Below are 54,324 nucleotides of genomic sequence, written 5' to 3'. Positions count from 1 at the left end.
GAACTAGCTTTTGGTGGAGAAACGATACCCGGTGCCGCGCACGGTTTGTACCAGGTTCTCGTACACCTCGCCCAAGGCCTTGCGCAGGCGGCGGATATGCACGTCGACGGTACGTTCTTCTACGTACACGTTGCCGCCCCAGACCTGGTCCAGCAACTGGCCGCGGGTGTAGGCGCGTTCCTGGTGGGTCATGAAGAATTGCAGCAGGCGGTATTCGGTCGGGCCCATGTCGGCAGGCTTGCCGTCGATGGTGACGCGGTGGCTGATGGGGTCGAGCAGCAGGCCGCCGACTTCGATCGGGGTGTCGCTGTCGCCGGTGCCGGCGCGGCGCAGTACGGCTTTGAGGCGCGCTACCAGCTCGCGTGGCGAGAAGGGCTTGGTGATGTAGTCATCTGCGCCTACTTCCAGACCCTGGATCTTGTTGTCCTCTTCACCTTTGGCGGTGAGCATGATGATCGGGATATTCCCGGTCAGCTCGTCGCGCTTGAGGCGTCGGGCCAGTTCGATGCCGGAGGTGCCGGGCAGCATCCAGTCGAGCAGGATGAGGTCGGGCTTGCGATCGACAATGATGGCGTGGGCTTGCTGGGTATTTTCGGCTTCCAGGCACTCGTACCCAGCCATTTCCAGCGCAACAGCGATCATTTCGCGAATCGGCGCTTCGTCATCAACGATCAGGATGTTCTTGCCAACCATGGAGCCAACCTCGGGTCGTTTAATCTGTCTTGCGCCGCATTAGATAACGGAATTATTGCAGCTGTGTGACAGAACATTGCGCTACTTCCCGCGTTGCCACCCTGGTTCGCGACCGAAGGCCAATATCGCCATTGGCGATATCCGCCGCTACACCGACGCAATGCCTCAGCGAACCGCGAAGTCCAGCGCAATACCCAGCAGAATCGCCAACCCCGCCCAATGGTTGTGAAGGAACGCGGCCAGGCACACCTGCGGCTCGCGATGGCGGGTGCTCCAGAACTCCCAGGCAAAGCAGCCCGCGGCCACCAACAGGCCGAGCAGGAACCAGATGCCCATCGCAAAACGCGCACCGGCCAGGGCCAGGCAGAGCAGGGCGATGCCTTGCAGGGTAAGGATGATCACCCGGTCGGCGTCGCCAAAGAGGATGGCGGTGGATTTTACCCCGATCTTCAGATCGTCTTCGCGGTCGGCCATGGCGTAATACGTGTCGTAGCCGACGGTCCACACGATGTTGGCGAGAAACAGCAGCCAGGCGGCGGGCGGTACTTCACCGGTTTGCGCGGTAAAGGCCATCGGCATGCCCCAAGAAAAGGCCGCGCCCAGTACCACCTGCGGGTAGAAGGTAAAGCGCTTCATAAAGGGGTAGGTGGCGGCAATCGCCAGGGCGCCGAATGACATCAGGATGGTGGTGAGGTTGGTGAACAGCACCAGAATAAAACTCAGCGCCACCAGTACGGCGAACAGAATCAACGCCTCTTTCGGGCTGACCTTGCCGGTGGCCAGCGGCCGGCCCTTGGTGCGGGCCACGTGGCCGTCGAAGTTGCGGTCGGCGTAGTCGTTGATCACGCAGCCGGCCGAGCGCATCAGAATCACGCCGAGCACGAAGATCAGCAGATTGCCCAGTGACGGCACGCCCTTGGCGGCAATCCACAGTGCCCACAGCGTCGGCCACAACAGCAGGTAAATACCGATGGGGCGCTCCAGGCGCATCAACTGGATAAAGTCGAAGGCGCGCGGGTGAATGCGGTTGAGCGATTGCAGCAGGCGGATGTACATCGAGCGCGGTTCCTTCTGGCAGGAGGCGGGCTAGGCGAATGGGGCGATTATAGGGCGCCGGCGGCGGTCCACAGAGGCGGCAAAAATACTTCAGCCACCAGCACGCTCAAGCCATCGCGGCTAAAGCAGGAACGACGCGCCCACAGCTCGGCGGCGCTGACCTCGGTCGGCAGCCAGTGCTGTGGATAACGGCACACCTGCATCGAGCCACGGCTAAAGGCCTGGTCGCTGAACAGCAGTTCGCCCAGCGAGCGGCTGCCCAGTTCGTCCATATGCAGGTCGGAGTCGATCAACTGGCTGCGCGTTGCCACGCTGCGGGCAAATACCCAAGGCTGGCCATGGCCACGCAAAAACACTTCGCGCACCCAGCCGACGCTGCCTTCACGCACGTTCAGCGCCTGGCATTCGTCGCTGCGCAAGGTCTGCCAGCTTTCGTTAAGGGGCGTGACGCTGAAGGCGTCGTTGGACAGGGCGATGAGGCGGCGAGTCAGCGAGCCGTCATCGAACAACCAGTCGAGCAGCGTTTCAGACGGCGCGGGTTGCAGCTCGGCGGCGGTGAGCCAGGTAGCGGTATCGGCGAAAGAGGCGTGCGGCACGGCAAAGACATCGGCGGCGAACGGGGCGGCGAGCTTAGCATGTTTGGCCTTTTTGCCCGTGGCGCGCTAACGTCCGGACAGTTGATAACAACCTCCACGGAGCGCCCCATGATCACCGTTCACCACCTGAACAACTCGCGCTCGCAGCGCATTCTCTGGTTGCTGGAAGAAGTCGGCGCCGAGTACGAGATCAAGCGCTACCAGCGCGACCCCAAGACCATGCTGGCGCCGCCCGAGCTGCGCGCCGTGCACCCCTTGGGCAAATCGCCGGTGATCACCGATGGCGACCTGACCCTGGCTGAATCCGGCGCCATCATCGAATACCTCGCCGGCCGCTACGGCCCGCACCTGCTGCCCGCCGAGGGTTCGCCCGAACGCTTGCGCTGCACCTATTGGCTGCATTTTGCCGAAGGCTCGGCCATGCCGCCGCTGTTGCTCAAGCTGGTGTTCGATACGCTTGAGCGGGCGCCGATGCCGTTCTTTATCAAACCCATCGCCCGTGGCATCTCCAGCAAGATGAAGGGCACCTATATCAACCCGCAGCTGCGCCAGACCCTCGACTACCTTGAAGCTGAGCTGAACAAAAGCGAGTGGTTTGCCGGCGATACCTTCAGTGCTGCCGATATTCAGATGAGTTTTCCGTTGGAGGCCGCCGCCTCGCGCGCCGGCCTGGATGCCAGCCGGCCGAAGCTAAAGGCCTTTCTCGACCGTATCCATGCTCGTCCCGCTTATCAGCGGGCTTTGGAGCGCGGAGGTGAGTACGCTTACGCGTAAAGCACCCAGCTAAAGCACGGAAGTGCCGGAAGGTGCTTGATTACCAACGCTTCGATCAGTACAAAGCCGGGGGAGCCTGGCGGCATTTTCAATCATCGACCGCTGTGCCCAGTAGCCTGATGAGCAGCCTGAAGAATTGAGGTAGTAGCAAAATGAAAAAGTGGCAATGTGTGGTCTGTGGCCTGATTTACGACGAAAGCCTGGGTTGGCCGGATGAAGGCATCGCCGCCGGCACCCTCTGGCAAGACGTGCCGGAAGACTGGCTGTGCCCGGACTGCGGCGTTGGCAAGCTGGATTTCGAGATGATCGAAATCGCTTGATTCACGCGTAGGTATTTACCAACGGCGACCCTCGGGTCGCCGTTGTCGTTTCTGCATCCGGCCATACACGCCAAACCATGGGCTGGCTGACGCCTTGGGTTATTGGCCTTGCCAGGCAATTGCGGTAGGGTCGCTGGCACATTTGGCCCCCAGGGGTGAACCGTGATGCGCAAATGGCAATGTGTGGTGTGTGGCTTTATCTATGACGAAGCGCTGGGCTGGCCGGACGACGGCATCGCTCCCGGAACGCGCTGGGAAGATGTGCCGGAAGACTGGCTGTGCCCGGACTGCGGCGTCGGCAAACTGGATTTCGAGATGATCGAAATCGGCTGATTCAGCCATAAGTAATTCGCTAATTCCAATTCTTCGGCAGCGCTCTCTGGCGCCGGCCTCTGTACGTTTTCAGGAGTGAGTCATGTCTGCACCCGTGGTGATCATCGGCACCGGCCTGGCCGGTTACAACGTGGCCAAGGAGTTTCGCAAACTCGATGCCCAGACCCCGCTGCTGCTGATAACCGCCGACGACGGCCGCTCCTATTCCAAGCCGATGCTGTCCACCGGCTTTGGCAAGAACAAGGACGCCGATGGCCTGAGCATGGCCGAACCCGGCGCCATGGCCGACCAGCTCAAGGCCGAGATCCGCACCCATACCCGCATCACCGGCATCGATCCTGGCCACAAGCGTTTGTGGATCGGTGAAGAGGCGGTTGAGTACCGCGATCTGGTGCTGGCCTGGGGCGCTGAAACCATTCGGGTGCCGGTCGAAGGCGACGGCGCTGATGCGGTATTCCCGATCAATGATCTGGAGGATTACGCGCGTTTTCGTGCCGCCGCCAACGGCAAAAAGCGCGTGCTGGTGCTGGGTGCCGGCCTTATTGGCTGTGAATTTGCCAATGACCTCTCGGCCGGCGGCTACAGCGTCGAGTTGGTGGCGCCGTGCGAGCAGGTGATGCCGGGCTTGCTGCACCCGGCTGCTGCCGCTGCGGTACAGGCCGGTCTGGAGGGCTTGGGTGCGCGTTTCCACTTGGGGCCGGTATTGGCCAGCCTGCAACGCAGCGCTGATGGGTTGCAAGCGCACCTGTCCGACGGCGATGTGGTGAAGTGCGATGTGGTGGTGTCGGCGGTCGGCTTGCGCCCGCGCACCGATCTGGCCTCCGCCGCCGGCCTGACCATCAACCGCGGCGTGGTGGTGGACCGCCAGCTGCGTACCTCCCACGCCAATATCTTTGCCTTGGGCGACTGTGCTGAAGTCGATGGCCTCAACCTGCTCTACGTAATGCCGCTGATGACCTGCGCCCGCGCCCTGGCGCAAACCCTGGCCGGCAACCCGACCGCTGTCACCTATGGCGCCATGCCGGTGCAGGTTAAAACCCCGGCGTGCCCTGTGGTGGTCTCGCCGCCGCCGCGTGGCACCAATGGTGAATGGCAGGTAGAAGGCAGCGGCGCCGATATCAAGGCGCTGTGCCGCGATGCAGATGGCCGGCTGCTGGGCTACGCCCTCACCGGAACGGCCGTGCAGGATAAATTAGCGCTCAATAAGGAGCTTCCTGCGCTTTTGGCGTGAATGGCATCCGTTCTGTCGGATAAATCACGAAGTTGCCCGGTAAAACTGCTGCGCACGACTGGCGCGCCTCTCTGGAGCGTGCCATTCTCCCCCGGGTCTGCCGCAGCGCAGAGCTGTTGCGGCGCCTTATAGCGCTGCTGGTTGGCAGCACGGACACAAAAACAAAAAACCGTCTAAGGGGCTTTTTTATGCGTAAACCGGAACTAGCCGCGGCCATCGCGGAGCATGCTGATCTGACTAAAGATCAAGCCAATCGTGTACTCAACGCTGTGCTGGAAGAAATCACTTCCGCCCTGAACCGCAAGGACAGCGTAACGCTGGTGGGCTTCGGCACGTTCGTACAGCGTCACCGTGGTGCCCGTACCGGCAAAAACCCACAAACCGGCGAGCCGGTAAAAATCAAAGCCAGCAACACGGTTGCGTTCAAACCAGGTAAATCCCTGAAAGACGCCGTGAACTGAGCCGCGTACGCCCGGGGCTGAAATGGCTCCGGGCGCACAACTGCGCAACGTGTCGGACAATCCCGCCGTTCGCTGCACAATCGCTACAAATCCCCGCAAAAACCTAGCTAAAGACTGGCTGTAGTCCTCTCCATATCCCGCTACAATGCGCCGCTATCCAATCAGCCGTTCCCATTGTTAGGTGAGGCCAGCGCGCATGAAATTTCGTTTTCTCCTCTGGATGCTGGGCCGCATGATGGCCAAGGCCAGTCAGACCAATCCCCAGTTTCAGCAGCAACTCGAAGGCCGTGATCTGGTGTTCCAACTGCACACCCTCGACGGCAAGGTTGCTCGTCACTTCATCGTCAAAAACCAGCGCCTGACCAGCAAGCGTGGCACCGCCACCCAGCCGGACTTTGCCCTGGGCTTCAAAGATGCCGATTACGGGTTTGCCACCATGAACGCCAAGAACAAGCAGCTGGCGTTTATGCAGGGCATTCAGAACAAGGACATCCAGATTCAGGGCAACCCGGCACTGGTGATCTGGTTCCAGGGCCTGACCAAATACATCATGCCCAAGAAGAAAAAAGCCGCTGACAAGAAAGCTGCCTAGTTCGCGCTGCGTGGTGTGGCCGCTGGTGGCTGCACCGCGCTTCCGCTAGGCTGGGATGAGTCTTTTTGGAATCCCAGCCATGCGTCTTCCTCTCGTTGTTTCCCTGGTTTTTCTGACCTCGCAAGCGTTGGCCGAACCAAGCAAACCCGCCGCGTTTGAGCACGTCTTTGAACTCGCCGGCATTCGCCTGTTATGTGAGCAGAGCGGCCCGCTGATTCAGCAGGGCCTGGCCGAGGCTCAACAGAAGAAAGTGGCGAAGGCATTCAGCGCCGACGCCCTGTGCGCCGACCTGGGCAAACGGCTGGCGCCGAAGCTGACGGCCGAGCAGGTCGAGCAGGCCACCAAGGTGCTGGAAAGCCCCTTGGCCGAGCGCTTTACCGTGGCCGAGCGTGGCGTGGGTGAAGGCGACGGCGGCACGGGTTTGGCCACCTACCGTGAGCAACTGAGCAGTAAACCGCCGCGCGCCGACCGGATAGCGCTGGTGCGCCGTCTGGACAAGGCCGCGCACACCACCGAATTGGCTACATTGCTGCGTTACGAAGTGGGCAAGACCCAGGCCCTGCTGGCGCTGCGGGCCAAAGGGCAGGACCTCAGTGAAGAGAAACTGGCGAGCGCCACGGCCAAACAAGTGGAGCCGCTGCGCGACTCCAGCGCGAAGGCGGTGGAGTCTTTTATGCTCTACGCCTACCGGCAGATGCCCAGTGGCGAGTTGACCGACTATGCCGCGCTGTATGAACAGGCCCCGGTGAATCAGTTGCTGACGGCGGCGGTGAAGGAGTTGCCCGCCGTATTTGCCGATCGCCGCGCTGCTCTTAAATAGGTTTTGTAGGGTGTGCCGGTCCGCGTTCGGTCCGCGCACCACGCGCTTAGGGCTGATCGCAACGTTGCACACAGCACACCCTGCACCAGCAAAAGAAAAGGCGCCGTGAGGCGCCTTTTTAGTGCAACCAGCAATCAGGCGTGGAACTGCGACGCCAGTTCGCGCAGGGCCGTTTCTGCTTCCAGCACCTTGTTGATCGCGTCGTTGGCTTTCTCGCGGGAGATGCCGAGACGGTCGAACAGCGCTTGCGGAATCTCGGTCTGCGGGCCGGAGCCGATGCCACGGTTGCGCAGCAAGCGCACCGCCAGGCACACCAGATTTGGGTAGGCCGAATGGGCGCCTTCGTAGTCCGGGTCGTGCTGGAAACGCAGCGCGGTGGCCAGCTCGTCGGGCATGTCCCAGAAGCGCATCAGCCACGAACCGATTTGCTCGCGGGTGATACCCAGCAGGTGCTGCTCGATATAGCTGTGGTCCAGGTGCGGATTCACTTCCAGGTGGCGGCAGATCAGGGAGAAGTGCGGTGGGAACACATGAGCCAGCACCAGATAACCGAAGTTGTGCAGCAGCCCGGCGAGGTACGTCAGGCCGGCTTCCGGACGCTGCGCGCGCGGCATGGCGCGGGTCAGGCCTTCGATCACGGCGGCGGTGTAGATCGCCTGGTGCCAGTACGGAGTGGCCTGTTGCGGTTGGTCTTTGGGCAGGGCCAGGGTTTTACCCAGCGCCAGGCCCAGGGCCAGGTTGATCACCAAGTCGAAGCCCAGTACCCGCACGATGGCGTCTTCTACCGAGCGGATCTTGCCGGGCGCGGCGTAGTACGGCGATGCCGCCCAGCTCACCACTTGTGCGGCCAGGGCCGGGTCGGTTTCCACCACGCCGGTGATGTCATCGACGGTGGCATCGGGGTCGACGCGCAGTTTGATGATCTTCTGCGCAGTTTCCGGCAGCGGCGGGATTTCGATGGTTTCTTCCAGGCGCTGCTGAATGCGGCGCGCGGTGAACGCTTGCACGGCCTGGGTGATTTCCGCGCGGTCGTCATCCGGGCGATCGAGGTTCGGGCGAATGCCGCTCAGCGGCTCGCCAAAGCGTGCAGCGCTGGCTTTGCCGAGCAGGGTTTTGTACGCATCACGGGGGATTTCCAACAACACGCCGGCCTGGCCGGATTCGATCACCAGGGTCGGCGCCAACAGCAGTTGTTCGTCATACAGGCACGGCGAGCTGGTCAACGGTGGCAAAGCCGGCAGCAGGGTGAGGCTGTGCTTGGCGAGCATGCGTTCCTGGCGTTCGGGTTTTACCGCAGCGAGTTTGCGGCCGGTCAGTTCGGCGAGGCGGTTGAGGTCCAGCAGTTGGCTGTGGGGGTAGAGCACCAGCAGGGCGCCGATGGCGTCATCCAGCAGTACGGCCTGTACGCGCTGGGCCAGGGCCAACTTGGGTTGTTCGTAGCAAACCTGGTAGGGAACGCTGAGCTTGTCGAGTAACTGCAGAATCACCGTCGGCGGTTGTGGCGAGGTATCGGTGGCGAGGGCTACTTCCGTCATGAGCGTGCGTCCGGTGCGAAGGTTTGGCCCGAGTATAACCAGCCGGCATTATGACTGACCGGTCACCCGACGGGCGTTTGTGAGGCGCGTCACACTTGTCCGTATTGCTGGCCGTGGCGCAGCCAGCGCTCGAGCAACGGGCTTACATGCTGAGGCCAGCGCGCCAGCAGCGCCTGCGCCGCATCACGCACAGCGGGCAACAGGTCGGCGTCGCGCATGAGGTCTGCCACCTTGAATTGCAGCAAGCCGGTTTGCCGGGTGCCGAGCATCTCACCTGGGCCGCGTAGCTCCAGATCTTTTTCGGCAATTACAAAGCCATCGCTGGTCTCGCGCATGATGCCCAGGCGTTCACGGCCTAGCTGCGACAGCGGCGGGTGATAGAGCAGCACGCAATGGCTGGCGGCGCTGCCTCGGCCCACGCGGCCGCGCAGTTGGTGCAATTGCGCCAGGCCCAGGCGCTCGGGGTTTTCGATAATCATCAGGCTGGAGTTGGGCACGTCGACGCCTACTTCGATCACCGTGGTCGCCACCAGCAACTGCAGCGCGCCTTCCTTGAATTGCTGCATCACCGCGGCTTTTTCCGCTGGCTTCATACGGCCATGAATCAAGCCAACGTTAAGCCCGCCCAGCGCCGCCGACAGGTCTTCGTAAGTGGTTTCGGCGGCCTGGCAGGTGAGTTCTTCAGACTCTTCAATCAGCGTGCACACCCAGTACGCCTGCCGACCTTCATGGCAGGCCGAGCGTACGCGCTCGATTACTTCGAAGCGGCGGCTGTCGGCCACCAGCACGGTGTTCACCGGCGTCCGGCCGGGCGGCAGTTCGTCGAGGATCGAGGTGTCCAGGTCGGCGTAGGCGCTCATGGCCAGGGTGCGTGGAATCGGCGTAGCGGTCATGATCAACTGGTGCGGGCACATGCGGCCTTCCACGCCTTTCTTGCGCAGCGCCAGGCGCTGTTGCACGCCGAAGCGGTGCTGTTCGTCGATCACCACCAAGGCCAGGCGTTTGAACTGCACTTCATCCTGAAACAACGCATGGGTGCCCACCACCATCGGCGCGCCGCCGGCGATCTGCTCCAGCGCGGCGGTGCGCGCCTTGCCTTTGAGTTTGCCGGCCAGCCAGGCGACATCGAACCCCAGCGGCTCAAGCCAGCGCTTGAAGTTGATGAAGTGCTGCTCGGCGAGAATCTCGGTGGGCGCCATCAGTGCCACCTGATAACCCGCTTCCAACGCCTGTAACGCAGCCAGCGCGGCAACCACGGTTTTGCCCGCCCCCACATCGCCCTGTACCAGGCGCAGCATCGGCTCGGGCTGGCTGAGGTCATAGGCGATTTCAGCACCCACGCGTTGCTGCGCGCCAGTGGGGGCGAAGCCTAAGTTCTTCAGAAATTTGGCCGGCAGCTTTTTAGCCTTCGGCAGTTGTGGCGCTTCTTGCGCGCGCAGGCTTTCGCGCAGGCGTTGCAACGAGAGCTGGTGGGTGAGCAGCTCTTCAAAGGCCAGACGGTGCTGAGCCCAGTGACGGCCTTCGGCGAGTTCTTCCAGGTCGGCATCGGGCGGCGGCCGGTGCAGGTAGCGGATGGCTTCGTCCAGCGGGCTCAAGTGGTAGTCGCGGGCCAATTCTTCCGGCAGCCAGTCGGGCAGGCTGTGGGGGCCGAGGCGGGCCAGGGCCTGTTCGCTGAGTTGGCGCAGGCGCTGCTGGGTGAGGCCTTCGGTGGTCGGGTAGATCGGCGTCAGGGTTTGTTCGATGCCGCCCTCGCTATCGGCCGTCAGCGCGCGGTATTCAGGATGATAGATTTCCAGGCCCGAAGCGCCGGGGCGCGCTTCGCCGTAGCAGCGCAATTGCGTGCCGCGTTTAAGGCCGTCTTTCTGCGCCTGGCTGAAGTGGTAAAAGCGCAGGCTCAGCGTGCCGCTGCCGTCCTGCAGGCGCACTAGCAGGCTGCGGCGCTTGCCCATCAGCACGTCGGCGCCGGCCACCACGCCTTCAACCACGGCATCCTGGCCTGGGCGCAAGGCGCCGATGGGCACCACGCGGGTACGGTCCTGGTAGCGCAGCGGAAGGTGGAACAGCACATCCTGGAGGTTTTCCAGGCCCACGCGCGCGAGCTTTTCTTCCAGCGCCGCGCCCACGCCTTTGAGCGCGGTCACCGGCACCGCCGCCAATTCAGTCATGCGCTACGCCTTAAGCGATTTGGGGCAGCGGATTGGCCACCGAGCAAAGGCGGATGGAGTCGGCCAACACATCGATGGCTTTGGGGCGTGGAAAGCTGGCGCGCCAGGCGATGGCCACGGTACGGAACGGCACTGGCGGGGTGAGCGGGCGCACTTCAAAGACGCCGGGGGCGTAGTGATGGCTGTCCACGGCCGAGAACGGCAGGATGGAAATGCCCATGCCGGAGGCGACCATATGGCGGATGGTTTCCAGCGAGCTGGATTCCACCGTGGTGTGCTTGGCGTGATCGTCGCCGCCCTTGCGCAGGGTGGGGCAGGCTTCCAGCACCTGGTCGCGGAAGCAGTGGCCTTCACCGAGCAGCAGCAGGCTCTTGTCGTTGAGCAGTTCGGCGTCGATGGTTTTCTTGGCCGTCCAGGCATGGCCAGATGGCAGCAACACGTAGAACGGCTCGTCGTACAGGACCTTGGTGAGCACGTCGGCTTCCTGGAACGGCAGGGCGATGATGATCGCGTCGAGCTCGCCGTTACGCAGTTTGTCGCGCAGCACGTGGGTGAAGTTCTCTTCGATATATAGCGGCATCTGCGGCGCCACGCGGTGCAGCTGCGGAATCAGATGGGGGAACAGGTACGGGCCGACGGTATAGATGGCGCCGACCTTGAGCGGGGCGGCCAGCTGGTTTTTGCCAGCCTGGGCCAGTTCGCGAATGCCCTGGGCCTGCTCCAGCACCTTTTGCGCCTGGGTGACGATGCCTTCGCCCACCGGCGTAAGACGTACCGCGCTTTTGCTGCGCTCGAAAATCAGTATGCCCAGCTCGTCTTCAAGCTTTTTCACGCCGACCGACAGGGTGGGCTGGCTGACATGGCAACGCTCGGCCGCCCGCCCGAAATGCTGCTCTTGTGCCAGGGTGACGATGTAGCGCAGTTCGGTGAGGGTCATAGTGTTATTCCATTGATTTGCGCCAAAGCATAGCGGTTGTATTCAATGGAACCAACCCGCAGTGCATGACTGCGGGCTTGGTTACAGACCGACAGGGCTCGGCTGTCGGTACGACGTTACTGTTTGAGCGTGAAGTTGAGCGGGTAGGTGATCGAAATCTGCCCACCTACCAGCAACGTTTCAGGCGGTGCCGGCACTGGGCTGGTACGGCGGATCTGGCGCAACACATCACTGTTGAAGGCCGCGCGGGCGGTGGATTCGGTGATAGTGGCGTCCAGAATCTTGCCTTTGCCATCCACCACAAACGTCGCGACCACTTGAACGACGCCCGTGCGGCTGCGGCGCTCGTTTTGCGGGTAGTGCAGTTTGGGGTCCATGTGCGCCTTGACCTTGCCCAGCCAGTTGGCTTTTTCGTCGGCCTGCGCGCCCGGGTTGCCTGGCGGCAGCGGGGCTGCTTTGGCCTCTGGTGGTGCAGGGCTCGGCGGAGCCGGTGGCGCGGGCTGAGTGGCTTGTTCAACCGGTTTTTCAAGCGGTTTGGGCGGCTCGACCGGCTTGGGTTTCGGCTTGGGCTTGGGCTTGGGTTTGGGTTTTTCCAGTACCAGCTCAGGCTTGGGCGCAATCACCACTTCCGGTTCCGGCTCGGGCTGAGGCTCGACGATTTGTGCGGGCGCAGGCGGCGGCTGCACCACCTCCGGCATCGGCGGCAATTCGATCATCATCGCCGGCGGCGGCATTTCTACCGGGATCGCCTCGGCATGCCAGTACAGGGCCCACAGGCCGATACCGATATGCAGGGCGAGCACCAGCAGCCAACTTACCGTCCACCGCGACGCTTTACGCAGCGTTAGGGTCATTTCTGCCCGACCGCCTCAAGGCCCACGAGGCCCACTTTGAGGTAACCGGCTGAACGCAGGCTGTTCATGGCCTCCATCAGATCGGCGTAGTCCACACCTTTGTCGGCGCGGAAGAAGATCGTGGTGTCCTTCTTGCCTTTGGTCTGTTGGTCCAGGGCCTGGCCCAGCTGCTCTTTGGTGACCTGCTGGTCGCCCAGGTAGAGGCTCTTGTCCTCTTTGACGGTCAGGTACACCGGCTTGTCGGGGCGGCGCTGGGGCTCGGCGCTGGAGGCCGGCAGGTCGACTTTGATGTCTACCGTGGCGAGCGGTGCGGCCACCATAAAGATGATCAGCAGCACGAGCATCACGTCGATAAAGGGCGTTACGTTGATCTCGTGGGATTCGACCAGATCATCGCCGCCGTCGTTGAGGTGCAGGCCCATGTCAGCTCACTTTAACGGCGTGTGGCTGGCTGCGTTCAGCCGGCAGGTGGTCCAGATCGCGGCTGACCAGCAGCAGCACCTGAGCCGAGGCGTCCGCCACCTGGGCTTTGTAGCCGGTGATGGAACGGGCGAAGACGTTGTAGATAACCACCGCAGGAATGGCTGCAACCAGGCCCATGGCCGTGGCCAGCAGGGCTTCGGCGATACCGGGGGCGACCACGGCCAGGTTGGTGGTCTGCGATTTGGCGATGCCGATAAAGCTGTTCATGATGCCCCACACGGTACCGAACAGGCCGAAGAAGGGCGCAGTGGAACCGATGGTGGCGAGTACGCCGGTGCCCTGGCTCATTTCACGACCACAAGCGGCGACCAGGCGCTCCAGGCGGAAGCTGACGCGCTCCTTGATGCCTTCTTTCTCGCGGGTGTTGGCCGACAGGCGCATTTCTTCGAGCGCGTCGTGTACCAACACATGGGACAGACTGCCTTCTTTGGTGGCTTTGTCCGAGGCTTCCTTCAGCGAGCGGCTCTGTTTCAGCAGGGCCAGTTCAGCGCGCAGGCGGCGTTTGGCACCGAGCAGCTCCAGGCCTTTGGCGATCCAGATGGTCCAGGTAATGACCGAGGCCAGCGCCAGACCGATCATCACTGCTTTTACGATATGGTCGGCGTTCTGGTACATGCCCCAGGGCGACAGGTCGCTGGCAAAGTTTTCCTGGTCTTCGGCGATCAGGTCATTGGCTTTTTGCAAGGTGTCCAGGGCCTGTGCCACTTCTTCGGGCGAGGCGCCATTGGCTTCGAGGGTTTCTTTGGTCGCCGTGCTGATCTGCTCAGGGGTGGCGTCCGGGCCCAGGGCGGCGATTTTTTCGCGCAGGGCGGCAGCGGCCGGGGTTTCGCCTTGCGGGGCTGGCACGGCGCCGGTGGCATCTGCCGGTGCAGGCGCGGTGGCGGCCGGCGCGGCGGCTGGAGCGGTGGTTTCTTCAGCGAAGCTGCTGGCGGGCAACATCAAGCTGAGCAGCAGTGCGCCGCAAGCGAGCAGAGCGCGAGGCTGCAGAAGGGAGGGCTGAGCGCGGTAGGCGTTGAAATTCATGCTGGCCGGACCTGAGATGGGAAGAGCGGTGACCGGGGCCAAACGAGCCCTGGCGCAAAAGGGCAACAAGTATTGCAAACTATTCTTGTTTGTGAAAGTGATACTGTAACGTTATCCGGCTGTACCGGCCTTTCCCTTATTCCCTGCGGCCTGCCTAGAATGCCGCTTTTGCCCGAGGTGACCCCATGTCCATTGCCCCCACCCTGATGATTGCCGGATGCGGCGATGTCGGTAGCCGTCTCGGCCAGCAGCTGCATGCAGCGGGGTGGCAGGTGTATGGCTTGCGGCGTTCAGTCGCAGCGCTGCCGCAGGGCATTGTGCCGGTGGCGGGCGACCTGACTGCCGCGGACTGCCCGGCACAGTGGCCCGAGGGGCCGCTGGATTACCTGGTCTACGCCGCTGCCGCCACCGAGCATGACGAAGCGGGTTATCGCCGCGCTTATTACGACGGCCTGGCGAATACCCTGAACTGGCTCAAGCAGCGTGGCCAGGCGCCCAAGCGCGTGATATTCGTCTCCAGCAGCGGTGTGTACGCCCAGGATGGTGGCGTGTGGGTGGATGAGCAATCGCCCGCCGAGGCCACCAGCTACTCCGGGCGCATCATGCTCGAGGCGGAGCGTTTGGCTCTGGGTAGCGGGTTTCCCGCCACTATCGTGCGCCTCACCGGCATTTATGGGCCGGGCCGCGAGTGGCTGCTCAAGCAAGTGCGCATGGGTTATCGGGTAGTCAGCGAGCCACCGCTGTACGCCAACCGTCTGCACGCCGATGACTGCGCCGGGTTGCTGGCCTTTCTGCTGCAGGCCGATGCCGCCGGCACAGCGCTGGATGATCTTTATATCGGCGTGGACGATGCGCCGGCGCCGCTGGATGAGGTGGTGGGCTGGCTGCGCAACTATATGGGCGTGACGGAGTGGGCTGAGGAGTCGACGGTGCGTCGCTCCGGTAGCAAGCGCTGCAGCAATGCCCGCGCCCGCGCCCTGGGCTGGGCGCCGCGTTACCCGACCTATCGCGAAGGCTACGCCGCGGTACTGGCGGGCGACTGAATATGGACGCCAACCGGCTATTGGTGCAGCCGTGGCTCTCGGGGGTCGAGCTATTTCAGGCCGACTTCTCCGGGCAGCCGTTTGGCCGCCATAGCCACGATGCCTTTGCCATCGGCGCCATTGTGCACGGCGTGGGGGGCTACCAATGCCGCGGCGAGCGCCATGCGTTGGCGGCCGGCACCCTGTCGCTGATGAACCCGGAAGAACCCCATACCGGCCACGCCATATCGTCGCGGCTGGTCTATCACATGCTCTACGTGGAAGAGGCGCGCTTGCCGGCGCTGCTGGGGCGCAAGCAGTTGCCGCGCGGCTTCAATCAGCTCAACCCGGCCGATGACGGTGCGGTGGCACAGTTGATGGCTGGCTTGGCGCTGGAGTTCGAGCGGCACGATGCGCTGGCATTGGAAAGCCAACTGCTAGCCGTGCTGGAGGTGGTGTTTATCCGCCATGGCGGTATGCGAGCGCTACCGACGGCGGCTCGCGATGGCGGCAGCACGGCGCGGCTGCGTGAATACCTGGAGGCGCATTACCAGGAAGCAGTCAGCCTCGACCAGTTGGCGAGCGTGGGCGAGCGCCATCCGCGTCACCTGATTGAAGCCTTTCGCCGCGCCTATGGCGTGCCGCCACACACGTACTTGCTGCAACGGCGAGTGCGCGAAGCCAAACGCCTGCTGCTGGGCGAGGCGCCCTTGAGCGACGTTGCCTTGCGGCTGGGGTTTTACGACCAGGCCCACTTCAACGGCACCTTCAAACGCTTCACCGGCGTAACGCCCGGGCGCTTTCGCAATGCCGCGCGCACCTGAGTTTTTTCCAATACCTGCCGCCTGATCGCCCCACAGACTGGCCGCCGAATTCATTCGGAGGTTGTTATGGTTGCGCTGTTTTTGCTGGTGGCCAGTACCCACTTTGCGGCGTTGTTATCGCCGGGGCCGGATTTCTTTCTGCTGTTGCGCACCGCGTTGCTGCAAGGGCGCAAGCAGGCCGACGGCTGCGCTTGCGGTATCGCAGTGGCCAATGTGCTGGTGATGCTGCTGGTGCTGTTGGCCCAAAGCCTGCTGCCGGCCGAAGGCGGCTGGGTGTGGCGGGCGTTGCAGGGTGTAGGTGGTGCGTATTTTGTGTGGCTGGGGCTGCAGGCCTTTAGCGGACGTCGGCAATTAACGCTGCCGGACGCAGGCGAGGCGATTGCCGGGCGTTGGTGGGTTGGGTTTGGCCAAGGCCTGGCGGCCAGCGTGATGAACCCTAAATGCCCGATTTTCTACGCTGGCCTGTTTGGCGTGCTGCGCAGTGCGGGGATGCCCGGCTGGGGCCTGGCGTTGTGCATGGTGTGGATGGGCGCGGTGGTGCTGGTGTGGGATCTGGCGCTGGTGCGGCTGCTGAGTGTGGAGCGCTGGCGCCGGTGGTTGCAGCGGCAGGTGGTGGTGTTGGATCGAGTGTGTGGTGGGTTGTTGCTGGCGCTTGGCGCCTATCTACTGATCGCCGCCGCGTTGCTCTTGTAGGGTGTGCTCCGCGCACCGTTGCGGTATCGGGGAGATCGCAGCGGTGCGCGGAGCACACCCTACGGTTAATTCTTTTCCAGTACCCATGTGGTTACGCCCGGCAGGTACTCGGGCATTTCATCCACCTGCGCCTGGTTCACGGCCTGGAAAATCTCCAGCCGCTCGCCTTCGCGCTTGAACAGCCAGACATTGCCTTTGTTGCCCAGTTGCAGCCACAGGCTGTCGTTCTCGCCGCTCATGGCGGCGCAGTCGCCGGCCAGGCACAGGGCGTAGCGATCGGCACCGGGCAGGCCTTCTACCTGACCATCGGGGTGGAACAGCACCAAACCTTTTACCCCGGGGCCCTTGGTGATTTTCCAGGTGCCGCCCAGGTATGCGGTGTACAGGGCTTGTTCGAAGCTGCTGCCCGGCGGTGCGCCCAGCGGCAGTTTGAGGGTGGAACGTTGAAAGCGCTGCTCGGGGCCGGTCTTGCTTTCGGCCTGGCGCATCAGGTTGTTTTCGACGTTCAGTTGTTCGTGGTAGTCGCCATAGAAGTCGACGCGCCACTGGCCATCGGGTTCACCGACGAGCTGGCCTTCGTCGAGCTCAAACCCATTGCTGACTTTGGCGGTCTGGCGCGTGGCATCAATGGTCCACTCCAGATTCGGCCCGTAGGCCAGCAACGCCTCCCGCAGATTGCCGCCTTGGGAGGCGGCGTCGATGGCGGCCTGGTTGATCCAGGTGCCGTTCGGGTCTTTGCTTGCGGGGCTGCTGCAGCCGCCGAGGAAGGCAGTGATCAACAGCAGGGCAAGGGCGATGCGCATGGCCGGTTGCTTCCTTGAGGTACGGGTTACTCAATAACCAGAATGGCGTCCATTTCAACCTGGGCGCCGCGTGGCAGAGCGGCTACACCGATGGCGGCGCGGGCCGGGTAAGGCTGTTCGAAGTAGCGGCCCATCACCTCGTTGACCTTGGCAAAGTGCGAGAGGTCGGTGAGGAAGATGTTCAGTTTGACGATGTCTTTGAACGAACCGCCGGCCGCTTCGGCTACGGCTTTGAGGTTCTCGAACACCTGCACGGTCTGGGCTTCGAAGCCTTCAACCAGTTCCATGGTTTTCGGGTCCAGGGGGATCTGGCCGGACATGTACACGGTGTTGCCCGCTTTGATCGCCTGGGAGTAAGTACCGATGGCGGCTGGGGCGTGTTCGGAAGTGATGACGCTCTTGCTCATGAAAAAGCTCCTTGAGGTTTAGTTCTGCGCAGTAAACGCAGGCCGTCGTTACGAAAGGGGGTCAGGCGCGGACGCGGGAGATATGCACCACGCCTTTGAGGGCTCGCAGCTTTTTGATCACGCGAGCCAGGTGCACGCGGTCGTGCACGCTGACCACCAGCTGAACCACGCTGATGCGGCCGTCGCGCTCGTCCATGCTGATTTTTTCGATGTTGCCGTCGGCGGCGTTGACGCTGCTGGCCAGCAAGGCAATCAGGCCGCGTTGGTGTTCCAGCTCGATACGCAGTTCAACGTTGAACTCGCCGACCACGTCCTTGGCCCAGGACAGCTGAATGCATTTTTCCGGGTTCTGGCGGATGTCGCTGATGTTCTTGCAGCTTTCCAGGTGCACCACCATGCCTTTGCCGGCCGAAAGGTGGCCGACGATGGGGTCGCCCGGAATCGGCGTGCAGCACTTGGCGTAGCTGAGTACCAAACCCTCGGTGCCGCGGATGGCCAGTGGGCCTTCGGCGCTGGGCAGTTGCTCGCTTTCACTGGCCAGCAGGCGACGCGCGACCACGTAGGCCATGCGGTTGCCCAGGCCAATGTCTTCGAGCAAATCTTCGATGACTTCCAGGCGGTACTCGGCCAATACGCCTTGCACTTGCTCGGCGGGGATTTTTTCCAGGTGGCTGTTGAGACCGGCCAGCACTTTGTTCAGCAGACGTTCGCCCAGGCTGATGGATTCGGAGCGGCGCTGCAGTTTCAGCGCGTGACGGATGTGGGTGCGCGCTTTGCCGGTGACCACAAAGTTGAGCCAGGCCGGGTTCGGCCGGGCGCCTGGCGCGGTGACGATTTCCACCGTGGCGCCGCTTTGCAGCGGTTCGGACAGCGGCGCCAGGCGGCGGTTGATGCGGCAGGCGATGCAGGAGTTGCCCACATCGGTGTGCACGGCATAGGCAAAGTCGACGGCCGTGGAGCCCTTGGGCATCTCCATGATCCGGCCTTTGGGGGTGAAGACGTAGACCTCGTCCGGGAACAGGTCGATCTTCACGCTCTCGATAAATTCCAGCGAGTTGCCGGCGCGCTGCTGCATTTCCAGCACGCCTTTGACCCACTGCCGGGCGCGGGCGTGGGTGCCTTTGGGCTGGGTGTCGTCGTTGGATTTGTACAGCCAGTGGGCGGCGATGCCGTTGTTGGCCATCTCTTCCATTTCGCGCGTGCGAATCTGGATTTCGATGGGCACGCCGTGCATGCCAAACAACGTGGTGTGCAACGACTGGTAGCCGTTGGCCTTGGGAATCGCGATGTAGTCTTTGAAGCGGCCGGGCAACGGTTTGTACAGGTTGTGCACGGCGCCGAGCACGCGGTAGCAGGTGTCGACCTTGTCGACAATGATGCGGAAGGCGTAAACGTCCATGATTTCGTTGAACGCCCGGCGCTTGCCGCGCATCTTCTGGTAGATGCCGTACAGGTGCTTTTCGCGGCCGACCACTTCGCCTTCCATGCCTTCGCGCTCGAGGCAGTGGGTCAGCGACTCTTCGATCTTGTTGACGATTTCCTTGCGGTTGCCGCGGGCGCGTTTCACTGCCTGGCGGATGCGCTCGGAGCGCATCGGGTGCATGGCTTTAAAGCCAAGCTCTTCGAATTCCACGCGCATGCTGTGCATGCCCAGCCGGTTGGCAATGGGAGCGTAGATTTCCAGTGTTTCCTTGGCAATGCGCCGGCGCTTTTCGCCAGCCAGTACTTCCAGAGTGCGCATGTTGTGCAGGCGGTCGGCGAGCTTGACCAGAATCACGCGGATATCGCGGGCCATGGCCATGGCCATTTTCTGAAAGTTTTCTGCCTGGGCTTCGGCCTTGGTTTCGAAGTTCATCTGGGTCAGCTTGCTGACCCCGTCCACGAGTTCGGCGACGGTTTCGCCAAATTGCGCGGTGAGCGCCTCTTTGGCAATGCCGGTGTCTTCGATGACGTCATGCAGCATCGCGGCCATCAGGCTCTGATGGTCCATGTGCATGTCGGCGAGAATATTGGCCACCGCGAGCGGGTGGGTTACGTAGGCTTCACCGCTGCGGCGGCGTTGGCCGTCGTGGGCTTGCTCTGCGTAGAAATAGGCGCGGCGAACGAGGTTGACCTGTTCACCGCCCAGGTAGGTCGAAAGCCTGTCGGCGAGGGCGTCTATGCTCGGCATGGGTTAACTCCAGGCCAAGCGTAAATTCGCGCCGCATCGCTCTTTGTTGACGAGCATCGACCGGGCATAGGCTTAAAGGGCCTCGTTGGCCTCTTCCTCGAATGTGGCAAAGAGTGGTTCGTCGTCGACGATCTCTTCTTCCGCGATAACGGCGTAGTCGATCAGGCCGGCAGCGATTTCGCGCAGGGCAACTACGGTAGGTTTGTCGTTCTCCCACGCTACCTTCGGCTCTTTGCCGCCGGTGGCGAGTTGGCGGGAACGCTTGGTAGCGAGCATGACCAGCTCGAAGCGGTTATCAACGTTGTCCAGGCAGTCTTCAACGGTAACGCGGGCCATGGTATTCCTCGTAGCGACGTACGCTTGTAAATAAAGAGAAGTGCAAAATTCTTTAGCCCGGATGGGCGAACGAACTGTGCAGTCTAAAAAATAACCAGCCTTTATGGAAGCTTAGATTTCAGCGCTCCGCTTGACGGCGGGTTTTTGCCCTTATGCCAGCAACTCGGTCAGCAAGTCGCTGTGGCGCTGTTGTTGCACCGACTGACGCAGGTTGTTGGCGCGGAAAATCGCTTTGAGATCGTCCAGGGCCGCAGCGAAGTCGTCGTTGATCACCAGGTGATCGTATTCAACATAGTGGCTCATTTCGCTGACCGCTTCGCGCATGCGGGTTTCGATGATTTCGTCGCTGTCCTGCCCGCGGTTGTTCAGGCGCTGGCGCAGGGCCTCCTGGCTGGGCGGCAGAATAAAGATCGAGCGTGCATCGGGCAGCAGGCGGCGCACTTGCTGGGCACCTTGCCAGTCGATTTCCAGAATCAGGTCGAAGCCTTCGGCCAAGGTCTTTTCCAGCCAGCGCTGCGAGGTGCCATAGAGGTTGCCGAATACTTCGGCGTGCTCCAGGAAGTCGTTGTGCTCGAGCATCTGCAGGAAGCTCTCGCGGCTGACGAAGTGGTAGTTCAGCCCGTCGCTTTCACCCGGGCGCATGGCGCGGGTGGTGTGCGACACGGAGACGCGAATCTGCGGCTCGGCGTCGATTAGCGCTTTAACCAGGCTGGTTTTGCCGGCGCCGGAGGGCGCGGAAATGATGTAGAGGGTGCCGGTGGTGGCGTGCATGAGTGGGTCCGCCTTACTCGATGTTCTGTACTTGTTCGCGCATTTGTTCGATCAGCACTTTGAGGTTTACCGCCGCTTGCGTGCTGCGGGTATCAAAGGCCTTGGAGCCGAGGGTGTTGGCTTCGCGGTTGAGTTCCTGCATCAGGAAGTCCAGACGCCGGCCGGCGGCACCGCCGGCTTTCAATACACGACGCACTTCGCTGACGTGGGTGACCAGGCGGTCCAGCTCTTCGGCGACATCGCTCTTCTGGGCCAGCAAAACCAGCTCCTGCTCCAGGCGGTGCGGGTCGAGCTCGACCTGCATTTCGGCGGTGCGGTCGAGAATGCGCTGGCGCTGGCCGGCGAGCATCTGCGGCACCAGCTCGCGCAGGGCAACGACTTCTTCACCGATATTGTCCAGGCGGTCGTTGAGCAGCTTGGCCAGCTCGGCGCCTTCGCGGGCGCGGCCGGCTTTGAGTTCAGTCAGGGCATCGTTGAACAGGGCCAGGGCGGCGCTGTTCAAGGCTTGCGGGTCGGCGGCATCGGCCACCAGCACGCCGGGCCAGGCCAGCACTTCCAGCGGGTTCAGGGGCGCGGGGGAGCTGATCAGGCTGGCCACGCTCTCTGCCGCCGCTACTAATTGCGCGGCCCGGTCGCGGTCTACTTGCAGCGGTTTGCCGGCGGTTTCTTCGGTGTAGCGCAGGGTGCATTCCACCTTGCCGCGCGACAGGCCTTGGCGCAGTGCATCGCGCACGCCGCCTTCGAGGTCGCGAAACGACTCCGGTAGGCGCAGGTGCGGTTCCAGATAGCGGTGGTTGACCGAGCGCAGTTCCCAGCTCAGCGTGCCGTTGGCAGTGGCCCGCTCGACGCGGGCGAAGGCGGTCATGCTGTGCACCATGGAAAGACCTCGCAGAAAGGGGCTATGTAAGCGGGCCGGGTAAAAGCGCTCGTTAAAGCGGCTCTTTCTCACGACCTATAAAGGCGCAGGATTGTAGCGCAGTGCGGGGTTAGCTCCCAATTTGCTGTGTGAGTGGCGCACGGGGCCCCTATAATGCCGAGCAGATTTCCCGTCCCGAATAGGTATTCCTGATGAAACGTCCGAGTGGCCGTGCCGCTGACCAGCTGCGCTCGATCCGCATCACCCGCAACTACACCAAGCACGCCGAGGGCTCGGTATTGGTGGAGTTTGGTGACACCAAAGTGATCTGCACAGTGAGTGTGGAAAATGGCGTGCCGCGTTTCCTCAAAGGCCAGGGCCAAGGCTGGCTGACCGCCGAATACGGCATGCTGCCGCGCGCCACCGGCGACCGTAACCAGCGTGAAGCCAGCCGTGGCAAGCAAGGCGGCCGCACATTGGAAATCCAGCGCCTGATCGGCCGCTCGCTGCGCGCAGCTCTGGATATGTCCAAGCTGGGTGAAGTGACGCTGTATGTCGACTGCGACGTGATTCAGGCCGACGGGGGCACCCGCACTGCATCCATTACTGGCGCGATGGTGGCTGTGATCGACGCACTCAAAGTGATCAAAAAGCGCGGCGGCCTGAAAGGCGGCGACCCGCTCAAGCAGATGATTGCTGCCGTTTCGGTGGGTATGTACCAGGGTGAGCCGGTGCTGGACCTTGACTACCTGGAAGACTCGGCTGCCGAAACGGACCTCAACGTGGTAATGACCAGCGAAGGCGGCTTTATCGAAGTGCAAGGCACTGCCGAAGGCGCGCCGTTCCAGCCGCAAGACCTCAATGCCATGTTGGCATTGGCGCAAAAAGGTATGGCCGATTTGTTCGAGTTGCAACGCGTGGCGTTGGCGGATTAAACCTGCCGCGCTCTTACCCGCAGTCCAAGGAGGATCAGCATGACCGAAGATCTGGAACCCGTTTCGACCCCTGACAAAGAGGCTCGCCAATGGGCAATGTTTTGTCACTTTGCGGCGTTTTTGGGCATGATTTTCCCGTTCGGGAATCTGCTTGGGCCACTGATTGTCTGGCAGTTGAAGAAAGAGACGTCCTCCTTTGTCGACGACCAGGGTAAAGAGGCGCTCAACTTTCAGATCACGGTGGCAGTGGCCATGCTGGTTTGCTTCCTGCTGATGTTCGTATTTATCGGCATCATCCTGATATGGGTGGTTGGCATTGCTGCACTGGTGCTCACCATCATCGCCGGCATCAAGGCTAATGAAGGCAAGGCCTACCGTTATCCGTTCTGCTGGCGGCTGGTGAAGTAGGCAAATCGTAGACGTAAAAAAGCCGGCGCTAAGCCGGCTTTTTTATTGCGCGCTGGGCGTTACACGCTCAGCGTCCAGTCGTAATCCACGATCAGTGCGGCGTGCTGCGAGAAGCGCGGTTGCCGAGGCAGACGCGCCCCACGCACAAAACGGCGCAGGCCGGTGGTCAGCAGCTGGTAATCGTACCGGTAGCCCAGGTTGAGCATCTCGGCCTGTTCGCTGTTGGGCCACCAACTGAACTGGTCACCTTCACGGTTCACTTCACGCAAGGCATCGACATAGCCCATGGTGCCAATGATCTCATCCATCCAGGCCCGTTCCGGCGCCAGGAACCCCGGTTCCTGCTGGCAGTCGCGCCAGTTCTTCACGTCCAGCTTCTGGTGCGCCACGTAGAGCGAGCCGCAGTAAATGTACTCGCGACGTTTACGCCGCTGCTTGTCCAGATACTGGGCGAAGTCGTCCATGAACTTGAATTTCTGATTCAGGTTCTCGTCGCCATTCTGCCCTGTAGGAAGCAGAAGCGTGGCGATGCTTACTTTGTCGAAATCGGCCTGCAGATAGCGCCCGTAGCGATCAGCTGTCTCGAAACCGAGTCCGCTGATCACCGCCTTGGGTTGCAACCGCGAATACAGTGCCACACCACCTTGGTCTGGCACTTCTGCGTCGCTGGCATAGAGGAAATAGCCATCCAGTTGGAGGGCTGGGTCGTCCAATTCAAAGGCGGAGGCACGGGTGTCTTGCAGGCAGATGACGTCGGCATTCTGCGCTTGCAGCCAACTGAGCAAACCTCGCTCGACTGCAGCCTGAATACCATTCACGTTCACACTGATGATCCGCATAAATGGCCCCCAAAAACACGTGCGTGTATGATACCCGAGCTCATCCTTATTAGCTAAACCCACAGCTAAATCCGTGTGTTCCGGGGCTTTTTTATGCAGGCGTACCAGCGCGACTTCATTCGTTTTGCCATCGAGCGTGGGGTTCTGCGCTTTGGTGAGTTCACCCTCAAGTCGGGGCGCACCAGCCCGTATTTCTTCAACGCAGGTCTGTTCAACAGCGGTTCGGCCCTGGCTCAGCTCGGGCGTTTCTACGCCGAAGCAGTGGTGGCCAGCGGTATCGATTTCGACGTGTTGTTCGGCCCGGCTTACAAAGGTATACCGCTGGCGGCCACTACAGCCGTTGCCCTTGCCGAGCATCATCAGCGCGATCTGCCCTGGTGCTTCAACCGCAAGGAAGCCAAAGATCATGGCGAAGGCGGCACGCTGGTTGGCGCGCCATTGGCCGGCAATGTGTTGATTATTGACGACGTAATCACCGCCGGCACGGCCATTCGTGAGGTCATGCAAATCATTAAAGGGCAAAGTGCCACAGCCGCTGGCGTGCTGATTGCATTGAATCGCCAGGAGCGCGGCAAAGGCGAGCTGTCGGCCATTCAGGAAGTCGAGCGTGATTTCGGCATTCCGGTGGTGAGCATCGTTTCGTTGGAACAAGTACTGGAATACTTGGCCGAAGATGCTGAACTGAAGAAATACCTGCCAGCTGTCCAGGCATACCGCGCGCAATACGGAATCTAAGACTCAACCACGACAGGGTGTTGTTTGCATGCTCAAACTGGACGTTATCCGTTTCATGTTGGTACTCGGTATGACGATGCCGGTGATGGGGCTGGCCGCCGACAAGAACGGTGCCGGGGGTGCGCTGCTCTATCGTTACGAAGATGCCAAGGGTGTTACGGTTCTGGACCGTCAGGGCGTGCCGCCGGAGCTGATCTACAAGGGCTATGAGGTGCTGAACGAGCAGGGCCGGGTGGTTCAGATCGTGGCACCGGCGCCTAGCTTGCAAGACCGCCAACGTTTGCTGGATGAAAAAGCGCGCGCCAGTTCTGATGCGCAGCTGTTGCGCTTGTACTCCACGCTGGATGATGTGGAGCGAGCCAAAGGGCGCAAGCTGGCTGAGCTAGACGGGGTGATTTCGGTAGCCCGTGGCAACCTGGCGTCTCTCAAAACTCAGCAGGCCAACCTGCAAAGTCAGGCTGCCGATCAGGAGCGGGCTGGCAAGCAGGTGCCGGACCACCTGGTGGCCCAGATCGAAAACATCAAAGCCGAGCAGGTTGGGCTTGAGGGTGACATCCGGCGCTACCTGGATGGTCGCAAACAGGCCGAAGCCAGCTTTAACGCCGACCGTGACCGGCTCAAAATCCTGCTGGGCACCCAGTAAGCGACGCTTAATAAAAAGCCCCGGCGAGGATCCTCACCGGGGCTTTTTTGTACCTGCTGCGTATCAGTGATGCTTGCGGTTGCAGATCAGGGTGCCGACGCCGCTGTCGGTGAAAATCTCCAGCAGCACGGCATTGGGTACGCGGCCATCGATGATGTGGGCGCTGATCACACCGCACTGCACCGCTTCCAGGGCACACCGGATCTTGGGCAGCATGCCGCCGTAGATGGTGCCGTCGGCGATCAGTGCATCGACCTGAGCGGTGGACAAACCGGTCAGCACATTGCCTTCCTTGTCCATCAGGCCGGCAATGTTGGTCAGCAGCATCAGCTTTTCAGCTTTCAGTGCTTCGGCCACCTTGCCCGCCACCAGGTCGGCGTTGATGTTGTAGGACTCGCCGTTGGCGCCCACGCCGATGGGCGCGATCACCGGAATGAAGTCGCCTTTGACCAGCATGTTGAGCAGGTCGGTATTAACCCCGACCACTTCGCCAACGTGGCCGATGTCGATGATTTCCGGCTGCGTCATTTCTGGCGTTTGCCGGGTTACGGTGAGCTTCTTCGCGCGAATCAGCTCGGCATCTTTACCCGTCAAACCGATAGCGCTGCCGCCATGACGGTTGATCAAGTTGACGATGTCTTTGTTGACCTGGCCGCCAAGCACCATTTCCACCACATCCATGGTGGCGGCGTCGGTGACGCGCATGCCATCGATAAAGTGGCTTTCAATCGACAGGCGCTTGAGCAGGTCGCCAATTTGCGGGCCGCCCCCGTGCACCACCACCGGGTTGATACCCACGGCTTTCATCAAAACGATATCGCGCGCAAAGCCGGTTTTCAGCTCGTCGCTTTCCATGGCGTTGCCGCCGTATTTGATAACCAGGGTTTTGCCGACAAAACGTCGAATGTAAGGCAGGGCCTCGGAGAGAACCTTGGCTACATTGGTGGCGGCATCGCGTTCGAGGGTCATGCGGGGCTCCAGCAAAAACGACATGGCCGGCCACGAGGGCCGGCCAGGCAGGCGGTCAGAAAGGCAGGTTGAGGTCAGGTGCGGCAGTGTACAGCTGGGCGCGGAACAGCTCTTTTATGCGCTCCAGCTCTTCATTGGTGTCGGCTTCGAAGCGCAGCACCAGCACCGGCGTGGTGTTGGAGGCACGCACCAGACCCCAGCCCTTCGGATAATCGACGCGCACGCCGTCCAGGGTGGTGACGCTGCCTTCACCCCAGTGACCATCACGCTGCAGGGCGGTGATGATGCCGAACTTGTTTTCGTCGGTCACGGTGATGTTGATTTCAGGCGTCGAGACGTCGCTTGGGAACGCGGAGAAGACGTGCTCGGCGTCGCGTTTGTCCTGGCTGAGGATTTCCAGCAAACGTGCGGCGCTGTAGATGCCGTCGTCGAAACCGAACCAGCGCTCTTTGAAGAAGATGTGGCCGCTCATTTCGCCGGCCAGCAGGGCGCCGGTCTGCTTCATTTTCTTCTTGATCAACGAGTGACCGGTTTTCCACATTACCGGACGGCCACCGTAGCCACTGATAAGTGCGCCCAGACGACGGGTGCATTTCACGTCGAAGATCACGTCGGCGCCCGGGTTGCGGGATACCACGTCTTTGGCAAACAGCATCATCAGGCGGTCGGGGTAGACGATGGTGCCCTTGTTGGTCACTACGCCCACGCGGTCGCCGTCACCGTCGAAGGCCAGGCCCAGGTCAGCGTTGGTTTCCTTCACCTTGGCGATCAGGTCTTCCAGGTTTTCCGGCTTGCCTGGATCGGGGTGGTGGTTGGGGAAATTGCCGTCGACATCGCAGAACAGCGGGATGACGGTGCAGCCCAGGGCTTCGATCAGTTGCGGGGCAATGACGCCGGCGGCGCCGTTACCGCAGTCGACCACCACTTTCAGCGGTTTGGCCAGGGCGATGTCGTCGCGGATCTGTTTGAAGTAGCGGTCCAGCAGCTCAACCTGCTCAACACTGCCTTGGCCGCTGCTGAGGTTATTGGTTTCGATGCGCTCGCGCAGCGCCTGGATTTGCTCGTTGGCCAGGGTGTCGCCGGCGACCACGATCTTGAAGCCGTTGTAATCGGGCGGGTTGTGGCTACCGGTGAGCATTACGCCGGTTTTGCCGGCCAGTACGTTGGCGGCGTAATACAAAACAGGCGTGGGCACCAGGCCGATATCGCTAACGGCGCAGCCGGCTTCCACCAGGCCTTGAATGAGCGATTGCACCAGTTCAGGGCCGGACAGGCGACCGTCGCGACCTACCGATACATTGGGCTCGCCAGCGGCAAGGCTTTCGGCGCCCACTGCGCGGCCGACCCAATAAGCGGTTTCAGATGTCAGGGTGTCGCCAACTACGCCGCGAATGTCATAAGCGCGGAAGATGCTGGCGGGCAAGTTGGGTGCGGTGTGCGGCACATTGCTCATAGCGGGGGCTTGCTCCAATCCCAGGAGATCCTGGTCTTCGTCGAGGATGTCGATATCGAGAATATCGGTTTCTTGAAAGAGAGGGTTCACCAGCTCGGCAGGCTCTACGGCGGCAGGTGTTGCCACTTTCGTGCCACTCGGACTACTACCGGGCGCCTTGGTCTCTTCTACAGGTGGTGGTGCGCTTTGCCGGCGAGGCATGCGCGCGAGCTTCTGCGCCAGCGCGTTAAGCACGGGCGAACGCAGGCTGAAGGCTTTGACGCTTTTGCCCGCAGAGAGTTCTTGTACTAATTGGGTGAGCTGGTCAGCATCTCTGCGCAGGGCATTTTGCTGACGGTTGTTAAGCAGCATGAGGCCCAGCAACGCGCCGAACAGTGCCAGCAGGGCCGCTAGTACCAATGGCATGGGCGATACCGGTGGCATCGACAAGTCCGGGCCCGGCAGAAATTCCAGCTTCCAGTTGGAGTTGCCACTGACAAATGCCAGCGGTGTGCTGGCCACCTCTTGCCCGCGTTTGGACAGCAACTGTGCCGGGCTCTGACCGAACTGCTGCGACAGACGCAGTTGGCCAATGCCGTCAGGCAGTGGCGGCAGGGCAGAGAGCAGGCGTTGCAGATCGATTATCAGCAACAATGTGCCCTGCAGCGGTTGGCCATCGGCCAGGCGTAGCGGCGCGGCGCTGTAAACCAACCAGCGTTGGCCAACTTTGTAGGCTTCAGGCGCTGGGTTCTCGCCGGCTTCGACGCGGCGCAGCAGGTCCAGAGCGGCAAAGTTCATTGGTGCGGCGCGGGTAGTGTTCTGTGTCGCCTGGCCTGGCAAGTTGATGTAGGCATCGACCACGCCGTCCCAGTAACCAAGGTCACGTTCGGCGGCCGTGATGGCCTCAACGTTCTGACTTTGCAAAGCTGACAATAAGGCCGGGTTGCGCGCAGCGGCCTGGGTGTCCTTGCTGAGTTGACGCAAAGACTGTTGCAAGGCGGCGGCTTGGCTGCCGCCCCATGCATGGCTGAGCTCGCTCTGGGTTTGTGTCTGCGCGCTGGTAAGCAATGCGAACCACAGCACGGCGGCGGCAGCCAGCACACCTACGAAGGCAACCGCGAGCCCGGGCGCCAACGTTTTCAGCAATGGCTCCTCGTCCGCCTTGGCGGCAGTGGGGTCGATGACTTGCGGTAGAAGTTCAGCGTCCTTGGCGGTGCGCTTGAAGAGTTTCAATGGGTATCTCCTCGGCGGTGCGTCCTGGCTTTTATTGTGTGCAGCAGCGGGATTTGGGTCATTGGCTGCCCGAATGGCCAAAACCACCCGCGCCGCGCTGGCTCTCATCGAAGTGTTCAACCAGCTCGAAACGCGCTTGCACCACGGGCACCAACACCAGTTGGGCGATGCGCTCGCCGATCGTGATGGTGAAAGGGGTTTGCCCGCGGTTCCAGCAGGACACCATCAGCTCGCCCTGATAATCCGAGTCGATCAAGCCCACCAGGTTCCCCAAAACGATGCCGTGTTTATGGCCCAGGCCCGAGCGCGGCAAAATCAGCGCGGCAAGGCCTGGGTCGCCGATGTAAATCGACAGGCCGGTAGGAATCAGCACGGTCTGCCCCGGCTCCAGCACGCGGTCTTCGGTGAGCATGGCGCGCAGATCAAGGCCGGCCGAGCCTGGGGTGGCGTATTCAGGCAGGGGAAAGTCACGGCCAATGCGCGGGTCGAGAATCTTGGCTTGCAGTGCGTGCATGTGCGGCTCTTTACAGGTGTTGAATAAGTGTCAGGCCTGGTTGTTCAGGCGTTCGGCGATAAAGGCGATCAACTGGCGGGCAATCTTGCCTTTGCTGGTTTGCGCCAGGCTGTTCTGCTGCAAGTCGCGGTCGATGATCGTGATCGCGTTCTCTTCGCTGTTGAAGCCGATGGTGGGGTTGGCCACGTCGTTGGCAACGATCAGGTCGAGGTTTTTGTCCTTGAGCTTGCGAGCAGCATAGTCGAGCAATTTTTCAGTTTCAGCGGCGAAGCCCACGCTGAACGGACGATCCTCACGTTGCGCCAGGGTCGCCAGAATGTCGGGGTTGCGCACCATCTGCAAAAGCATGCCGTCGCCGGTGGACGGGTCTTTTTTCAGTTTGTGCTGCGCGACCACTTCCGGACGGTAGTCGGCCACGGCGGCGGCGGCGATCAGCAGGTCGCACGGCATGGCGGCTTCGCAGGCGGCGAGCATGTCGCGGGCGCTGACCACATCGATACGGTTGACGCGGTCGGGGGTTGGCAAGTGCACCGGGCCCGTCACCAGGGTGACCTTGGCGCCGGCTTCAACGGCCGCTTCGGCAAGGGCAAAGCCCATTTTCCCGGAACTGTGGTTGGTGATGTAGCGCACCGGGTCGATGTTTTCCTGGGTCGGCCCGGCGGTGATCAGTACGTGGCGGCCAGTCAGGCTTTCACGCTTGAAGCAGTCCGCGGCCAGTTGCGCCAGGTCGTCGGCTTCGAGCATGCGTCCCAGCCCTACGTCACCGCAGGCCTGGCTGCCCGACGCCGGGCCGAACATATGCAGGCCGCGGGCAATCAGCAATTGGCTATTGGCCTGAGTGGCTTCATCGCGCCACATGGCCTGGTTCATGGCAGGCGCCAGGGCCACCGGCGCATCAGTGGCCAGTACCACAGTGGTAAGCAAGTCGTTGGCGATGCCCTGCGCCAGGCGCGCCATCAGGTCGGCGGTGGCGGGGGCAATCAGAATCAGGTCGGCCCATTTGGCCAGTTCGATATGACCCATGGCGGCTTCGGCAGCGGGGTCGAGCAAATCCATGTGCACGGGGTGGCCGGAAAGCGCCTGCAAGGTAAGGGGGGTGATGAATTCGCGTCCGCCCTGAGTCATTACCACGCGGACTTCCGCGCCCTGGTCACGGAGACGGCGAACCAGTTCGGCGCTTTTGTATGCGGCGATGCCGCCACCTACGCCTAGGACGATGCGTTTCCGGTACAGCCGCTGCATAGGCCTGCCTTATATGTTGTGGAATCCGACATGCCGCCGCCTCCCCAGGCCGGCCAGCACGCAAAAAAGTCGGGCTAAGATAGCACAGCGCCCACCCCGGAACAGCGGGCTGCGCTCTACATGGAGGGTTCTATGAGCATTCGTAATTGGCCTGCGGAAGATCGTCCGCGGGAACGTTTATTGAAGCTGGGAGCGGGCAGTCTGACGGACGCCCAGTTGCTGGCCATTTTTCTGCGTACTGGGGTCTCCGGCATGAGCGCCGTCGACCTTGCCCGGCGTCTTCTCGATGAGTTCGGTGGCCTGCGCGGGTTGCTGGAGGCGGACCAGCTTTCCTTCAGTGCCCACCTCGGTTTGGGGCCGGCCAAGTACGCGCAATTGCAGGCCGTGCTGGAGATGGCGCGCCGGCATCTGGCCGAGGGGCTGGAGCGCGATTCGGTGCTGGAAAGCCCGGCAGCCGTGCGTGAATACCTCACGGCGCAATTGCGCCACGAAAAACACGAGGTGTTTGGTTGTCTGTTTCTCGACGCCAAGCACCGGGTGCTGGCGTTCGAAGCATTGTTCGAGGGCACTGTCGACAGCGCCAACGTGTACCCGCGCCAGGTGGTTAAGCGGGCGCTGGCGCATAACGCATCGGCCCTGATTCTCTGCCATAACCACCCCTCGGGAGTCGTTGAGCCCAGCCAGGCCGATCGCCTGCTGACGCTACGGCTGAAAGAGGCGTTGGCGCTGGTTGATGTGCGCGTGCTGGATCACTTCATCATTGGTGAAGGGGCACCGTTGTCGATGGCTGAATGCGGTTTGATCTAAGGGGCGGTGACAGGCGCAGAAAAGCATGTTCTGCGCCTTTTTCAGGGCTTAGGGCTTGATCGCGACTTTCGAAAAGTCCTGCCGACCAAATGCGCTCACCTTATAGCCTTGTACGTCTTTTCGCGTTAACGCCACTGCTGTCGGATGAGCGAGCGGCAACCAGAGCGCCTGTTGCTGGATCTGTGTCTGCGCCTGCTTGTATAGCTCGGTGCGTTTGCTGACGTCGCTGGTGCCCTTGCCATCGCTGATCAACTGGTCCAGACCTTTGTCGCAGTAGCGGGCAAAGTTGGTTCCCGATTGCACGGCTGCGCAGGAGAACTGCGGGGTCAGGAAGTTATCGGGATCGCCGTTGTCGCCGGCCCAGCCCATAAACAGGATGTCGTGCTCGCCGGCTTTGGCTCGGCGTACCAATTCGCCCCATTCGATCACGCGAATTTCCGCGCGAATGCCGATCTTGGCCAGGTCTGCTTGCAGCAGTTGCGCACCCAGGCTCGGGTTGGGGTTCAGCAAGCTCCCGGTGGGGCGGGTCCAGAGAGTGGTGGAGAAGCCATCCTTCAGGCCTGCCTTGGCCAGCAAGGTTTTGGCTTGCTCAGGATCATGGCCGTAGCCGGGCAGGTCCTTGGCATAACTCCAGGTATTGGGCGGGTAAGGCCCGTTGGCAGCGATGGCGCTGCCTTCGAAAACGGCTTTGAGGTAATTGGTTTTGTCGAACGCCAGGTTGATGGCCTGACGGACCTCGGCTTTATCCAGTGGCGGGTGCTGACTATTAAAGGCAACAAAGGCGGTCATGAAGGCGGGCGTTGAAACGACCTTCAGGGCCGCGTCTTTCTCGGCGGCGCTTACATCCATCGGTTTTGGCGAGAGGGCGACCTGGCATTCGCCGCGCCGCAGTTTTTGCAGGCGCACATTGGCGTCCGGGGTAATGGCGTAGATCAGCCCGTCTACAGCTGGTTTGCCGTCGAAGTAATCCGGGTTGGCGGCATAGCGCACCACAGCATCCTTCTGGAAACGCTTGAACACGAAGGGCCCGGTGCCGATCGGTTGGGCGTTGAGCTTTTCCGGGGTGCCGGCTTTGAGCAACTGCGCGGTGTATTCGGCTGAATAGATAGAAGCAAAGCCCATGCTCAGGGTGGCCAGGAAGGTGGCTTCCGGGTGGGTCAGGGTAAAGCGCAGGTGCTGTGAGTCCGGCGCTTCAACGCTTTTGATCAGGCTGGGTAACTGCATCGACTGGGCATGGGGGAAGCCACTCTGGGCCACCTTGTGCCAGGGGTTGTTGGCATCGAGCATGCGCTGGAAGCTGAACAGGGCATCTTCGGCAGTCAACTCGCGGCTGGGGGTGAAGTAGTCGGTTTTGTGAAACTTCACGCCTTGGCGCAGTTGGAAGTCATACACCAGGCCATCTGCCGAGACCGTCCAGCTTTCTGCCAGGCTGGGCACCAGCTTGCCGCTTGTACCATCGAACTCCACCAGTCGGTTCATCAGTACGTCGGCCGAGGCGTTGGTGGTGGTCAGGGTGTTGTACTGCACCACGTCGAACCCTTCCGGGCTGGCTTCGGTGCACACGCTGAGCGTGGCAGCCTGCACGGCCGGGCTCAGCAGCGGGACGAACAACAGAGGTAAGGCGGCGAGGCGCATGGGGCAAACTCCTTGAATGCTCGCCAGAGCGAGGTGGCGACCCGTCCGCGGGTCGGGAAAGAACGCTGGGGTCTACCCTAGACCAACCACGGTGACAGAACAATCGGCATGGCCTGACGAGCGGTTGTATAACCAATGGCGCTTATTCAAGCGGTTGCGGGTAGAATGCTCGCCCCCGTTTGGCCAGCAGACTGTAGTTATCCTTGTTGCTCAGGGGGCTTTCTGGTATAAAGCAGCGCTCTTTTCTAGGGGCCCGGTTCCTTCGCTTGTAGGTGTGGCCGGTAAGACCCTGAAGAAACGCGGCGCAGAGCGCCAAATGACTTTGAGTTTAAGCGGCCAACCCATGCCGGGTTGGGCATGTGGTTTTAGAGGGCTGATGTATGTCGAGAGTCTGTCAAGTTACCGGTAAGGGTCCGGTAACCGGGAATAACATTTCCCACGCTAACAACAAAACCCGTCGCCGTTTCCTGCCAAACCTGCAGCATCACCGCTTCTGGGTTGAGTCGGAAAAACGTTTCGTGCGTCTGCGCGTAACCGCCAAAGGCATGCGTATCATCGACAAGCGTGGCATTGATGTCGTGCTGGCCGAAATCCGCAGCCGCGGCGAAAAGGTTTAAGGAGCTAAATCATGCGTGAATTGATCCGTTTGGTGTCGAGCGCCGGTACTGGCCACTTCTACACCACCGACAAGAACAAGCGTACTACCCCGGACAAAATCGAAATCAAAAAATTCGATCCAGTTGTTCGTCAGCACGTGATCTACAAAGAAGCCAAAATCAAGTAATTGGTTTTAGCTTCAAAAGAACCCCGCCTTCGAGCGGGGTTTTTTTTCGCCTGGCGATCGGCGTTTGTGAAGCGGCGAATATCGCCGATGGCGATATTCGCCCTACGCTCTATCTCGAGCTGTGGGAGTCCGGCAGCGCCAGATCACGCGCACAAAAAAGCCCGCTCATGAGCGGGCTTTCGCTTTTAGCGATCTAGGAGCATTTGGGCTAGAGCCTGGCAAGGCGCCCCGCAACTTTTAAGCGCAGCGTACTGCAGTACGTGAGCATTAAAAGTGAGGGCGCAACGCCGCCAGGCCGACGGCCAGAAGCTCCGAAGTCGATTAGAAAGCTGGGACGACGGCGCCTTTATATTTGTCTTCGATGAACTTCTTCACTTCCGGGGTGCGCAGGGCGTTGGCCAGTTTCTGGATGGCCTCGGAGTCTTTATTGTCCGGGCGCGCTACCAGGTTGTTGACGTAAGGCGAGTCGCTGCCTTCGATAACCAGAGCGTCCTTTTTAGGGTCCAGCTTGGCTTCCAGGGCGTAGTTGGTGTTGATCAGCGCCAGGTCGACCTGGGTCAGTACACGTGGCAGGGTCGCAGCTTCCAGCTCACGGAATTTCAGACCTTTGGGGTTCTCGCTGATGTCTTTGACGGTGGTCAGAATGTTGTGGCTGTCTTTCAGTTTGATCAGGCCGGCTTTTTCCAGCAGCAGCAGCGAGCGGCCGCCGTTGGTGGCATCGTTCGGGATGGCCACGGTGCCGCCTTGTGGCAGCTCATCAAGCTTCTTGTATTTGCTCGAGTAAGCGCCGAAAGGTTCTACGTGTACGCCAACAACGGTCACCAGGTTGGCACCGCGGTTCTTGTTGAACTCGTCGAGGTACGGCTGGTGTTGGAAGAAGTTGGCGTCCAGTCGCTTCTCAACCAGTTGTACGTTCGGTTGCACGTAGTCGGTGAACACTTTTACTTTCAGGTCCACGCCTTCTTTGGCCAGGGTTGGCTTGATGAACTCGAGGATTTCCGCGTGCGGCACGGCCGAAGCCGCAACGGTAATGGTTTGCGCGTGAGCGGAGAAGGCTGCGACGGCAGCCAGGGCAGCGATCAGTTTTTTCATCTCAAGGTTCCTTGTGGGATGCAGTGTTGGCGGCTGGTGGCCGCACTTTTAGGGTCGTGGGTTGCGGTGTTTATTTTCTCGTTTCTCTATTTTCTAGAGAAATGCACCACCAGCTTGTCGCCGACGGTTTGCAGTACTTGCACCAGCACCAGCAGCAGGATGACGGTAACCACCATCACGTCCGTCTGATAGCGCTGGTAGCCATACCGTACTGCCAGGTCGCCGAGGCCGCCGCCGCCAATCAGGCCGGACATGGCGGTGTAGGAGACCAAGGTAATCGCAGTCACGGTGATCGCCGCCACAATGCCCGGCAGTGCTTCGGGCAGCAGGGCGTTGAGTACGATTTGCCGTGTCGTTGCGCCCATGGCTTGGGTGGCCTCGATAATGCCGCGGTCCACTTCACGCAGCGCGGTTTCCACCAGGCGCGCAAAGAAGGGGGTAGCGCCGACCACCAGAGGCGGAATCGCCCCGGCGACGCCCAGCGAGGTGCCGGTAATCAGCACGGTCAGCGGGATCATCACGATCAGCAGAATCACGAAAGGCACCGAGCGCAGGATGTTCACGATCACCGATAGCAAGGCGTACAGGCCTTTCTGTTCGAACATCTGCCGCGGGCCGGTAAGAAACAGCAGTACGCCCAGGGGCAAGCCGAGCAAAACGGTGAACAGCATCGAACCGCCGAGCATGCTCAGGGTGTCCAGGGTTGCTTGCCAGATTTCCAGCCAGTCGACGTTGGGGAATAGAGCTTCCATCAGCGCAGCACCTCCAAGTGCACATCACTGGCGCCAAAGCGCGCCAGGGCCGCGTCGATATCGCCGCCGGTGAGGGCCAGGGTGAGCTGACCGTAGGGTGTGTCTTTGATATGGGCAATGCGGCCGGCGAGGATGCTGTAGTCCACGCCGGTTTCACGCGCGACCACGCCCAGCAGCGGAGCGTATGTAGATTCACCCTGAAAAGTCAGGCGCACGATGCGCCCACTGACATGGGCAAACGCATCGCGCTGTTCGTTCTCATCGATCTGCTCGGCTTCCATCACGAAGCGCTTGGTGGTCGGGTGCTTGGGGTGCAGGAACACTTCGGTGACCGGGCCATGCTCGACGATAACGCCGGCGTCCATTACCGCCACGCGGTCGCAGACGCGACGGATCACGTCCATCTCATGGGTGATCAGCACGATCGTCAGATTCAATTCTCGGTTGATCTGCGCCAGCAGGTCGAGCACCGAGGCGGTGGTCTGCGGGTCGAGGGCACTGGTGGCCTCGTCGCAAAGCAGAATCTTGGGTTTGGTGGCCAGGGCGCGGGCGATGCCGACGCGTTGTTTTTGGCCGCCGGACAGCTGTGCGGGATATTTCTTGGCGTGATCGTTAAGGCCCACGCGGTCGAGCAATTCGGCTACCCGTTGCTCAATGGCGCTGGACGACAACTCACCCGCCAGCTTTAGCGGCAGGGCAATGTTGTCGGCAACGGTTTTGGACGACAGCAGATTGAAGTGCTGAAAAATCATCCCGACCTGCTGGCGGAAACGGCGCAGGCCGTTGGCGTCCAGCGCGGTGACGTCTTCGCCGTCTACGTCAATGCGCCCGCCGGAAGGCTCTTCCAGGCGGTTGATCAAGCGCAGCAGCGTGCTTTTGCCGGCGCCGGAATGGCCGATGATGCCAAACACTTCGCCGCGAGCAATAGCCAGGTCGGAAGGTTGCAGGGCTGCGATGTCGCGGCCATTGACGCGATACGCCTTATGGACGTTGTGAAAGTCGATCACTCGTTAAACCTTTTGGGCTTGGCGGTCTGCCGGATAGGCATAAAGGAGCGCTAGTCTAACCGGCGCTTTATAGACCGTAAAAATCTTTGTATTCCTATGGTTATAGCTTTCGGCTCTAAGAAATTAGAGCGGCTGCCACAGTTTAGGAGACGGTGGGGCGCTTGCCTGGCCTGCGCGATGCAGGCCAGGAGTCAACGTGGCTTAGCCCTTGACTTGCGGGGTCAGCAGCAGGCGCGGAACCTGTTCCAGCTTGAGGGCTTGAGACAGGCGCGGACTGTAGTTGGGGTCCAGGCGTTTGATCCGAGCCAGCAGCAATGAAGCGACCCAAGGATAGTCCTTGTTCTGCCGTACTTCGATGCGCACATCGCAGTCGAAAGTCACGACATCTACCGCCACGGCATCCAGCAGGCTGCGCAGGCGTTCGTTGTCCTGGTTGTCGAGCATCGGCATAGAAATCGCGCTGCTGGCGGCGCCGGGGTTGATGAGGCGGGCGCTGGGTTTGGCTGGTGCTTCTGGCGCGGCGGGTGCAGCGGCAACTGCAGCTTCCTGATTGGCTTTGCCTTGGCGCTCGGCGGCCAGACGTTGTTGGCGCGCCTGTTCAGCCTTTTCTGCTGCCTCTTTAGCGGCGGTCTGAGCGGCAGCGCGGGCGCGGGCCTGATCGGCAGCGTTCAGCTCGGCGGCGCGGGCTTGGGCGATGGAGTTGTCCAGGCCGTTGGTGAGTGCCGGGGCTTGCGGCATCAGGCTGCGGGCGTGGCTCAGCGCTTTGGTGGCGGTGTCGAGGTCGCCTTGCTGAAGGGCGCTTTGACCTTGCTGCAGGTAGGCTTCGGCCAATTGTCGCTGATACTGCTCCACGCGGGTGTCGCCTTGGGCGCGGGGTGCGATAGCGGCCAATTGGCTTTCGGCCGTACTGAGCTGGCCGGTGTTAATGCTGTGTTCCACCTGACTAAAGGCGGTTATCAGGTCGTCAGTCGGTAGGTTGGCGACCTTTGGCGCGGCGCTTTGGCAGGCAGCTAACAGCAGAGAAATCGCCAGAACGGGTAGGTAACGGGAGGCGAACTGCTTCATCGTTGCAAGTCTCGGATAGCGCAAAACCGGCGAGTTTACACCGCCGTGCGAGCCGCACCAAACCTCGCCGACATATCGTGCTCAGGCGTGGCGGCGGGGCAGGGCAAAGCTCAAGAGAAACAGGGCGGCGGCGGCCACCACAATGGACGGGCCGGCCGGTGTGTCCTTGAACCAGGACATGGCCAGCCCGGCGCACACGGCGATCAGGCCCAGCACGCTGGCACCGCCAGCCATCTGCTCCGGCGTACGCGAATGACGCTGGGCGGCGGCGGCTGGAATGATCAGCAGCGAAGTGATCAGCAGCACACCGACGATCTTCATCGCCACCGCAATCACCACGGCTATCAGCAGCATCAGCGCCAGGCGCAAGCTGGCTACCGGCAGGCCTTCAACCTTGGCCAGTTCTTCGTGCACCGTCACCGCCAAGAGTGGGCGCCACAGCAGCGCCAGAGCGACCAACACCAATGCGCTGCCGCCGAGAATCCAGGCCAGGTCGCCCGTGCTCACGGCCAGCAGGTCGCCAAACAGGTAGCCCATCAGGTCGATGCGCACATCGTGCATAAAACTCAGCACCACCAGACCCAGGGAGAGCGTGGTCGGCGCCAGAATGCCGAGCAAGGTATCGGAGGCCAGCGGTTGGCGTTGTTGCAGGGTGAGCAGCAGCACGGCCAGCAACACGCAGCCGACGGTAACTGCCACGGTCGGGCTGATATCCAGCAGAAAACCCAGCGCCACGCCCAGAAGGGCCGCGTGGGACAAGGTGTCGCCAAAATAGGCCATGCGCCGCCACACCACGAACGAACCGAGCGGGCCGGCGACCACCGCCAGCGCGAGGCCGGCGAGCAAAGCGTTTACGAGAAAATCAGGCATGCTTGCAGCCGTCTCCATGAACATGCGGCTGCACCTGGCCGAGTATGCGCAGGCCCTCGGCGCTCGGCGCCTCGGCCACTACGCCACCATGCAGGTCGTGAGCGTGGTCGTGATGGTGGTGATAGATGGCCAGATCCTGTGCGTCCTGGCCGAACAGTTCGACAAACGCGGGGTCGCCGCTGACTTGTTCAGGGTGGCCCGAGCAGCACACGTGGCGATTCAGGCACACCACCTGGTCAGTGGTGCTCATCACCAGATGCAGATCGTGGGAAACCATCAGCACGCCGCAGCCATGGCGGTCGCGCAGACGGGTGATGAGGCGATACAGGTCGGCCTGGCCGGCCACATCGACACCTTGCACCGGTTCATCCAGCACCAATAGTTCAGGTTCGCGCAGCAGCGCGCGCGCCAGCAGCACGCGCTGCAGCTCGCCGCCGGAGATGCTTTGCAGCGGGCTGTCGATCACCTGGCTGGCGCCGACTTCTTCCAGTGCCGCCATTGCCGATTGGCGATCCACGCCTGGCACCAGGCGCAGAAAGCGCAGCACCGACAGCGGCAGCGTGGCGTCCACATGCAGCTTCTGCGGCATATAACCGATACGCAATTTTGGTTTGCGCCACACACTGCCGACTTCGGTTTTCAGCAGGCCCAGTACCGCCCGTACCAGGGTGGTTTTGCCGGCGCCATTAGGGCCGATCAGGGTCACGATTTCGCCAGGCTGCACGCTCAGTTGCACTTCGCTGAGAACCTGCTGCCCGGCAAAGCTGACGCCAACGCCTTCAAGGCGGATCAGGGCCGTACTCATGGGGTTTTCTGGCAGCCGGAGCAAACGCCTACCACTTCCACGGTCTGGCTTTCCACGGTGAAGCCGACGTCGCCAGCGCCGGCCACAATGGCCTGGCTGATGCTGTCGTTGGAGAGTTCGATGGCTGCGTTGCAATTGCGGCAAATCAGGAACTGGCCCTGGTGCGCATGTGCCGGATGATTACAGCCGACAAAGGCATTAAGCGAGGCAATGCGGTGCACCAGGCCGTTTTCCAGAAGGAAATCCAGCGCGCGATAAACCGTCGGCGGCGCAGCCCTGCGGCCGTCCTGTTCGGTCAGCACACCGAGAATGTCGTAGGCGCCCAGCGGCTTGTGGCTCTGCCACACCAGCTCCAGCACCCGGCGGCGCAAGGCCGTCAGGCGCAGCCCGGCGCGCTCGCAGATGGCGTCGGCTTCGGAGAGCGCGTTGTGCACGCAGTGGGAATGGTCGTGGGGACGGGAGGCCAGAGGTGTAAAGATCATTGGGCGGCGACGGCTGGTGAAAGAGACGTTATTCTATAACCCTTTTGCCGCCGAGTGTGTTGCCGTGTCGCGTTTGATTGTGATCTTTCTGCTGTTTTTTTGCGCATCTGCTCAGGCCGATGTGCGCGTTCTTACCAGCATCAAGCCACTGCAACTGATTGCCGCTGCAGTGCAAGACGGGGTTGGCATGCCGGAGGTGCTGCTGCCGCCGGGCGCTTCGCCGCATAACTATGCGTTGCGCCCCTCGGATGTACGCCGTGTGACCGAGGTCGATTTGCTGTACTGGATCGGGCCGGATATGGAGAGCTTTCTGCCGCGCGTGTTGAAAAGCCGCAGCTTGCCGACGGTTGCCGTGCAGACCTTGCCAGGCCTGACCTTGCGCCATTTCGGTGAAGGCGAGGCGCATGCCGACGGCGACGAGCATGACCACGACCACCAGCCCGGCAGCCTGGATGCGCACCTGTGGCTGTTGCCTGCCAACGCCCGGGTGATTGCCGAACGTATGGCGGTTGATCTGGCCGCTGCCGACCCGACTAACGCCGCGCGTTATCAGGCTAACCTCATGGCATTCAGCGAACGGTTAACAGCGCTGGACCAACGCCTCAAAACGCGCGTTGCCGGAGTTGCCGGCAAACCCTATTTCGTCTTCCACGAAGCGTTTGACTACTTTGAGTCCGCCTACGGTTTGCAACATGCGGGCGTATTCAGCATTGCCAGCGAAGTGCAGCCCGGCGCCCAGCATGTGGCGGCGATGCGCGAGCGTTTGCAGCAGGCAGGGCCGACCTGTGTGTTCAGCGAACCGCCTTTGCGGCCGCGGCTGATCAGTACGCTGAGCGAAGGGTTACCGGTACGTTTGGCGGAGTTGGATGCATTGGGCGGCAAAGAGATTGCGGTCAATGCTCAGGGCTACGAGCAGTTGCTGGAAACCCTGGGCAATGAGCTGGTCGGTTGCCTCGAAGCGCTCTGACCGTTAGAGCGCGAACGGCAGCGGCAGATGCACCTGCTGGCGCTGGGCGAGGCGGCGCTGGAACTCATCCGGGTTGTGGATAAGTACATCCTGGCCGGCAAAAGACTCGGCAGCGATCAGTCGCGAAATCCAGAAGCGTACGCAAGCCACCCGCAGCATCACGGGCCACAGTTCAGCTTCGCTCGGGGTAAAGGGTCGCAAGGCGGCATAGGCGCCGAGCAAGGCGCGAGCGCGTGGGGCATCGAGCGCGCCGTCTTCGGTGGAGCACCAGTCATTTAGCGCAATGGCCACGTCATACAGCATCGGCCCCGAGCAGGCGTTGTAGAAGTCGATGAGGCCGGCCAGGTGCGGGCCGTCGAACAGGGCGTTGTCGCGGAACAGGTCTGCGTGCAGGTTGGCCCGTGGGAGCGCCAGGATGGCCGCATGGTGGGTTTGGATTTCCGCCAGCGCATCACTGAGCAGCGGCTGGTTGGCGGGCGCCAGGTTGCTGAGCAACTGCGCGCCTTCACTGAGCATCCAGTCCAGCCCGCGGTCGGTTTTGCGCTCCAGCACGTGGCTGCGCGTAGCGCCGTGCAATTGCCCGAGTAGTTTGCCGACTTCCTGGCAATGGTGGGCATTGGCCTGGCTTACATGCTTGCCGGCAAGGCGCGGTTGCAGCAGCGCCGGTTTGCCCGCCAGGCTGCGCAGCGCTTCGCCCTCTGTAGTGCGCAAGGCGTATGGTACCGGCAGGCCGGCGTCGTGCAGCACGTCCAGCAGTTCGATAAAAAACGGCAGGTCCTGCACAGGCCCGCGCTCCACCAGGGTCAGCACGAACTCGCCCTGCTCCAGGCTCACGAAGAAGTTGCTGTTTTCGCTGCCGGCACTGATGCCCTGGAAATCCCGCAGACGGCCAAGCCCATAGGGCGCAAGAAACACTTCCAGCTCGGGCCGGGTAAGGGGGGTAAATACCGACATCGGAAACCTGCCAACTACCTGAATAGGGCCGCGATCAAGCGGCGTTTGATTAAGCGCCGCTTACCATTTGAAGATTTCCCACGCGGGAATCAGCATGTCTGGATTGTCGGAACGAATGAAGTTGCCATCGCTGCCGTCGGCACGCACCAGAAAGTACGGTTTGCCGTTTTTCGGCGTGATTTTAATGGCATACAGAAAACCGTTCTGGCGGTATTCCTGAATCATCTTGTCGCCGTCCTGGCGAATGGTTACGTCAGGGTCGCCCGTGACGGGTTCATCCTCGGCAAAGGCATTTACTGCGCCAGCGGCGAGCAAGCCGGCGAGCAATAAGCTTGAAAGTGTGCGCATGGTAACCTTGTCCCTTTGTCGTCAACGGTGCGGTCATTCTAACAGGCTGCCATGAAACTACTGGCGCGGCATTACGGCGCGTGCGCCCGGGAAGCAGCGCTATATACACAGGCAGTCGTTGCGCCGAACCACCGTTGCTCGCTACATTTTTCCGCTGTCCGTACACCACGGCCCGTCTAATAGGTTATTCCGCGCATGTCTCAGACTCCTCTCGTCCTGGTGGACGGCTCGTCCTACCTCTACCGCGCTTTCCACGCCCTGCCGCCTTTGACCACCTCCAAAGGTATGCCGACCGGTGCGGTGAAGGGCGTGTTGAACATGCTTAAAAGCCTACGCAAGCAATACCCGCAAAGCCCCTTCGCGGTAGTGTTCGACGCCAAGGGCGGCACCTTTCGCGACGAGCTGTTCGCCGACTACAAGGCCAATCGCCCCTCGATGCCCGATGAACTGCGCGTCCAGATCGAGCCGTTGCACGCCAGCGTGCGCGCTCTGGGTTACCCCTTGCTGTGCGTGGAGGGCGTCGAGGCTGATGACGTGATCGGCACCCTGGCCCGGCAGTGCGCTGCCGCTGGCCGCGACGTGGTGATTTCCACCGGCGACAAGGACATGGCCCAACTGGTCTGCCCGCACGTTACGCTGGTCAACACCATGTCCGGAAGCGTTTACGACATCGATGGCGTTAAGGAGAAATTTGGTGTCGGTCCTGAGCTGATCATCGACTACCTGGCGTTGATGGGCGACAAGGTCGACAACATTCCCGGTGTGCCCGGTGTCGGCGAAAAGACCGCCGTAGGGCTGTTGGTGGGCGTGGGCGGCGGGCTGGACGTGCTCTACGCCAACCTCGATAAAGTGCCTGAGCTGCCGATTCGCGGCGCCAAGGCGCTGCCGGCGAAGTTGCTGGAACACAAGGACATGGCCTTTCTCTCCTACCAGTTGGCAACCATCAAACTGGATGTGCCGTTAAATATCGAGATCGAGAGCTTGCACCCCGGCGAGCAGGACCGCGCGGCGCTGGCCGAGCTGTATGCGCTGCTGGAATTCAAGACCGGCCTGGATGAGCTGGCGCGCGATACCAAGGCGGCCAATATTGCTGCCATTCGTTCCGGCGGTTTGTTCGACGAGCCGGCCGCCCCGGTTGCAGCAGATGGGCGCCTGGAAGAACCCGCGCCGGTCCCGGCCTCTGAGGTCCACTACGAAACTGTGCTAGATGCCGACCGTTTTGCCGCGTGGCTGGAAAAACTGCACAAGGCCGAACTGTTTGCCTTCGACACCGAAACCACCGGTCTGGACGCCCAGCAGTCGCAACTGGTGGGCATCTCGCTGGCGGTGCAAGCCAATGAAGCGGCCTATATTCCGCTGACCCACTCCTATATGGGTGTGCCAGCGCAGCTTGATCGCGACACGGTGCTGCTGGCGCTCAAGCCGATTTTTGAAGACGCCAACAAGGCCAAGGTCGGCCAGCACGCCAAGTACGACATCAATATTCTCGCCAACTGCGCCATTGGCGGTGACCCGCAACATGGCATCGAGGTGCGCGGCCTGGCGTACGACAGCATGCTGGAATCCTATGTGTTCGACTCCGTGGCCACCCGCCACAACATGGACGCTCTGGCGCTCAAGTACCTCGAACACACCACCATTGCCTTCGAAGACATCGCCGGCAAAGGCGCCAAGCAACTGACCTTTGACCAGATTGCGCTGGAGCAGGCCGGCCCGTACGCGGCCGAAGACGCCGATATCACCCTGCGCCTGCACCAGACGCTGTGGCCCAAGCTGCAAGCCGTGCCCAGCCTGGCCAAGGTGGTGACCGAGATTGAAATGCCGCTGGTGCCTGTATTGGCTCGCATTGAACGCAATGGTGCGCTGGTGGATGCCAACCTGTTGGGCCTGCAGAGCAATGAACTGGGCGAGAAAATGGTCCAGCTCGAGCGAGAGGCGTTTGCCATCGCCGGTGAAGAATTCAACCTTAGCTCGCCCAAACAACTGGGCGTGATTCTCTATGAAAAGCTCGGCATGCCGGTGCTCAGCAAAACCGCCAAAGGCCAGGCGTCCACCGCCGAAGCCGTGCTGGCGGAACTGGCCGAGCAGGATTTTCCGCTGCCCAAGGTGCTGATGCAGTACCGCTCCATGAGCAAGCTGAAAAGCACCTACACCGACCGCCTGCCGGAGCAGATCAACCCGCGCACCGGGCGCATCCATACTTCGTATCACCAGGCGGTGACGGCCACCGGGCGCTTGTCTTCCACCGATCCGAACCTGCAGAACATTCCGATTCGGACCGCCGAAGGTCGGCGTATTCGTCAGGCGTTTATTGCACCGCCAGGCTACAAGTTACTGGCGGCGGACTACTCGCAGATCGAGCTGCGCATCATGGCTCACCTGGCGCAGGACGAAGGGCTGCTGCACGCTTTCCGCAATGATCTCGACGTGCACCGGGCGACCGCTGCCGAGGTGTTTAGCGTCGAGCTGGAGCAGGTCACCACCGATATGCGCCGCAAAGCCAAGGCCATCAACTTCGGCCTGATTTATGGCATGAGCGCATTTGGACTGGCCAAGCAGATCGGCGTGGACCGCAAGGAATCGCAGGCGTATATCGACCGCTACTTCGCCCGGTACCCAGGCGTACTGGCGTATATGGAACGCACTCGCGAGCAGGCCAGCGAGCAGGGCTATGTCGAAACCCTGTTTGGCCGTCGCCTCTACCTGCCGGACATTCACTCGAAAAACGCCGGCCTGCGCAAAGGCGCCGAACGCACCGCGATCAACGCGCCAATGCAGGGCACGGCGGCGGACATCATCAAGCGCGCGATGGTGAAAGTGGATAGCTGGCTCAGTGAGTCGGGCTTGGACGCCAAAGTCATCCTGCAAGTGCACGACGAACTGGTACTGGAAGTGCGCGAGGACCTTCTGGAAACCGTCAGCGCAGAAATTCGTCGGCAGATGAGTGCAGCGGCCGAACTGGACGTGCCTCTGCTGGTTGAAGTCGGCATTGGCGCCAACTGGGATGAAGCTCACTGACAACGGCTTTTTTGCTGCGGCATAACGCCGCACAAAAGGCAGTTCGTTAGGAAGCTATTGGAATGAAGAGAAGAGTTTTTATTGCTAACGGGTTTTAAGCCCGTGGTGAACTTTCGGTAAATGGGGGCGGTCAGAGTTACTGAATGGCTGATGAAGCCCTTCGGTGCTCCTATGTTGTGTTAAGTGTTGGCAGATATCTGAGCCCCGCCCTAGCGGTTCAGACCCTTAAACCCCGAGCCTCTCCCTCCCCATACGAAGCTCGGGGTTTTTTTTGCCTGCGATTTACTCGGCAGGCACTGTGTCTTCCAGCTCCATCCAGCGCGCCAGCACGGCTTGCGCCTCTTCGACGCCCATACGCTTTGGCGCCGAGAACAATTGGATTGTTACCCCGTCGCCCCAGCCTTTGCGCAGGTCGGTCTGCACTTTGAGCAAAGCATTTTTGGCGGCGCCGTAGGCCAGTTTGTCCGCCTTGGTCAGGAGGATATGCATAGGCATTTCGCTGGCTGCAGACCAATCGAGCATCAGCCGGTCAAACTCCGTGAGCGGGTGGCGAATGTCCATCATCAGCATCAAACCCTTCAGGCTTTCGCGGCTGCCGAGGTACGCTTCCAGGTGGCGTTGCCAGTGCAACTTCAGCGGGATCGGCACCTTGGCGTAGCCGTAACCTGGCAGGTCGACCAGGCGGCGCTCTTCGTCCAGACGGAAGAAGTTCAGCAGTTGGGTGCGTCCCGGCGTCTTAGAGGTACGGGCCAGGCTGGCGTGGGTCAATGTGTTCAACGCGCTGGATTTGCCGGCGTTGGAACGCCCGGCGAAGGCGACTTCAAAGCCCTGATCGTCTGGGCATTGGTCCACTTTTGCGGCGCTGATCATAAAGGCAGCCTGTTGGCACAGACCGATGATGGGGTTCTTGAATTGCATCGAATTTTCCGGTGAGGGGAGTGCCAGCAAGTGGCCCGGCGTGCGGTGTCGCTTCCGTTTCAGTGAGGCCAGTATATAATGCCGCAGATTTTGTGTGCGCTTTGTCCGGTAGAAGGGCAAGGATTGCTATAAGGATTTTCTGATTTCGCGCATTAGAACGCGGGACTTTCCTCACTGATGAGGTTGATCTGATGAAGTTGTTGCTGCTTGCAGCCACTACCCTGTTGTTGTCCTCGATGGCTCATGCAGCCCAGGACCCGGAAGCGGTATTCAACCGTTCCTGTGGAGCCTGCCATAATGGACAACTGCCGATGGCGCCTAAAAAAGGCGACACGGCTGCCTGGACCCCGCGGTTGGCCCAAGGCATGGACAAGTTGGTGCAGCATGTGACCGATGGATATAACGCCATGCCGCCTCGCGGCTTGTGCACCGACTGTAGCGCTGAAGACTTCCAAGCCATCATCCAGTGGATGAGCAAGTAAGCGACGCGTTGATTCTCTCCCTTTAGCCGTAATTGGATTAGCTGATGAACAAAGTACTCGTGAGTCTGCTGTTGACCCTGGGCATCTCCGGTATGGCTCATGCCGCAGGCGACGCCGCTGCAGGTCAAGGCAAAGCAGCTGTATGTGGCGCTTGCCACGGTGCCGACGGCAACAGCCCTGCGCCGAACTTCCCGAAACTGGCTGGTCAAGGCGAGCGCTACCTGCTCAAGCAATTGCATGACATCAAGGCCGGCAACCGCACCGTGCTGGAAATGACTGGCCTGCTGACCAACCTGAGCGATCAGGACCTGGCAGACATCGCCGCCTACTTCTCCAGCCAGAAAATGGGTGTAGGCGCAGCCGATCCGAAACTCGTAGCCCGTGGCCAGGACATCTTCCGCGGCGGCAACCTGGAAACCGGCATGCCAGCGTGCACCGGCTGCCACTCGCCAGACGGCTCGGGTAACGCTGCCGCCGGCTTCCCGCATCTGGGTGGTCAACACGCCACGTATGTGGCCAAGCAGCTGACCAACTTCCGCGAAGGCGATCGCACCAATGATGGTGACAGCATGATCATGCGCGGCATTGCAGCTAAGCTGAGCAACAAGGATATCGCTGCGGTATCCAGCTACATCCAGGGTCTGCACTAATCGCGCGACGGTAATATCCGTACGCATTAGCGTGAAGAAAGGGTGGCGAAAGCCACCCTTTTTCGTTGGGGCCCCCGTTACAATGTTGGCCGCTCAGCCGGGAACCCGCCGTCGGGCAATCGGTCGAAATCCAGCTCGCTATCGGGCGAGTTTTATCCGCCAAGGAGTCACGCATGCGTAACCTGATTTTCAGTGCTGTCCTCGCTACCGCGAGTTTGATCGGCATGACTGCTACCGCTACTGCAGCGGAGCCTATCGAAGCCGGTAAACAATACGTGGAGCTCTCCAGCCCTGTTCCGGTTTCCAAGCCTGGCAAAATTGAAGTCGTCGAGCTGTTCTGGTACGGCTGCCCGCACTGCTACCACTTCGAACCCACCATCAACCCATGGGTCAAGAAGCTGCCGGCTGACGTGCACTTCATCCGCATTCCCGCCATGTTCGGCGGCGTGTGGGATGCCCACGGCCAGCTCTTCGTAACCCTGGAGTCCATGGGCGTAGAAGAAAAAGTTCACGCCTCGATTTTCGACGCTATTCAGAATCAAGGTAAGAAACTGGCCAAGCCTGACGAAATGGCCGAGTTCCTCGCCACCCAGGGCATCGACAAAGACGAGTTCCTCAAGGCTTACAACTCCTTCGGCGTGAAGAGCCAGGTCGAGAAAGACAAGAAGCTGGCCATGGCCTACCAGATCAGCGGCGTACCGACCATGATCGTCAACGGCAAATACCGCTTCGATATCGGCTCGGCCGGTGGCCCTGAGCAAGCCCTGCAAGTGGCTGATCAACTGATCGCCAAAGAACGCGCAGCGAAGTAAGCCGCCATGCTCCGTCGCTGGGGTGCGCCACGAATTGCCGGTCCGCGCGATGCGCGGGTCAACCCGGCGTGTGGCGACACCAGCGGTCTGCCGGCAGACGGGCGTTTACGTCTGCTCAGTTTCAATATCCAGGTCGGCAATAGCACCGAGAGCTACCGTCACTACCTCACTCGCGGCTGGCAGCACCTGCTGCCGCACGTGGGGCGCTCCAGCAACCTGCAGCGTATCGGCGCGCTGCTCGGTGACTACGACCTGGTAGCCCTGCAGGAAGCGGACGGCGGCAGCCTGCGTTCGGGCTATATCAACCAGGTGGAACACCTGGCGCAATTGGGCGCATTTCCTTACTGGTATCAGCAGCTCAACCGCAACCTGGGGCGTCTGGCCCAGCACAGCAATGGCGTGCTCAGCCGCTTGCAACCCACCGTTATCGAAGATCATCCGCTGCCCGGCCCACCCGGTCGTGGCGCCATTCTTGTGCGCTTCGGCGAGGGCGACGATGCGCTCGCGGTGGTGATGATGCATTTGTCGCTGGGGGCCAAAACCCGCGTCCGGCAACTGGCCTATATTCGTGATCTGATTGGCGATTATCGCCATCAGGTGCTGATGGGCGACATGAACACCCACGCGTCTGATTTACTGCTTAACTCGCCCTTACGCGATTTGGGTCTGCTGGCCCCTCAGGTAGAAGCGACCTTCCCCAGCTGGCGCCCGCAGCGCTGCCTGGACCATATTCTGTTGAGCCCGAGTTTGACCCTGGAAGCTGTGCGCGTGCTGGCCCAACCGATTTCCGATCACCTGCCTGTGGCGGTGGAGATTCGGCTACCCGATAGCCTGTGCAGTGATCTGGATAGACCCAATACTTCCCTCGCGGAAATACCGACATGAGTGACGACGCGCAGCGTTGGAAAGAGAAGTACCTGAGCAGTCTGGAAGACCAGGAAAAACTCGAACGTCGTTGGGATAACCGTCTCGATCTGCTGCGTCGCGGCCTGGTGCGCAGCTCGCTGGCGGCCGAAGGTACCGACAAGGCCGTTGACCAGTGCATGCACGAACTGCGCGAGATCGTGCGGCGGGACGACATGGACGCCGGCCTTTCTGCCCTGATTCCTCGCCTGGAAAAAGCCGTGCTCGATTCCGAGCAACGCCGGGTGGAACGCGCCACGCAAGTTACCGGCGCACTCGGCGGTCTGGTTAACCAGTTGCTGAAGCTCGATCTGCCCAGCGAAGTGCGCAAGCCGCTGAAGAAATTCACCAAGCAAGTAGAAAACCGCGCCAGTCAGGTGCGTGAATTGCCGGCCCTGCTGGCCGAACTCAGCAGTCTGCAACGTCAGGCCTTGGACGTGCTGGAGGCCCCGGAATCGGCGCGCCCCGGTTTGCTGCAACGCCTGTTCGGTGGCCGCGATGGCGGTGCCGAGGAAGCAGACGATACGCCGGCGCCCGCGGCTCCTGTCGCCCCGCCGGCTCCGCAGGCGGCCCCGGTCGTAGCGGCAGCGCCCGCGCCCACCCCAATCGTTACGCCCACCCCTGTCGCTGAACCTGCCGCCGCAGCCGTGACCCTGGCACCGGCACCGGCACCGGCACCGGCGGCAGCGCCGGTGCCTGTGCCCGCAGCCGTTGTCGAGCCCGTTACCGTGCAGGCTACGGCGCCGGCCACGGGCAGTGAAGCCGCCACCGTCGCCATCAACGAAGCCCTGGCCGCTACCCGCGCCGTGTCGCGCGCTTCATCGCTCTCTACTCTGGATAGCCTGCCGCTGTCGGCCTCGTTGCTGACCGAAGGCGCGACGGTTTCGGCCGCCATTCACGCTACAGTCGAGCAAGAACTGGCCGACCCCGAGTTCGCTATTCCACCTGCGCCAGAGGCCGGCTACAGCGCTGTTGCCGCCCATGTCGAAGCCACCTTGCTAGGGTTGCTCGACGACCTGCCGGTGCCCGAGCACCACAAGCCCCAGGCCGAGTCCTTGCGTGGGCGTATACAGGCCGGGCTGAACCTTTACGAGCTGGTGCCTGTACTTGATGATTTCGCTGTACTGATGCTGGCCGTCGCCGACCTTGGCCAACGCGAATTCGAAGGCTATCTGGCGCAACTCAACCAGCGCCTGGCCACCTTTCAGGGCGGCCTGCAGGATGCCCACCAGGGCTACAGCGAATCGATGGCCGCGGCCCGCGAGCTCGATACCGAACTGCGCCAACAAGTGGATGGTCTGCACAGCAGCGTGCAGGAAGCCACCGACCTCAGCAGCCTCAAACATCTGGTGGAAAACCGTCTGGACGGCTTGCTCAGCACCATGTCCCAGTACCAGTCCCAGCGCGACGAGCGCGACCAGGAAGTGGCCGGACGCCTGCAAACCCTGGTGGAGCGTGTGGCGAGCATGGAGCAGGAAGCCAAGGGCTTCCGCGATCACCTGGAAGAGCAGCGGCAAAAAGCCCTCACCGACCCGCTCACTGGCCTGCCCAACCGCGCCGCCTGGGCCGAGCGCCTGGAATTGGAAGTCGCGCGCTGGCAGCGCTACGGCGGCGACTTGCTCCTGGCGGTGGTGGACATCGACCACTTCAAGCGCATCAACGACAACTACGGCCACCTGGCGGGCGACAAGGTGCTGAAGATCATCGCCGGTGAGCTGAACAACCGCCTGCGCAAAACCGACTTTATGGCGCGCTTTGGCGGGGAAGAGTTTGTGCTGCTCATTCCCGCCACGCCGCTGGCCGGAGGCCAGCAATTGCTGGAAACCCTGCGCGCCGCCATTGAGGCGTGCCCGTTCCACTTCAAAGGCGAGCGGGTGACTATCACCATCTCTGGCGGGCTTACGGCGTTTGCCGCTGGCGAGAAAGGCGACGAGGTGTTCGAGCGTGCCGACCAGGCGCTGTACCGCGCCAAGCGTGGCGGGCGCAATAACGTGGAAATCGCAAGCCTTGACGTGTAGGGCGGATACCGCCACCAGCGGTATCCGCCGATTCACCCAACTGCGCCGCGGCGGATATCTGCAAGCGGATATTCGCCCTACAACTGCGCTGCCAACTTCTCCACCGCCTCTTGCCGCTCCGCCTGCTGCACCCTTGCCTGCGGGTTCAGTGATGACCAACGCGGATGCGCCCGCGCCTGGCGCAGCACCGCCGGCAACTTGCCCTGCCGCCAGCCGGCGTTCTGCTCAACCTTCACCTCCACTGCCGCCGTGGCCGCATGCCCGCGCGCGTTGAGCGCCTCCAGCAACTGGAGTTGCCGTACCGCCAACAGGCGCAGCACGTTGTCATCGACCGTCAGCTCACGCTGGCCCTTGAGCTTGCCCAGCAAGCGCTCGCCATAGTTGCGTGCCGTCTGCACGCCGCCGCCGGCCAACGCTCCCAGCAAGATGGCGGCGCCAAGGGTCAAACCACCCACCATCAAATCGATGCCCGCACCCGCGGCTGCTCCGGCCGCCATGCCGCTGCCCACGTGCACGCCCAACTGCTTCAGGGTTTCCGGGTTGAACAAGTCGTCACCCCAACGCCCGTCCAGCAGCGGTAGGTCACCGGCCCGGGCATCTTCCTGGCGGAAGGCATACAAACGCAGCAGCGCCTGCACGCACGCTTGCTCGCGCTGACGAATGCCCTGGTGCAACGCCTGCACCTGCGCGTGCTCATCGCCGCCCACACTGCGTCGGCAAGCGGCGCAGTCGATCAGCAGTTCGGCGATCAGGCGCAGCCCGGCGTTGTGGCGCGCTTTTGCCTGAGCCTCATGATCGGCAACCAGCCGTTCCAATTGCGGGCGGGATTTTTCCAGTAGCAACGCCAGGCTTTCATAGAGCCGTCGCTCACCATCGAGCGGCGGCGCCACGGTGTCGAAACGCACCAGCGCGTGCAGGCCCAGGCGGGCCAGCGCGTCGCGCCATTCTTCTTCGCGCTGCTGGGCGCTGGTGACGAAATTGAGCACCGGCAGCAAGGGTTTACCGCAGCTGCTCAGCACCGCCAACTCATCGCGGTACTTGGCCAGCACCGGCTCGCGGGCGTCGATCACATACAGACCGGCGTCGCAGGCAAGTAACTGGCGCAGCACCTTGGCTTCCTGCTCGAAACGTTGGCGGGCTTCGCTGGTGTCGAGAAAGCGCGCCAGCCGTGCAGGGCCGTCCAGGCGTTCGCCGGGGCGGTCCAGGCGTTCAAGGTAATCGAGCAGGGCGATGGCGTCTTCCAGGCCGGGTGTGTCGTAAAGCTCCAGCAAGGCCTGGCCGTCGACCGATAGCCGGGCACCTTCCACGTGACGAGTAGTGCTGGGGCGATGGGACACCTCGCCGAAGCCAACGTCTCGGGTGAGCGTGCGCAGCAGGGAGGTTTTACCAACGTTGGTGTGGCCGACTACGGCGAGTTTCAGGGTCATGCTTTTCCCTCACCCCCCGCCCTCTCCCGCACACGGGAGAGGGCGCCTAATCGCGCATTCAGGGAGAAATACGATCGGTCCCCCTCTCCCGCTTGCGGGAGAGGGGCTAGGGGTGAGGGCCAGCAGCAACGCACATCAATCATACTCACCTCCCAACCACCCCAACGGCGCACCTTGCCTCCACTCCAACTGCAACCCCTCCAGCGCCACATGCCAATCCTCCAACCGCTGACTGTCCAGCGCTTCGCCCGGCTCAGCTGCCAATAACCACACCCGCGTTTGCCCGGCATTGCGCGCCAACTCGGCCAGCAGCGCCAGGGTGCCGCGGTCCGGCGAACGGCGCGGGTCGCAGGCAATGCCCAGGCGTGCCGGTGGAAAACGACTGAGCTGGTCCAGCAGATGCTGGCGCTGCTCGCGGCTATCGATCACCCCGGCATCGGCCACGCCCTTGGGCAGTGCCGGCGGCCATGGGCGGCGGGGGTCCAGTTCGACGGCCACCAGCACGGCGCCCTCACTGGCCAACGCCTGGCCGCCGGGCTGCGCGACAGCCAGGTGTTCGGGCGCGGCGTCGGTGACGCCCAGGCGCTCGCTGCTGGGTTGCAGGCGTTCGCGCAGTAGGCTGTAGCCGGGCAAGTCGAGGTCCAGGCGCAAGCTGGCGCGGCCCTGCTGCCAGCGCCAGGCACAGAACAGCGCGAGCAGTACACGTGGCAGCAGGCCGTAACACACCAACACTCCGAGTACCCACACCGCCCACACCTGGCGGGCGCCTTCCTCGGCCACGGCATCGGCACCGCTGGCGCGAATCAACCCGACTGTCGGCGTGCTGAAGCCGAGCACCTGGGGTAGAGCGCCGAGGGTTTGAATCAGAGTGACGAAAGTGTCGCTACCCAGCAGCGTGGTTTCCCACACGAAGCCGTAGCGCCGCGTCGCCAGCAAGGCCAGCAGACTGCCCAGCGCGCTGAGCAACAGCAGTGCCCACAGACCATGCACCAGCAGGCCCAGCCCCCAGCGATTGAGACGCTGGCGCTGCAACAGCACCAACAACGCCGGAGCCAGCTGCACGGCCTGGGCATCGCGGGCGAATTTTTCACTTAGCCATAACCACAACCGGCCGAGGGTGGCGCTGCCATTGCCTGCGACGACCACGCCGACAATCCAGCCCACCAGCGTCAGCGCATGCAGCCCCAGCAGGCTGCCCAGCGCCCACATCAAGTTGACCGGCCGCACGCCATCGCCCAGCGCGGCTAGCCCGAGTCCGGCGCCGCTGAGTACCGCCGCCGCCAGCAGCAGCCACAGCGCCAACACGGCACCCTGGCGCCAATGGAGCAGGGCGGCGTGCATGCCATCGCGTTGCGCCAGCCACAGTGCGCGGGCCTCGACTCGGCTGGCCAGATCGCCGCCGGCCGCCACGGCCTGACGATTCGCTTCGCGGTCCTCCAGCGGCCCGGCCTGTTCTTCGCGCAGGCGAACGGCTTCGGTCAGCCACAGGCGTTGCAAGGGTGAGAGGGTAGCGAGTGGGGCTTTCAATGCGGTCATGCACAAACTCATGGCTGAAAAAGACGGCCCGCCTGAACCGGGGCCGGGTCTGAGGATAACCCCTGAAGCGTCACCCATCATCCGTTTGCTTTTTTTCCGCCGTGCATGCCGTTATCCTCGCCGCCATGAAAACGACCTTGCCCCTCTGCCTGATCGCCGCCCTCGCCGATAACCGCGTGATTGGCCGCGACAACCAATTGCCCTGGCACCTGCCGGCGGACCTCAAGCACTTCAAGGCCATGACCCTCGGCAAGCCGATCATCATGGGCCGCAAAACCTGGGACTCC

The 54,324-nt window shown here is 61.8% G+C and carries 58 protein-coding genes (1 of these 58 running past the window's edge); 25 read left to right on the top strand and 33 right to left on the bottom strand.

The genetic code is table 11. From position 1 onward, the window contains the following. Positions 1 to 3 precede the first annotated feature (3 nt). The 3 genes from phoB to PKE98_RS01085 all read right to left on the bottom strand — a co-directional run bounded on the left by phoB (position 4) and on the right by PKE98_RS01085 (position 2,345). On the bottom strand, positions 4 to 693 hold the full coding sequence (phoB, locus tag PKE98_RS01095) for a phosphate regulon transcriptional regulator PhoB (protein WP_108095202.1): 690 nt from the start codon (positions 691 to 693) through the stop codon (positions 4 to 6). 165 nt (positions 694 to 858) lie between these two features. Beyond that, complete coding sequence (gene ubiA / locus PKE98_RS01090) at positions 859 to 1,749, bottom strand: 4-hydroxybenzoate octaprenyltransferase (protein WP_271193372.1); 891 nt, start codon at positions 1,747 to 1,749, stop codon at positions 859 to 861. Between the two features lie 47 nt (positions 1,750 to 1,796). Continuing rightward, the gene (locus tag PKE98_RS01085; RefSeq protein ID WP_271193371.1) at positions 1,797 to 2,345 is read right to left on the bottom strand and encodes a chorismate--pyruvate lyase family protein; all 549 of its coding nucleotides are present in this window, start codon (positions 2,343 to 2,345) and stop codon (positions 1,797 to 1,799) included. Between the two features lie 108 nt (positions 2,346 to 2,453). Between PKE98_RS01085 and PKE98_RS01080 the strand changes: the two genes are divergently transcribed. From PKE98_RS01080 to PKE98_RS01050, 7 genes are all read left to right on the top strand, one after another. Beyond that, complete coding sequence (locus PKE98_RS01080; RefSeq protein WP_271193370.1) at positions 2,454 to 3,119, top strand: glutathione S-transferase family protein; 666 nt, start codon at positions 2,454 to 2,456, stop codon at positions 3,117 to 3,119. A 152-nt stretch (positions 3,120 to 3,271) separates the two neighbouring features. Next, positions 3,272 to 3,439 (top strand): rubredoxin, encoded by a 168-nt coding sequence (locus tag PKE98_RS01075; RefSeq protein WP_108095207.1) that lies wholly within the window; start codon positions 3,272 to 3,274, stop codon positions 3,437 to 3,439. Positions 3,440 to 3,604: 165 nt separating this feature from the next. Then, the gene (locus PKE98_RS01070) at positions 3,605 to 3,772 is read left to right on the top strand and encodes a rubredoxin (protein WP_271193369.1); all 168 of its coding nucleotides are present in this window, start codon (positions 3,605 to 3,607) and stop codon (positions 3,770 to 3,772) included. A gap of 82 nt (positions 3,773 to 3,854) precedes the next feature. Next, positions 3,855 to 5,003 carry an NAD(P)/FAD-dependent oxidoreductase gene (locus tag PKE98_RS01065; protein ID WP_271193368.1) on the top strand — a complete coding sequence of 383 codons (1,149 nt, stop codon included), beginning with the start codon at positions 3,855 to 3,857 and terminating at the stop codon, positions 5,001 to 5,003. A 188-nt stretch (positions 5,004 to 5,191) separates the two neighbouring features. Then, positions 5,192 to 5,464, top strand: a complete 273-nt coding sequence (locus tag PKE98_RS01060) for an HU family DNA-binding protein (RefSeq protein ID WP_108095210.1) — start codon at positions 5,192 to 5,194, stop codon at positions 5,462 to 5,464. Between the two features lie 196 nt (positions 5,465 to 5,660). After that, positions 5,661 to 6,056: an SCP2 sterol-binding domain-containing protein gene (locus PKE98_RS01055; protein WP_271193367.1), complete on the top strand. Its 396-nt coding sequence runs from the start codon at positions 5,661 to 5,663 to the stop codon at positions 6,054 to 6,056. A 79-nt stretch (positions 6,057 to 6,135) separates the two neighbouring features. Next, entirely contained in the window at positions 6,136 to 6,876 is a 741-nt protein-coding gene (locus PKE98_RS01050; RefSeq protein WP_271193366.1) for a hypothetical protein, read from the top strand. A 134-nt stretch (positions 6,877 to 7,010) separates the two neighbouring features. Here PKE98_RS01050 and PKE98_RS01045 read toward each other — a convergent pair whose 3' ends face one another. The 6 genes from PKE98_RS01045 to exbB all read right to left on the bottom strand — a co-directional run bounded on the left by PKE98_RS01045 (position 7,011) and on the right by exbB (position 13,873). Next, the gene (locus PKE98_RS01045) at positions 7,011 to 8,411 is read right to left on the bottom strand and encodes an aminoacyl-tRNA deacylase and HDOD domain-containing protein (protein WP_271193365.1); all 1,401 of its coding nucleotides are present in this window, start codon (positions 8,409 to 8,411) and stop codon (positions 7,011 to 7,013) included. A gap of 89 nt (positions 8,412 to 8,500) precedes the next feature. Next, a complete protein-coding gene (gene recG, locus PKE98_RS01040) occupies positions 8,501 to 10,576 on the bottom strand; it encodes an ATP-dependent DNA helicase RecG (protein ID WP_271193364.1) in 2,076 nt (691 codons plus the stop codon). A 10-nt stretch (positions 10,577 to 10,586) separates the two neighbouring features. Continuing rightward, entirely contained in the window at positions 10,587 to 11,513 is a 927-nt protein-coding gene (locus PKE98_RS01035) for a hydrogen peroxide-inducible genes activator (RefSeq protein WP_271193363.1), read from the bottom strand. Positions 11,514 to 11,629: 116 nt separating this feature from the next. After that, positions 11,630 to 12,367: an energy transducer TonB family protein gene (locus PKE98_RS01030; protein ID WP_271193362.1), complete on the bottom strand. Its 738-nt coding sequence runs from the start codon at positions 12,365 to 12,367 to the stop codon at positions 11,630 to 11,632. After that, positions 12,364 to 12,789, bottom strand: a complete 426-nt coding sequence (gene exbD, locus PKE98_RS01025) for a TonB system transport protein ExbD (protein ID WP_271193361.1) — start codon at positions 12,787 to 12,789, stop codon at positions 12,364 to 12,366. Before exbD ends, PKE98_RS01030 begins: the two co-directional genes overlap by 4 nt. Position 12,790: 1 nt before the next feature. Then, entirely contained in the window at positions 12,791 to 13,873 is a 1,083-nt protein-coding gene (gene exbB, locus PKE98_RS01020; RefSeq protein WP_271193360.1) for a tonB-system energizer ExbB, read from the bottom strand. Positions 13,874 to 14,058: 185 nt separating this feature from the next. Between exbB and PKE98_RS01015 the strand changes: the two genes are divergently transcribed. The 3 genes from PKE98_RS01015 to PKE98_RS01005 all read left to right on the top strand — a co-directional run bounded on the left by PKE98_RS01015 (position 14,059) and on the right by PKE98_RS01005 (position 16,412). Further along, entirely contained in the window at positions 14,059 to 14,916 is an 858-nt protein-coding gene (locus PKE98_RS01015) for an SDR family oxidoreductase (RefSeq protein WP_271193359.1), read from the top strand. Positions 14,917 to 14,918: 2 nt separating this feature from the next. Continuing rightward, complete coding sequence (locus tag PKE98_RS01010; RefSeq protein ID WP_271193358.1) at positions 14,919 to 15,719, top strand: helix-turn-helix transcriptional regulator; 801 nt, start codon at positions 14,919 to 14,921, stop codon at positions 15,717 to 15,719. Positions 15,720 to 15,785: 66 nt separating this feature from the next. Further along, a complete protein-coding gene (locus PKE98_RS01005) occupies positions 15,786 to 16,412 on the top strand; it encodes a LysE family translocator (RefSeq protein WP_271193357.1) in 627 nt (208 codons plus the stop codon). Between the two features lie 65 nt (positions 16,413 to 16,477). Here PKE98_RS01005 and PKE98_RS01000 read toward each other — a convergent pair whose 3' ends face one another. The 6 genes from PKE98_RS01000 to PKE98_RS00975 form a co-directional block, all read right to left on the bottom strand. After that, the gene (locus tag PKE98_RS01000) at positions 16,478 to 17,215 is read right to left on the bottom strand and encodes a hypothetical protein (protein ID WP_271193356.1); all 738 of its coding nucleotides are present in this window, start codon (positions 17,213 to 17,215) and stop codon (positions 16,478 to 16,480) included. Positions 17,216 to 17,241: 26 nt separating this feature from the next. Further along, on the bottom strand, positions 17,242 to 17,622 hold the full coding sequence (gene ridA / locus PKE98_RS00995; protein ID WP_108095077.1) for a deaminase RidA: 381 nt from the start codon (positions 17,620 to 17,622) through the stop codon (positions 17,242 to 17,244). A gap of 61 nt (positions 17,623 to 17,683) precedes the next feature. Further along, entirely contained in the window at positions 17,684 to 19,792 is a 2,109-nt protein-coding gene (gene spoT, locus PKE98_RS00990; RefSeq protein ID WP_271193355.1) for a bifunctional GTP diphosphokinase/guanosine-3',5'-bis pyrophosphate 3'-pyrophosphohydrolase, read from the bottom strand. A 72-nt stretch (positions 19,793 to 19,864) separates the two neighbouring features. Continuing rightward, positions 19,865 to 20,128: a DNA-directed RNA polymerase subunit omega gene (rpoZ, locus tag PKE98_RS00985; RefSeq protein ID WP_271193354.1), complete on the bottom strand. Its 264-nt coding sequence runs from the start codon at positions 20,126 to 20,128 to the stop codon at positions 19,865 to 19,867. A gap of 150 nt (positions 20,129 to 20,278) precedes the next feature. Further along, a complete protein-coding gene (gene gmk, locus PKE98_RS00980; RefSeq protein WP_271193353.1) occupies positions 20,279 to 20,899 on the bottom strand; it encodes a guanylate kinase in 621 nt (206 codons plus the stop codon). A 13-nt stretch (positions 20,900 to 20,912) separates the two neighbouring features. Then, positions 20,913 to 21,776 (bottom strand): YicC/YloC family endoribonuclease, encoded by an 864-nt coding sequence (locus PKE98_RS00975; RefSeq protein WP_271193352.1) that lies wholly within the window; start codon positions 21,774 to 21,776, stop codon positions 20,913 to 20,915. A 191-nt stretch (positions 21,777 to 21,967) separates the two neighbouring features. Here PKE98_RS00975 and rph point away from each other — a divergent pair, with 191 nt between their 5' ends. Further along, positions 21,968 to 22,690 (top strand): ribonuclease PH, encoded by a 723-nt coding sequence (gene rph / locus PKE98_RS00970; RefSeq protein WP_271193351.1) that lies wholly within the window; start codon positions 21,968 to 21,970, stop codon positions 22,688 to 22,690. 39 nt (positions 22,691 to 22,729) lie between these two features. After that, entirely contained in the window at positions 22,730 to 23,098 is a 369-nt protein-coding gene (locus tag PKE98_RS00965; protein WP_271193350.1) for a DUF4870 domain-containing protein, read from the top strand. Positions 23,099 to 23,157: 59 nt separating this feature from the next. Here PKE98_RS00965 and crc read toward each other — a convergent pair whose 3' ends face one another. Beyond that, positions 23,158 to 23,937 (bottom strand): catabolite repression control protein Crc, encoded by a 780-nt coding sequence (crc, locus tag PKE98_RS00960; protein WP_271193349.1) that lies wholly within the window; start codon positions 23,935 to 23,937, stop codon positions 23,158 to 23,160. 93 nt (positions 23,938 to 24,030) lie between these two features. Between crc and pyrE the strand changes: the two genes are divergently transcribed. Beyond that, positions 24,031 to 24,672, top strand: a complete 642-nt coding sequence (pyrE, locus tag PKE98_RS00955) for an orotate phosphoribosyltransferase (RefSeq protein ID WP_271193348.1) — start codon at positions 24,031 to 24,033, stop codon at positions 24,670 to 24,672. 28 nt (positions 24,673 to 24,700) lie between these two features. Beyond that, positions 24,701 to 25,315, top strand: a complete 615-nt coding sequence (locus PKE98_RS00950) for a DUF4124 domain-containing protein (RefSeq protein WP_271193347.1) — start codon at positions 24,701 to 24,703, stop codon at positions 25,313 to 25,315. A 63-nt stretch (positions 25,316 to 25,378) separates the two neighbouring features. Here the strand turns inward: PKE98_RS00950 and argB are convergent, their stop codons facing one another. The 4 genes from argB to coaBC form a co-directional block, all read right to left on the bottom strand. Then, positions 25,379 to 26,284 (bottom strand): acetylglutamate kinase, encoded by a 906-nt coding sequence (argB, locus tag PKE98_RS00945; protein ID WP_108095068.1) that lies wholly within the window; start codon positions 26,282 to 26,284, stop codon positions 25,379 to 25,381. 55 nt (positions 26,285 to 26,339) lie between these two features. Continuing rightward, positions 26,340 to 27,737 (bottom strand): phosphomannomutase/phosphoglucomutase, encoded by a 1,398-nt coding sequence (algC, locus tag PKE98_RS00940; RefSeq protein WP_271193932.1) that lies wholly within the window; start codon positions 27,735 to 27,737, stop codon positions 26,340 to 26,342. A gap of 1,270 nt (positions 27,738 to 29,007) precedes the next feature. Further along, a complete protein-coding gene (dut, locus tag PKE98_RS00935; protein ID WP_271193346.1) occupies positions 29,008 to 29,463 on the bottom strand; it encodes a dUTP diphosphatase in 456 nt (151 codons plus the stop codon). 30 nt (positions 29,464 to 29,493) lie between these two features. Further along, positions 29,494 to 30,705, bottom strand: a complete 1,212-nt coding sequence (coaBC, locus tag PKE98_RS00930) for a bifunctional phosphopantothenoylcysteine decarboxylase/phosphopantothenate--cysteine ligase CoaBC (protein WP_271193345.1) — start codon at positions 30,703 to 30,705, stop codon at positions 29,494 to 29,496. Positions 30,706 to 30,837: 132 nt separating this feature from the next. On the opposite strand from coaBC, the gene radC reads away from it, so the two are divergent. After that, positions 30,838 to 31,512 (top strand): RadC family protein, encoded by a 675-nt coding sequence (gene radC / locus PKE98_RS00925; RefSeq protein ID WP_271193344.1) that lies wholly within the window; start codon positions 30,838 to 30,840, stop codon positions 31,510 to 31,512. A gap of 48 nt (positions 31,513 to 31,560) precedes the next feature. Here the strand turns inward: radC and PKE98_RS00920 are convergent, their stop codons facing one another. Then, positions 31,561 to 33,147, bottom strand: coding sequence for an ABC transporter substrate-binding protein (locus PKE98_RS00920; protein ID WP_271193343.1), 1,587 nt, complete (start codon positions 33,145 to 33,147; stop codon positions 31,561 to 31,563). A gap of 380 nt (positions 33,148 to 33,527) precedes the next feature. Between PKE98_RS00920 and rpmB the strand changes: the two genes are divergently transcribed. Continuing rightward, the gene (gene rpmB / locus PKE98_RS00915; RefSeq protein ID WP_084303647.1) at positions 33,528 to 33,764 is read left to right on the top strand and encodes a 50S ribosomal protein L28; all 237 of its coding nucleotides are present in this window, start codon (positions 33,528 to 33,530) and stop codon (positions 33,762 to 33,764) included. An 11-nt stretch (positions 33,765 to 33,775) separates the two neighbouring features. Beyond that, entirely contained in the window at positions 33,776 to 33,931 is a 156-nt protein-coding gene (gene rpmG, locus PKE98_RS00910; RefSeq protein ID WP_108095062.1) for a 50S ribosomal protein L33, read from the top strand. Between the two features lie 321 nt (positions 33,932 to 34,252). Here rpmG and PKE98_RS00905 read toward each other — a convergent pair whose 3' ends face one another. The 7 genes from PKE98_RS00905 to PKE98_RS00875 form a co-directional block, all read right to left on the bottom strand. Then, complete coding sequence (locus PKE98_RS00905) at positions 34,253 to 35,023, bottom strand: MetQ/NlpA family ABC transporter substrate-binding protein (RefSeq protein WP_271193342.1); 771 nt, start codon at positions 35,021 to 35,023, stop codon at positions 34,253 to 34,255. An 86-nt stretch (positions 35,024 to 35,109) separates the two neighbouring features. Next, entirely contained in the window at positions 35,110 to 35,775 is a 666-nt protein-coding gene (locus tag PKE98_RS00900) for a methionine ABC transporter permease (protein WP_271193341.1), read from the bottom strand. After that, positions 35,775 to 36,782 (bottom strand): methionine ABC transporter ATP-binding protein, encoded by a 1,008-nt coding sequence (locus PKE98_RS00895; protein ID WP_271193340.1) that lies wholly within the window; start codon positions 36,780 to 36,782, stop codon positions 35,775 to 35,777. Before PKE98_RS00895 ends, PKE98_RS00900 begins: the two co-directional genes overlap by 1 nt. A 201-nt stretch (positions 36,783 to 36,983) precedes the next feature. Further along, entirely contained in the window at positions 36,984 to 37,847 is an 864-nt protein-coding gene (locus tag PKE98_RS00890) for a PA5502 family lipoprotein (RefSeq protein ID WP_271193339.1), read from the bottom strand. Between the two features lie 81 nt (positions 37,848 to 37,928). Further along, positions 37,929 to 38,717, bottom strand: coding sequence for a zinc ABC transporter permease subunit ZnuB (gene znuB / locus PKE98_RS00885; protein ID WP_271193338.1), 789 nt, complete (start codon positions 38,715 to 38,717; stop codon positions 37,929 to 37,931). Beyond that, positions 38,710 to 39,522: a zinc ABC transporter ATP-binding protein ZnuC gene (znuC, locus tag PKE98_RS00880; protein WP_271193337.1), complete on the bottom strand. Its 813-nt coding sequence runs from the start codon at positions 39,520 to 39,522 to the stop codon at positions 38,710 to 38,712. Before znuC ends, znuB begins: the two co-directional genes overlap by 8 nt. After that, positions 39,519 to 40,004, bottom strand: a complete 486-nt coding sequence (locus PKE98_RS00875) for a Fur family transcriptional regulator (RefSeq protein WP_271193336.1) — start codon at positions 40,002 to 40,004, stop codon at positions 39,519 to 39,521. Before PKE98_RS00875 ends, znuC begins: the two co-directional genes overlap by 4 nt. A gap of 64 nt (positions 40,005 to 40,068) precedes the next feature. Between PKE98_RS00875 and PKE98_RS00870 the strand changes: the two genes are divergently transcribed. Next, the gene (locus PKE98_RS00870; protein WP_271193335.1) at positions 40,069 to 40,971 is read left to right on the top strand and encodes a zinc ABC transporter substrate-binding protein; all 903 of its coding nucleotides are present in this window, start codon (positions 40,069 to 40,071) and stop codon (positions 40,969 to 40,971) included. 3 nt (positions 40,972 to 40,974) lie between these two features. On the opposite strand, the gene PKE98_RS00865 is transcribed toward PKE98_RS00870, so the two are convergent. Next, positions 40,975 to 41,925 carry a homoserine kinase gene (locus PKE98_RS00865; RefSeq protein ID WP_271193334.1) on the bottom strand — a complete coding sequence of 317 codons (951 nt, stop codon included), beginning with the start codon at positions 41,923 to 41,925 and terminating at the stop codon, positions 40,975 to 40,977. Between the two features lie 60 nt (positions 41,926 to 41,985). Further along, positions 41,986 to 42,273 carry a DUF2782 domain-containing protein gene (locus PKE98_RS00860; RefSeq protein ID WP_271193333.1) on the bottom strand — a complete coding sequence of 96 codons (288 nt, stop codon included), beginning with the start codon at positions 42,271 to 42,273 and terminating at the stop codon, positions 41,986 to 41,988. Between the two features lie 195 nt (positions 42,274 to 42,468). On the opposite strand from PKE98_RS00860, the gene polA reads away from it, so the two are divergent. Continuing rightward, positions 42,469 to 45,291: a DNA polymerase I gene (gene polA, locus PKE98_RS00855; RefSeq protein WP_271193332.1), complete on the top strand. Its 2,823-nt coding sequence runs from the start codon at positions 42,469 to 42,471 to the stop codon at positions 45,289 to 45,291. Between the two features lie 282 nt (positions 45,292 to 45,573). On the opposite strand, the gene yihA is transcribed toward polA, so the two are convergent. Next, on the bottom strand, positions 45,574 to 46,209 hold the full coding sequence (gene yihA, locus PKE98_RS00850; protein WP_271193331.1) for a ribosome biogenesis GTP-binding protein YihA/YsxC: 636 nt from the start codon (positions 46,207 to 46,209) through the stop codon (positions 45,574 to 45,576). A gap of 191 nt (positions 46,210 to 46,400) precedes the next feature. Between yihA and PKE98_RS00845 the strand changes: the two genes are divergently transcribed. From PKE98_RS00845 to PKE98_RS00825, 5 genes are all read left to right on the top strand, one after another. Further along, positions 46,401 to 46,691, top strand: a complete 291-nt coding sequence (locus tag PKE98_RS00845) for a c-type cytochrome (protein ID WP_271193330.1) — start codon at positions 46,401 to 46,403, stop codon at positions 46,689 to 46,691. Between the two features lie 44 nt (positions 46,692 to 46,735). Continuing rightward, positions 46,736 to 47,341 (top strand): c-type cytochrome, encoded by a 606-nt coding sequence (locus PKE98_RS00840; RefSeq protein WP_271193329.1) that lies wholly within the window; start codon positions 46,736 to 46,738, stop codon positions 47,339 to 47,341. Positions 47,342 to 47,514: 173 nt separating this feature from the next. Then, the gene (locus tag PKE98_RS00835; protein WP_271193328.1) at positions 47,515 to 48,153 is read left to right on the top strand and encodes a thiol:disulfide interchange protein DsbA/DsbL; all 639 of its coding nucleotides are present in this window, start codon (positions 47,515 to 47,517) and stop codon (positions 48,151 to 48,153) included. Between the two features lie 6 nt (positions 48,154 to 48,159). Then, on the top strand, positions 48,160 to 49,038 hold the full coding sequence (locus PKE98_RS00830; protein ID WP_271193327.1) for an endonuclease/exonuclease/phosphatase family protein: 879 nt from the start codon (positions 48,160 to 48,162) through the stop codon (positions 49,036 to 49,038). Next, positions 49,035 to 51,074, top strand: coding sequence for a GGDEF domain-containing protein (locus PKE98_RS00825; RefSeq protein ID WP_271193326.1), 2,040 nt, complete (start codon positions 49,035 to 49,037; stop codon positions 51,072 to 51,074). The genes PKE98_RS00830 and PKE98_RS00825 overlap by 4 nt, the downstream gene beginning before the upstream one ends. Before the next feature lie 77 nt (positions 51,075 to 51,151). Here the strand turns inward: PKE98_RS00825 and PKE98_RS00820 are convergent, their stop codons facing one another. After that, positions 51,152 to 52,501, bottom strand: coding sequence for a GTPase/DUF3482 domain-containing protein (locus PKE98_RS00820; RefSeq protein ID WP_271193325.1), 1,350 nt, complete (start codon positions 52,499 to 52,501; stop codon positions 51,152 to 51,154). Positions 52,502 to 52,636: 135 nt separating this feature from the next. Further along, positions 52,637 to 54,037, bottom strand: a complete 1,401-nt coding sequence (locus PKE98_RS00815) for a DUF2868 domain-containing protein (protein WP_271193324.1) — start codon at positions 54,035 to 54,037, stop codon at positions 52,637 to 52,639. A 125-nt stretch (positions 54,038 to 54,162) separates the two neighbouring features. Between PKE98_RS00815 and PKE98_RS00810 the strand changes: the two genes are divergently transcribed. Beyond that, a protein-coding gene (locus tag PKE98_RS00810) for a dihydrofolate reductase (RefSeq protein WP_271193323.1) crosses the window boundary here: on the top strand, positions 54,163 to 54,324 show its 5' end (the start). It continues 351 nt past the right edge of the window; the window shows 162 of its 513 coding nt (coding positions 1-162); its start codon is at positions 54,163 to 54,165; its stop codon lies off the right edge, out of view.

The organism is Pseudomonas turukhanskensis (assembly GCF_027922365.1).
GTDB lineage: Bacteria > Pseudomonadota > Gammaproteobacteria > Pseudomonadales > Pseudomonadaceae > Aquipseudomonas > Aquipseudomonas turukhanskensis.
The sequence above is the reverse complement of the archived record's forward strand: the minus strand, read 5'-3'. Positions and strand labels throughout refer to the sequence as shown.

Bases quoted from the DNA above. Each gene is read 5' to 3' on its own strand.
- PKE98_RS00890 (WP_271193339.1), bottom strand. From the start codon at position 37,847: ATGAAGCAGTTCGCCTCCCGTTACCTACCCGTTCTGGCGATTTCTCTG.
- PKE98_RS00865 (WP_271193334.1), bottom strand. From the start codon at position 41,925: ATGTCGGTATTTACCCCCCTTACCCGGCCCGAGCTGGAAGTGTTTCTT.
- PKE98_RS00875 (WP_271193336.1), bottom strand. From the start codon at position 40,004: ATGATCTTTACACCTCTGGCCTCCCGTCCCCACGACCATTCCCACTGC.
- PKE98_RS01045 (WP_271193365.1), bottom strand. From the start codon at position 8,411: ATGACGGAAGTAGCCCTCGCCACCGATACCTCGCCACAACCGCCGACG.
- polA (WP_271193332.1), top strand. From the start codon at position 42,469: ATGTCTCAGACTCCTCTCGTCCTGGTGGACGGCTCGTCCTACCTCTAC.
- PKE98_RS01075 (WP_108095207.1), top strand. From the start codon at position 3,272: ATGAAAAAGTGGCAATGTGTGGTCTGTGGCCTGATTTACGACGAAAGC.
- PKE98_RS00820 (WP_271193325.1), bottom strand. From the start codon at position 52,501: ATGACCCTGAAACTCGCCGTAGTCGGCCACACCAACGTTGGTAAAACC.
- PKE98_RS01005 (WP_271193357.1), top strand. From the start codon at position 15,786: ATGGTTGCGCTGTTTTTGCTGGTGGCCAGTACCCACTTTGCGGCGTTG.
- PKE98_RS00835 (WP_271193328.1), top strand. From the start codon at position 47,515: ATGCGTAACCTGATTTTCAGTGCTGTCCTCGCTACCGCGAGTTTGATC.
- PKE98_RS00860 (WP_271193333.1), bottom strand. From the start codon at position 42,273: ATGCGCACACTTTCAAGCTTATTGCTCGCCGGCTTGCTCGCCGCTGGC.
- PKE98_RS01035 (WP_271193363.1), bottom strand. From the start codon at position 11,513: ATGACCCTCACCGAACTGCGCTACATCGTCACCCTGGCACAAGAGCAG.
- rpoZ (WP_271193354.1), bottom strand. From the start codon at position 20,128: ATGGCCCGCGTTACCGTTGAAGACTGCCTGGACAACGTTGATAACCGC.
- PKE98_RS01030 (WP_271193362.1), bottom strand. From the start codon at position 12,367: ATGACCCTAACGCTGCGTAAAGCGTCGCGGTGGACGGTAAGTTGGCTG.
- ridA (WP_108095077.1), bottom strand. From the start codon at position 17,622: ATGAGCAAGAGCGTCATCACTTCCGAACACGCCCCAGCCGCCATCGGT.
- exbD (WP_271193361.1), bottom strand. From the start codon at position 12,789: ATGGGCCTGCACCTCAACGACGGCGGCGATGATCTGGTCGAATCCCAC.
- PKE98_RS01010 (WP_271193358.1), top strand. From the start codon at position 14,919: ATGGACGCCAACCGGCTATTGGTGCAGCCGTGGCTCTCGGGGGTCGAG.
- PKE98_RS01070 (WP_271193369.1), top strand. From the start codon at position 3,605: ATGCGCAAATGGCAATGTGTGGTGTGTGGCTTTATCTATGACGAAGCG.
- PKE98_RS00900 (WP_271193341.1), bottom strand. From the start codon at position 35,775: ATGGAAGCTCTATTCCCCAACGTCGACTGGCTGGAAATCTGGCAAGCA.
- PKE98_RS01080 (WP_271193370.1), top strand. From the start codon at position 2,454: ATGATCACCGTTCACCACCTGAACAACTCGCGCTCGCAGCGCATTCTC.
- radC (WP_271193344.1), top strand. From the start codon at position 30,838: ATGAGCATTCGTAATTGGCCTGCGGAAGATCGTCCGCGGGAACGTTTA.
- PKE98_RS01000 (WP_271193356.1), bottom strand. From the start codon at position 17,215: ATGCGCATCGCCCTTGCCCTGCTGTTGATCACTGCCTTCCTCGGCGGC.
- algC (WP_271193932.1), bottom strand. From the start codon at position 27,737: ATGAGCAATGTGCCGCACACCGCACCCAACTTGCCCGCCAGCATCTTC.
- rpmG (WP_108095062.1), top strand. From the start codon at position 33,776: ATGCGTGAATTGATCCGTTTGGTGTCGAGCGCCGGTACTGGCCACTTC.
- exbB (WP_271193360.1), bottom strand. From the start codon at position 13,873: ATGAATTTCAACGCCTACCGCGCTCAGCCCTCCCTTCTGCAGCCTCGC.
- PKE98_RS00840 (WP_271193329.1), top strand. From the start codon at position 46,736: ATGAACAAAGTACTCGTGAGTCTGCTGTTGACCCTGGGCATCTCCGGT.
- dut (WP_271193346.1), bottom strand. From the start codon at position 29,463: ATGCACGCACTGCAAGCCAAGATTCTCGACCCGCGCATTGGCCGTGAC.
- PKE98_RS00845 (WP_271193330.1), top strand. From the start codon at position 46,401: ATGAAGTTGTTGCTGCTTGCAGCCACTACCCTGTTGTTGTCCTCGATG.
- PKE98_RS00920 (WP_271193343.1), bottom strand. From the start codon at position 33,147: ATGCGCCTCGCCGCCTTACCTCTGTTGTTCGTCCCGCTGCTGAGCCCG.
- PKE98_RS00830 (WP_271193327.1), top strand. From the start codon at position 48,160: ATGCTCCGTCGCTGGGGTGCGCCACGAATTGCCGGTCCGCGCGATGCG.
- coaBC (WP_271193345.1), bottom strand. From the start codon at position 30,705: ATGCAGCGGCTGTACCGGAAACGCATCGTCCTAGGCGTAGGTGGCGGC.
- phoB (WP_108095202.1), bottom strand. From the start codon at position 693: ATGGTTGGCAAGAACATCCTGATCGTTGATGACGAAGCGCCGATTCGC.
- PKE98_RS01055 (WP_271193367.1), top strand. From the start codon at position 5,661: ATGAAATTTCGTTTTCTCCTCTGGATGCTGGGCCGCATGATGGCCAAG.
- PKE98_RS00905 (WP_271193342.1), bottom strand. From the start codon at position 35,023: ATGAAAAAACTGATCGCTGCCCTGGCTGCCGTCGCAGCCTTCTCCGCT.
- PKE98_RS00825 (WP_271193326.1), top strand. From the start codon at position 49,035: ATGAGTGACGACGCGCAGCGTTGGAAAGAGAAGTACCTGAGCAGTCTG.
- recG (WP_271193364.1), bottom strand. From the start codon at position 10,576: ATGACTGAATTGGCGGCGGTGCCGGTGACCGCGCTCAAAGGCGTGGGC.
- PKE98_RS01050 (WP_271193366.1), top strand. From the start codon at position 6,136: ATGCGTCTTCCTCTCGTTGTTTCCCTGGTTTTTCTGACCTCGCAAGCG.
- spoT (WP_271193355.1), bottom strand. From the start codon at position 19,792: ATGCCGAGCATAGACGCCCTCGCCGACAGGCTTTCGACCTACCTGGGC.
- znuC (WP_271193337.1), bottom strand. From the start codon at position 39,522: ATGAGTACGGCCCTGATCCGCCTTGAAGGCGTTGGCGTCAGCTTTGCC.
- rpmB (WP_084303647.1), top strand. From the start codon at position 33,528: ATGTCGAGAGTCTGTCAAGTTACCGGTAAGGGTCCGGTAACCGGGAAT.
- PKE98_RS01060 (WP_108095210.1), top strand. From the start codon at position 5,192: ATGCGTAAACCGGAACTAGCCGCGGCCATCGCGGAGCATGCTGATCTG.
- PKE98_RS00950 (WP_271193347.1), top strand. From the start codon at position 24,701: ATGCTCAAACTGGACGTTATCCGTTTCATGTTGGTACTCGGTATGACG.
- PKE98_RS00815 (WP_271193324.1), bottom strand. From the start codon at position 54,037: ATGACCGCATTGAAAGCCCCACTCGCTACCCTCTCACCCTTGCAACGC.
- rph (WP_271193351.1), top strand. From the start codon at position 21,968: ATGAAACGTCCGAGTGGCCGTGCCGCTGACCAGCTGCGCTCGATCCGC.
- PKE98_RS01065 (WP_271193368.1), top strand. From the start codon at position 3,855: ATGTCTGCACCCGTGGTGATCATCGGCACCGGCCTGGCCGGTTACAAC.
- pyrE (WP_271193348.1), top strand. From the start codon at position 24,031: ATGCAGGCGTACCAGCGCGACTTCATTCGTTTTGCCATCGAGCGTGGG.
- argB (WP_108095068.1), bottom strand. From the start codon at position 26,284: ATGACCCTCGAACGCGATGCCGCCACCAATGTAGCCAAGGTTCTCTCC.
- yihA (WP_271193331.1), bottom strand. From the start codon at position 46,209: ATGCAATTCAAGAACCCCATCATCGGTCTGTGCCAACAGGCTGCCTTT.
- znuB (WP_271193338.1), bottom strand. From the start codon at position 38,717: ATGCCTGATTTTCTCGTAAACGCTTTGCTCGCCGGCCTCGCGCTGGCG.
- gmk (WP_271193353.1), bottom strand. From the start codon at position 20,899: ATGCACGCCACCACCGGCACCCTCTACATCATTTCCGCGCCCTCCGGC.
- PKE98_RS01015 (WP_271193359.1), top strand. From the start codon at position 14,059: ATGTCCATTGCCCCCACCCTGATGATTGCCGGATGCGGCGATGTCGGT.
- PKE98_RS00975 (WP_271193352.1), bottom strand. From the start codon at position 21,776: ATGGTGCACAGCATGACCGCCTTCGCCCGCGTCGAGCGGGCCACTGCC.
- ubiA (WP_271193372.1), bottom strand. From the start codon at position 1,749: ATGTACATCCGCCTGCTGCAATCGCTCAACCGCATTCACCCGCGCGCC.
- crc (WP_271193349.1), bottom strand. From the start codon at position 23,937: ATGCGGATCATCAGTGTGAACGTGAATGGTATTCAGGCTGCAGTCGAG.
- PKE98_RS00965 (WP_271193350.1), top strand. From the start codon at position 22,730: ATGACCGAAGATCTGGAACCCGTTTCGACCCCTGACAAAGAGGCTCGC.